The sequence below is a fragment of the Flavobacterium sp. J49 genome (assembly GCF_011742145.1).
GTDB lineage: Bacteria > Bacteroidota > Bacteroidia > Flavobacteriales > Flavobacteriaceae > Flavobacterium.
The window spans coordinates 1-57671 of sequence record NZ_JAAQQU010000102.1 but is presented as its reverse complement, the minus strand read 5'-3'; the positions used below and the strand labels follow the sequence as shown (position 1 = coordinate 57671).

Below are 57671 nucleotides of genomic sequence, written 5' to 3'. Positions count from 1 at the left end.
AAATGTATCTGTTGATTCCGAAAGATTATAGCGGTGGAATTGCCGTGGTGTTTATGATTGGATTGTCAAAGTTCTACGATGTATTGCTGGGCAACAACAATTCGATTATTGTCAACACCAAATACTATCGAACCGTATTATTGTTTGGCATCTTTACCGTAGTGTTGATGATTATTTTAAATGCCATTTTTATTCCTCTTTATGACATTGAAGGCGCTGCCTTTGCCACTTTGATAACTGTTGCGATTTACAATACCATCAAACTTTTATTTGTAGTCAAAAAAATGGATTTGTATCCGTTTACCATTAAAACGCTTCATTCTTTGGCGATTTTAGCAGTTTGCTTTCTGCTGTTTTACTTCTGGGATTTTCCGTTCCACGCCATTGTCAATATCGGGCTCAAATCTATTTTGCTCAGCGGTTTGTATGTGCTGTTAATCTATAAAACCAATTTGTCTGAAGACATCAATAGAGTGATTGAAAAAATCCTTAAGATTTTTCGATTGAGATAACTTCCTCACGGCGATTTGGCTGGAAAAAGATTTATATTTGAGAGACAAATAAAGCAAATGGATTATTATTGGAATATTATCGCTCTTGCCATCGGCTATTATTATGCCTGGAAAAATGGGGTTGATGCCCAACAAAAAATCAATAAGTACTTCGCAGATAAAGAAGACAAACAAAATGCTCAATAAAGTCCATCACATTGCCATCATTTGCTCTGATTATGACCTTTCCAAAAAGTTCTATGTTGAGATTCTCGGCTTGCAAATTATCCGAGAGGTGTATCGCGAAGAACGCCAATCTTATAAATTAGACTTAGCAATTAAAGGCAATTATGTAGTCGAATTGTTTTCGTTTCCCAATCCGCCCAAAAGGGTTTCACAACCCGAAGCCACCGGATTGCGTCATCTGGCTTTTGAAGTAGACAAATTAGAGACTGTTATTGACCATTTGGCACTACACAACATTATAGCCGAACCCATTCGCATCGATGAATATACCGGCAGGCGTTTTACTTTCATCAGCGATCCCGATAAGTTACCAATAGAATTTTATGAAAGTTAGAATCGATAGAGCAAAGACTTTTTGTAACTTTACTTTCCTTAAAAAATTTCAATGATGAAAACTACTTTTAAAAGTGTTGATGAGTATATTGCTTTACAAACTACAGAAGTACAATCATTATTGGAAGCCATACGCAAAACCATCAAACAAACCGCACCGCAAGCCGAAGAAAGCATCAGTTACCAAATGCCGGCCTACAAGCTCAAAGGACCTCTGGTGTATTTCGCAGCTTACAAAAACCATATCGGATTTTACCCAACCGGTAGCGGTATTAAAGCATTTCAAAAAGAAATCGAAGGGTATAAAAACTCCAAAGGCGCTGTGCAATTTGCGCTAAACCAACCCATTCCGCATGACTTAATTCGGAAAATGGTTTTATTCAAAGTCAATGAAAACTTAAACAAAATAAAGAGATGAAAAGACAAACATTCAGCATTGATATCAACGCTCCCAAAGAGAAAGTTTGGTATTCGCTTTGGGATGAAGAAAACTACGAAGCTTGGGTCAGTGCTTTCTGCGAAGGTTCTTATGCCATTTCGGATTGGAACGAAGGAAGTAAAATTTACTTCTTAGACCAAAATGGCAGTGGAATGAACTCCAAAATAGCGACCAAAAAACCATTCGAAACTATGACCTTTCAACATTTCGGCGAATTAAAAGAATATACCGAATTGCCCGAAACAGAAACCACCAAAGCTTGGTCTGGCGCAGAAGAACGGTATGATTTAAAAGAAAACAACGGCATCACAACCGTTAATGTTGAAATAGATTTAGTCGAAAAATATCTGGATTATTTCAACGACGTTTTTCCGAAAGCTTTAGAAAAATTAAAAGCAATCGCCGAAAACGAGACCAAAACCATTACAGTAAAGACCAGACTTGACGTTTCATTAGAGGAAGTTTGGAACAAATTCACCCAACCCGAACATATTGTAAACTGGAATTTTGCATCCGATGACTGGCATTGCCCAAAAGCGGAAAATCATTTGGATGTCGGGAAAAATTTTGTCTACACTATGGCTTCCAAAGATGGCGAGATGAGCTTTGACTTTACCGGAACTTATCAAGAAATCGTTCCCTTGAAAAAAATAGTTTACCACATAGCCGACGGCAGAAAAGTAACCGTAAAATTTGATGTAATGGATGGAAAAGTTATCCTAACTGAGAATTTCGAACCTGAAAATATCCATTCGACAACATTGCAACGCGACGGTTGGCAATCGATTTTAGACAATTTCAAAAAATACACAGAACAATAACCTAAAACAATAAACAATGACACAAGTTAATCCTTATTTAATTTTCAATGGAAACTGTGAAGAAGCATTCCTGTTCTACCAATCTGTTTTCGGAGGTGAATTTCCCTATATGGGCAGATTCAAAGACATGCCGCCAAGCGATGACGAAAATTGTCCGCCGCCATCACCGGAAGAAGCAGACAGAATAATGCATGTTTCTTTACCAATCGGCAATACGGTTTTGATGGGAAGCGACAGTACTTCACAAAGCGGTGATGCCATTATTGGAACCAATATTTCGGTCTCAATCAATACCGAAAGCCGAGCGGAAGCCGACAGAATTTTTAACGGTTTATCCGTGGGTGGAAACGCTTTTATGCCGATGTGCGACACTTTTTGGGGCGCTTATTTCGGAATGTTCACTGATAAATTCGGAATCAATTGGATGGTAAATTTTGATGAAAATCCACAGAAATAATTTTTTTTCCATCTTGCATACTATAAATCATCCTCTTGCGTTATAAATAGAAACACAAAACAGTGAAAAAAAAGATTGTCTTTCTATTGTTAGCCGTAGTGGTTGTTACTTATGGATACAACCGAATAAACTATAAAATCAAAAGCGAAAACAAACCAAAAGTCGATGTTTCCCGAACCGATAACAAGGCCAAGGAAGCCTTGAGTTTTTGTCAAAAAAACAAATACAATGAGGATTTCTGTATTTTGATTGACATGAGCGTTCAATCGGGTTTGAATCGTTTTTTTGTGTATGATTTTAAGCAAAATAAAATAACCCATCAAATGCTTGTGGGTCACGGTTGCTGTGATTATCCTTGGAGTCAGGATTGGTCAAAAGACAGTCCGACTTTCAGTAACAAAGACGGCAGTCACTGTTCGGCTTTGGGTAAATACAAAATCGGGCAAAGGGCTTGGAGCGATTGGGGAATCAATGTCAAATATGTCCTTCATGGTTTGGAGAAAACGAACAGCAATGCACAATCGCGTTACATTGTTTTCCATTCTTGGGAAAAAGTGTCCGACAAAGAAATCTATCCAAACGGAACACCGGAAGGTTGGGGTTGCCCTACAATTTCCAACAAAAACATGAAAATCATAGACCCGATACTAAAAAGTGCAAAGAAACCTGTTTTGATGTGGATATATCAATAAAAGAAAACCCTGAATTGTAGTTCAGGGTTTTTACTTTATACTAGTGTTCCGATTAAATCCCGGCCACTGCCTTAATCTCGTCAATAATTCTCAAAGCCAATTTATCGGCTTCATCTTGAGTTGGCGCTTCGGTATAAATGCGGATAATCGGCTCTGTGTTTGATTTGCGCAAATGAACCCATTCTGTCGGGAAATCAATTTTTACACCATCAATTGTCGAAATGTTTTCGTTTTTGTATTTTTCAGTCATGGCGACTAAAATCGCGTCAACATCTATTTGAGGTGTCAATTCGATTTTGTTTTTGCTCATATAATATTGCGGATATGAAGCTCTTAATTCGGCCACGGTCATGTCTAAACTCGCCAAATGCGTCAGAAACAAAGCCACGCCCACCAAACTATCGCGTCCGTAATGCAACTCCGGATAAATGATGCCTCCGTTTCCTTCACCACCAATAATCGCATTTGAAGCTTTCATCATTTCGACTACATTCACTTCTCCAACCGCACTCGCTTGGTAACTGCCGTTGTGTTTTTCTGTAATATCACGCAACGCTCTTGAAGACGACATATTCGAAACCGTATTGCCCGGCGTTTTGCCCAACACATAATCGGCGCAAGCCACCAAAGTATATTCTTCGCCAAACATTTCGCCATCATTGGAAATAAAAGCCAAACGGTCAACATCAGGATCAACTACGATTCCGAAATCAGCTTTCTCTTCAACCACCAATTTACAAATGTCACCCAAATGTTCTTTCAAAGGCTCGGGATTATGAGGGAAATGACCATTCGGTTCGCAATACAATTTCACACACTCCACGCCCATCTGTTCCAATAACTTCGGAATGATAATGCCTCCGGAAGAATTCACGCCGTCAACAACAACCTTGAACTTTCTTTTAGCCACCGCTTCAGCATCTACCAAAGGCAATTCTAAAACCTCATCAATATGAATATCCATATAAGCATCATTCATCGTGATTTCGCCTAAACTGTCCACATCCGAAAAATCGAACGCTTCCGCTTCGGCAATTTCCAAAATCTTAGCACCATCGGCACCGCTTAAAAACTCGCCTTTGGCATTCAACAGTTTCAAAGCATTCCACTGTTTCGGATTATGCGAAGCGGTTAAAATAATACCGCCGTCCGCCTGTTCCAATGGCACAGCAACTTCAACCGTTGGCGTAGTCGATAATCCCAAATCAATCACATCAATCCCTAATCCGATTAAAGTGTTTACCACCAAATTGTGAATCATCGGTCCCGAAATACGAGCATCACGACCAATTACTACTTTCAACTTGTCTTTTTGTATGTTGCTTTTCAGGAAAGTACCATAAGCAGAAGCAAATTTTACAGCATCCACAGGTGTCAAATTATCTCCAACTTTACCGCCAATAGTACCTCGAATTCCTGAGATTGATTTTATAAGAGTCATTTTTTTATGTTTTGATTTTGAAGTACAAATATAAAAGTTACAAAGTGGCAAAGTGGCAAAGTGGCAAAGTTTTTTTATGGTGTTAGATATAACTTTGAAACTTTGTATCTTTGAGACTCTGCAACTAAAAAATATGAATTTCCTAGCCCACATTTATCTTTCAGGCGACAACGATTTACTCAAAATCGGAAATTTCATGGCGGACAGTATTCGCGGGCATCATTATGAGGATTATCCAACCGAAATTCGAAAGGGAATTCTATTGCATCGTTCCATCGATAGTTTTACCGATATGCATCCGATTTATAGGCAAAGCAAACATAGATTGCACGAGAAATACGGTCATTATTCAGGCGTGATTATGGACATTTTCTACGATCATTTTTTGGCCAAAAACTGGAGTAAATATTCGGACGTGAAATTAGAAGATTACGCTCAGGATTTTTATCTCTTGCTTAAAGACAATTACGATATCCTAACCGAAAGAGCCAAAGGCATGATGCCTTACATGATTGGACGAAATTGGCTGGTAAGTTATGCTACTATTGAAGGTTTGCAAATGATTATGTTCCAAATGGATTATCGCACCAAACATCGCGTGGCTATGGATGAATCCATCGTAGAATTAAAACAGTACTACACCGAATTTGAAAATGAATTCACCTTATTTTTTGAGGAATTACGCCAACATTGTCAAGAAAAACTAGCTACTTTATAATGAAGAATTATCGTCAGTTCGAGTTTTTTCCAAAGAAAAAAGTATCGAGAACCAATACTCATTTTCTTATAAAGCTTCTCGATACATTCCGATTTTCAATCGGAACACTCGAAGTGACGCTTTTAACTTTTTTTCTACTCATTTCCAATTTCATTTTCGCCCAACAAAAAGGATTAATTGCCGAAAAAGCGATGGTGGTTTCGGCACGAGAAGAAGCTTCCCAAATAGGTATCGATATTATTAAAAAAGGCGGCAATGCTTTTGACGCTATGATTGCAACGCAATTGGCACTAGCAGTAGCTTATCCCTATGCCGGTAACATTTCAGGTGGCGGATTTATGGTGTATCGCAAGGCCAATGGCGAAATTGGTTCTTTAGATTTTCGCGAAAAAGCTCCGGCCAAAGCGACTAAAAACATGTACCAAGACCCAAATGGCAATGTCATTCCGAATCTGAGTATTGACGGTGCATTATCCGTAGGTATTCCCGGAAGTGTTGCCGGAATATTCGAAGTCCACAAAAAGTTTGGTAAACTACCGCTCAAGGATTTGTTTGAACCTTCAATTGCTTTGGCTAAAAAAGGCATAGTGGTCACCGAAAAAGAAAAAGCAAAACTCGATGAATACCGTTCTGTTATCGTAAAAATTAGTGGTGATAAGACTTTATACAATAAGACATTTAACATTGGTGACACCATCAAATATTTGGCTTTAGCCAATACTTTGGAACAAATTCTGAAAAAAGGACGTAACGAATTCTATCAAGGCAAAACAGCCAAAAAACTAGTGTCTTTTATCCAACAAAATGGCGGGATTATCACCCTCAAAGACATGGCCGAATACCAAGTCGTTTGGCGCAAACCCATTTCGTTTCAACACAAAGATTTGAGCATCATTTCAATGGCACCACCAAGCAGCGGTGGGATTACTTTGGCCCAAATTCTGAAAATGATTGAACCTTTCCGATTGAATTCATACGGACACAATTCTGAAAAATACATTCAAGTTATAACCGAAGCCGAACGCCGAGCTTATGCCGATAGGAATTATTTTCTCGGTGATCCCGATTTTGTCAAAATTCCACAAAAAGCATTATTGAATAATAACTATTTGAAAAACCGTATGAGTACTTTTACTTTTGACCAAGCCACCAAATCAGCGGATGTCAGTCATGGTGAGGTTTCTGTTTACGAAAGCGATGAAACTACCCATTACTCTATTGTGGATACTGAAGGCAATGCCATTTCGGTGACAACCACTATTAATGGCGCTTATGGTTCCAAATTGTATTGCGACGAATTGGGTTTCTTCTTGAACAATGAAATGGATGACTTCTCTTCTAAACCGGGCGTTCCGAATTCTTATGGTTTGGTTGGTGCCGAAGCCAACAGCATTGCACCACGAAAAAGAATGTTGAGTTCGATGACGCCAACAATCGTGGAGAAAAACGGTAAACTTTTTATGCTATTGGGTTCACCCGGTGGTTCGATGATTATTACTTCGGTTTTGCAAACGATTCTCAACGTAACCGAATTCCATATGAGCGTTCAAGAAGCAGTCAATGCACCGAGATTTCACCACCAATGGTTGCCGGACGAAATTCAGTTTGAACCCGAAAAATTTGATAAAGTATTATTGGAAAGCTTGGCCAAAAAAGGCTATAAAATCAATGAAAAAGTAGCCCCGATTATTGGTAAAGTCGACGCTATTTTAGTTTTACCCGACGGAAAATTGGAAGGTGGTGCCGATTTTAGAGGAGATGATAAAGCGGTTGGATTTTAGAATATAGAATTTTGATTTTTGATTTCAGAATTTAAAAAGTATCTTAGCGATTCTAATGTTTGAATAAATGCCGTCGAACAAAGCTTCCTTTTTTAAGATTATTTTCAGAAGTATTTTCAGAAGAGCCGAGCATTTGGTTTTCCTCTTGAAAGACAAACTAAGCGAAAGAAACTTTATTTATTTCGCCTGCGTTGCTGTGGCGATAACTTGTTCGTTTGCCGTAATTCTGCTCAAGAGTTTTGCGCACAATATTTTTCTTTTGGCCAATGATATCAATGGCTTTCTAAAGTTACCCTATATCAACAGTTTACTTCCGATAGCCGGAATCTTATTAACCGTTTTTGTAGTGCGCAATTTCCTGAACAATCACATAGAAAAAGGCAGTTCCAAAGTATTATATGCCGTGGCCAAAAAAGGCGGCATCATGCCCAAAAAACAAATGTATGCCCAAATCGTAACCAGCTCTTTAACGGTTGGTCTCGGAGGTTCCGCCGGATTGGAAAGCCCGATTGTGATTACCGGTGCGGCGTTTGGCTCCAACTTCGCGCAGAAATACCATTTGTCTCAAAAAGACCGAATACTATTGTTGGCATGCGGTGTCGCGGCCGGAATTGGTGCAGCGTTCAACGCACCGATTGCCGGAGTTTTATTTGCCATAGAAGTAGTTTTGACTGATATTTCAATTGCGGCTTTTATTCCCATCATCATTTCTGCAGCAACCGGTGCTTTAATTTCAACAATTACTTTGAGCGATGATGTAATTTTGAATTTCCAACAAACACTGAAATTTGATTACCACAATACACCTTATTACATTTTACTCGGAATTTTAGCAGGCTTGACTTCGATTTATCACGCTCGAAATTTTCAAAAAGTAGAAAAGTTTTTTAGTAGTTTCAAAAACAAAGGTTATCGCAAAGCCCTATTTGGCGCGCTTCTTTTGGCCATTTTGATTTTCTTTTTCCCTACACTTTTTGGGGAAGGTTATGAAAGTATTAAAACGCTTTCATCCAGTAACCCAAGTGTTTTGTTAGACAATACTTTATTAGAAAAATTCAAAAGCAGCGAATGGGTTTTGCTGGCTTTTATAGGTGTAACCATGTTATTGAAATCTTTTGCCACAGGACTAACTTTAGGAAGCGGTGGTAATGGCGGTAACTTTGCGCCCTCACTTTTTGTAGGTTCGTATCTGGGTTATTTTGTGGCCAAATCCATAAATCTACTTAACTTCACGCATCATTTACCGATAGCCAATTTCACCATAGTAGGCATGGCCGGAATCTTGAGCGGTTTGTTTCATGCACCGCTGACAGCCATTTTCCTTATCGTAGAAATCACCGGCGGTTATGATTTGATGGTGCCTTTGATGATTGTGTCTTCCATTAGTTTTGCGGTTTCTAAGCAGTTTGAAAAACATTCCATGGATGTTAAGAGTTTGGCTGACAAAGGTGAAGTTTTTACCAGTGACAAAGACAAAAACATTTTGCAGAGTATTAACTTCTACAATTTGGTACAACAAAATTACAAAACCCTAAACCTAAAGGATTCTCCGGGAAAAGTTGTGGATATTTTTGCTACTACCGAACAAAAAATGATTCCGATTGTTGACGAACACAAATCATTAATTGGTTTGGTTGATTTTGAAGAAGTCAAAGCTTTTATTTTCAATCCGAATCATGTCAAATTCATGACGATGTCTGAAATCATCAGTCAACCCAAGGAAATCATCCTATTTGAAGACAAACCCGAAAAAATAATGAAACTGTTTGAAACTTCGAAAGCCACTATTTTACCGGTTATCTTTAAAGGAAAATACTTTGGCTTTTTGTCTAAAATTGACGTACTTGAAAGTTATCGACATCGATTAAAAGAGATGATTATTGAATAGGTTTTTTTAAGATTTTTTTTATTAAGTTTGATACAACAAACCGCTTAGTCATGAAAAAAAATCTTTCCCTTTTGCTTTTAACACTTATTAGTGTTGTCTCTTTTGCGCAAGAAAATGACAGCATTAAAGGAATTAACTTCGACAGTGAGATTTTCCTCAAAGAAATCTCAGACAATGCCTGCCAATGTATTGATTCTATTTCTGCCTATAACAAATCCAGAAAAGAAGTGGCTAGCGAAATTCACACTTGCATAGACAAACAGTGCGGCGCTTACCAATTGGGGATCAAGCTATCCCAAATCAAAGACCTTAAGACAACAGTTGGTGAAAAAAAAGAGGTCAACATTGATCTCAATGTCAATCTCAATCCGGAATCTAATGAATACAAAAAGTATTACTACGAAATAGAAACCTATTTGATGACTAATTGCGCAGCCATAAAGGCGAAAATTTCCGCCAATGACAAACTTGGCATTAAATCCATGTCAAGCGATAGTGAAGCGCTGAAATATTATAACCTAGGTTTGGAAGCTGGAAAAAATGGTGACTTTGAAAAAGCCATTGATAATTACAAAAAAGCGGTGGTTTTTGATCCTGAATTTGCTTTTGCCTACGACAATATGGGGGTATGCTACAGAAGACTCAACCGATTTGACGATGCGATTGAAGCCTATGAGAAATCATTAAAAATAGACCCTAACGGACAAATGCCGTTGCAAAATATTGGAATCGCTTACCTTTATAAAAAAGAATACAGAAAAGCACTGAAATCCTATGAACGCTTGTCCAAAATTGACCCTAATAACCCTGAAGTGTTTTATGGTATCGGAAACATTTATGCCCAACATTTGTTTGAGTACGAAAAGGCTTTAGACAATTTGTGCAAGGCATATAATATCTATGTTGAGCAAAAATCACCCTATCGAAGTGATGCCGAAAAATTAATTCAATTGGTGTATTCAGAAATGAAAAAACAAGGCAAAGAAAGCACTTTTAACGAAATTCTGGAGAAAAACGGAATCAAGGCGAATTAAACAATAACTTCTCAACCGTCTATTCAAAAATTGCAACCAAAACACTACCTTTGCGTTTTGCCCAATTGCTATGCTTGAAACAGAAAATACCATTGAAGTACTCGGCGCTAGAGTGCACAATCTGAAGAATATTGACATCAACATTCCTCGCGAAAAACTGGTGGTAATCACCGGTCTTTCGGGTTCGGGAAAATCGTCTTTGGCTTTCGACACCATTTATGCCGAAGGTCAGCGTCGTTATATCGAAACGTTTTCGGCTTATGCACGCCAATTTTTGGGCGGATTGGAACGTCCGGATGTTGATAAAATCGATGGGCTTTCTCCCGTAATTGCCATTGAGCAAAAAACGACGAGTAAAAGTCCGCGTTCAACGGTTGGTACCATAACCGAAATTTACGATTTTCTGCGTTTGCTCTACGCGCGAGGTGGCGAAGCGTATAGTTATGTCACCGGCGAAAAAATGGTTTCTTATTCCGATGAGCAAATCAAGGATTTGATTATTCAAAACTTTACCGGAAAACGCATTAATATTTTGGCCCCGATTATCCGCGCCAGAAAAGGACATTACGCCGAGTTGTTCCAACAAATTACCAAACAAGGTTTCCTAAAAGTCAGAGTCAACGGCGAAGTACAAGATTTGCTTCCGGGTATGAAACTCGACCGTTACAAAACCCACGACATCGAAATTGTTATCGACCGAATGGTGATTGAGAACAATGAAGACAACGAAAAACGCCTAGCCGAAAGCATCAAAACCGCGATGTATCACGGTGAAAACGTATTGATGATATTAGACCAAGACACCAATGAAGTTCGTTATTTCAGTCGAAATCTGATGTGTCCGACTTCGGGGATTTCGTATCAAAATCCGGAGCCGAATTTATTCTCGTTCAATTCTCCCAAAGGTGCTTGCGACGAATGTAAAGGTTTGGGAACGGTTCACGAAATCAACTTAAAAAAGATTATTCCAAATCCAAAATTGTCCATCAAAAATGGTGGCTTTGCGCCTTTAGGTGAATACAAATCGTCATGGATTTTCAAGCAATTGGAAATCATCGGAGAGAAATTTGGCTTTAGCCTAGCTGATGCTATCGAAAGTATTCCGGAAGAAGCGATGCAAATCATTTTACAAGGCGGAAAGGAAAAATTCACCGTAGAATCGAAAACTTTGGGCATTACCAAAGAATACAAAATAGAGTTCGAAGGCATTTCGCATTTCATCAAAAACCAATACGATGAAAGCAATTCGACTTCCATCAAACGCTGGGCAAAAGAATTCATGGACGAAATTGAATGTCCGGAATGCCACGGTTCGCGTTTGAAAAAAGAAGCGATGTATTTCCGAATTCACGAAAAAAACATCTTCGATTTATCAACTATGGATATTTCAGATTTATCGGCTTGGTTTGAGGATTTAGACCAACATTTATCTGAAAAACAGACCATCATTGCTTCCGAAATTGTCAAAGAAATCAAAGACCGTTTGCGTTTTTTAGTGAATGTGGGTTTGAATTATTTATCGATAAACAGAAGTTCCAAATCGCTTTCGGGCGGTGAAGCACAGCGCATTCGTTTGGCTACGCAAATTGGTTCCCAACTCGTTGGCGTATTGTATATTTTGGACGAACCCAGTATCGGTTTGCACCAAAGAGACAATGAAAAACTGATACATTCTTTGGAACAATTACGAGATATCGGGAATTCTGTTTTAGTCGTAGAACACGACAAGGACATGATAGAACGAGCCGATTATGTCATCGATATTGGGCCAAAAGCCGGAAAATTTGGAGGTGAAATCATCAGCAAAGGCACGCCAAAGGAATTGCTCAACGAGCATACCATTACGGCGATGTATTTGAATGGGGAAATGAAAATTGAAGTGCCCAAAAAACGCCGAGAAGGCAATGGTAAATTCATGACATTGACCGGCGCAACAGGAAATAATTTAAAAAATGTTTCTATCGAATTGCCATTGGGCAAACTAATTTGTGTGACCGGAGTTTCGGGCAGTGGTAAATCGACCTTGATTAATGAAACGCTCTACCCTATTTTGAATGCGTATTATTTCAACGGCGTCAAAAAACCGCAACCGTATAAAAAAATTGAAGGATTAGAACATATTGACAAAGTGATTGATATCGATCAAAGTCCGATAGGCAGAACGCCACGTTCGAATCCGGCTACGTATACCGATGTGTTTTCAGAAATCAGAAGTTTGTACACGCAAACGCCGGAAGCCATGATTCGCGGGTACAAAGCCGGCCGTTTCAGTTTTAATGTTTCGGGCGGAAGATGTGAAACTTGTGAAGGTTCGGGTGTTAGAACAATTGAGATGAGTTTCTTGCCGGATGTTTATGTGGAATGTGAAACCTGTCAAGGCAAGCGTTTCAATCGAGAAACCTTGGAAATAAGATACAAAGGCAAATCCATTTCAGATGTGTTGAACATGACCGTGGATGAAGCGGTGGATTTCTTTGAAAACATTCCGAAAATTTACAGAAAAGTCAAAACCATACAAGATGTCGGGTTGGGCTACATCACTTTGGGACAACAAAGCACCACGCTTTCCGGCGGTGAAGCACAACGCATCAAATTGGCCACCGAATTATCGAAAAAAGATACCGGAAACACCTTTTACATCATGGACGAACCGACTACCGGTTTGCATTTTGAAGACATCCGCGTGTTGATGGATGTGATAAACAAATTGGTCGACAAAGGCAACACCATCTTGATAATCGAACACAATATGGACGTCATCAAATTGGCAGACCACATTATAGACGTTGGACCCGAAGGCGGAAAAGGCGGCGGTCAAATCCTTTGCACCGGTACACCGGAAGAGATTATAAAAAATAAGAAAAGCTACACCGCGCAGTTTTTGAAAAAAGAATTACTTTAGCACGTTTGCTTAAAAAAAATTATACTAAAAAGATGAGAGACGATTTTCAAAATGAAGACGATAAAATACAGGAAAAACTAAAACAAAAAACCTGGAACGAAATAAGAACCAACGACTCGTGGGCGATTTTTAAAATCATGTCGGAGTTTGTAAACGGCTACGAGAGCATGGCGCGAATCGGACCGTGTGTATCCATTTTCGGCTCGGCCCGAACCAAACCCAACGACCGCTATTATTTATTGGCTGAAAAAATTGCTTATAAAATCAGTAAAGCCGGTTACGGTGTCATCACCGGTGGCGGACCGGGCATCATGGAAGCCGGAAACAAAGGCGCACACAACGGCGGCGGAACTTCGGTAGGTTTGAACATTGAATTGCCTTTTGAACAGCATTTCAACCCATATATCGATAAGGATAAGAACTTAAATTTTGACTATTTCTTTGTGCGCAAAGTCATGTTTGTCAAATATTCCCAAGGTTTTGTGGTAATGCCGGGCGGTTTCGGAACTTTGGATGAATTGTTCGAAGCGATGACCTTAATCCAAACCAAGAAAATCGGTAAATTCCCGATTATTTTGGTCGGAAGCGAATTTTGGTCAGGCCTTTTAGACTGGGTAAAAACCGTAATGATTGAAAAAGAAAAAACAGTAAGTCCGGAAGACATGAACTTGATAAAAGTGGTCGATACTGAAGATGAAGTGGTAGAAGCTTTGGATAATTTCTACAAAAAATACAATTTGAGTCCGAACTTTTAAAGCATGTTTTTCAACTCGCTACAATTTGCCATTTTCCTGCCAATAGTTTTTCTGTTGTATTGGTTTGTGGCCAATAAATCGAAAGCGAGTCAAAATTACATACTGATTTTCGCGAGTTATTATTTCTATGCTTGTTGGGATTGGCGGTTTTTATTTCTGCTGGTTTTCTCAACTTTACTCTGCTATCTATTAGCCATAAAAATTGAAGACAGCACAACGCCACGTTCGAGGAAAGGCTGGCTTTGGGTTTGTGTTGTAATGAACTTAGGGTTTCTCGGTCTCTTCAAATACTACAACTTTTTTGCGACTTCGTTTGCCGAATTGTTTCAGGCGATTGGCTTTAACGTCAGCCCGATTTTATTGGATGTGATATTGCCGATTGGGATTTCATTTTACACTTTTCACGGTTTGTCCTATATCATCGATATTTATTACGGCCGAATCAAATCCGAGAAAAACTTTGTTGATTATTCGTTGTTCGTGAGCTATTTTCCACTGCTTGTGGCCGGGCCGATTGAACGCGCAACGCATTTGTTGCCACAATTAAAAGTCAAGCGCGAATTTGATTTTGAAAAAGCCAAAGAAGGCGTTTACCAAATCATTTGGGGTTTGGTCAAAAAAGTAGTCATCGCCGATACTTGTGCGATGTACGCCAATGCGATTTTCGACAACTACAGTTCGATGAATTCATTGTCACTTATGTTGGGTGCCGTGTATTTTGCGTTCCAAATTTACGGTGACTTCTCGGGTTATTCCGATATCGCTTTGGGAACCTCAAAACTCTTTGGTATCGACTTGCTGAAGAACTTCAATTACCCTTATTTCTCCAGAGACATCGCGGAATTTTGGCGCCGTTGGCACATTTCGCTTTCGTCTTGGTTTAGGGATTATTTATACATTCCTTTAGGCGGAAGCAAAGGTTCAAAATGGTTCCAAATCAGGAATGTGATGATCATCTTTTTGGTCAGCGGATTTTGGCATGGCGCGAGCTGGACGTATGTCGCTTGGGGTTTGATTAATGCTTTGTATTTTATACCGCTCTTGGTTTTAAACAAGAACCGAAGCAACATCGACGCGTTTAAAATCTCGTTCAATTTTGCTTCGCTAAGAATCATCGTCAATATACTCTTAACCTTTGCCATTACTTGTTTGGCCTGGATATTTTTCCGTGCCAAAACCATCCAAGAAGCCGTTTCGTACATCCATCGAATGGCCACCGACTGGCATTTTTCGAAACAATATTTCAATATCGAACGGTACAATTACGAAATTCTGATTATGATTCTTTTGTTTGTCATGGTCGAATGGAACAACCGTTATAAAATCGAACCGCTTTCGGGCAAATACAGCTGGTTGAAAGTGAGTTTGAGTATTCTCGCTATCATCGCTTTAGGCATATTCACCGATTATAAAAACTTTATTTATTTTCAATTCTAATGAGAAAATTTGTTGCTTTTATTGGCAAATTACTATTCATCACCGTTCTTTCGGCGGTGGTGTTGGATATTGCCTATACAACAGTTTTTCTTAAATCGACGCAACGAAATAAGATTCAGCACGTCCTTACTGCAAAAGACAAAAATTTTGACGTGCTGTTTATGGGTTCTTCGCGTACACAAAATCACATGGTAGCCAAAGTCTTTAACGACAAAGGCATCAAATCGTTTAATTTTGGGATGAGCGGTTCCAAATTGGACGAAACGGCTTTGCTTTTGAAACTAATGTTAGAAAACAAATATAAAATCAAAAACATCATTTTGGATGTCGATTTGAACCTCAACAGCAATTCGTATTCCGATGGTGTTCGAGCGATTTACATGCCTTACTTGCACACTTCGAAAACCATCCAGCAACATTATCAAAAAATTCCCGAGTACAACAAGCTGTTTTACATTCCGTTTTACCGCTATATTGAGAACGATGCGAAAATCGGATTTAGGGAAATGTTCTTCTCACTTGTTAATAAGAAAACGAATGCCTTGAACAATGACGGTTTTTATGCTTTGAGACACGATGGTAAAAATATGAGCTATGACCTTTCAGAGTATAGTCCGAAAAGAAATTGGGCCTACGAAGAGATTAAAATGTTGTGCCGAAAAAACAACATTAACCTCATTGCCATAGCCACGCCTATGTGTCAAGGTTCTGACAGCGACGCTTATTTTAACCGCATTCACTCGGTGTATCCCGAAGTGTACAATTATGAAAGCAAAGTGACAGAAGACCGCTATTTTTCGTCTTGCGGACACTTGAATGAAAAAGGCGCCACAGTATTCACCACGATAATTTTAAACGATTTTATCCAACATAAATTCAATTGAAAAAGCTATTGTTTTTCATATTACTGAGTCAGTCACTTTTGGCCCAACACCATTCTAAAATGGTTGTGGAAGTCAATAGCGAAACCAATGTACTCAATGTAATTCAAGAGCTAACTTTCAACAACCAATCCAATGACACGCTTAGTTTTATTGTTTTGAATGATTGGAATCATGCTTACAGCAGTAAAACTTCGCCTTTGGCCAAGAGCTTTTCGGATGAATTTGACCGCAGTTTTCATTTGGCACCAAATAAAGACCTGGGCAAAACCGATAACATCACGGTCATCGACCAAAACCAATCGATGCTGACCTGGGAAAGAGACGAAAAATACCCCGATGTGATTCAGATACGTTTGCGCGAAAAGTTATTGCCTAACCAAAAAGCGACCTTCAAGCTCACCTATTTTGTCAAAGTGCCCAATGCCAAATTCACGCAATACGGTTTTGGTGCCAACGGAAAGATGCACCTTAAAAACTGTTTTCTGATTCCGGCGCGATATGAAAACAAAGCCTTTGTCAAATACAACAATTTAAACTTAGACGATGCCGCCAATGCGCTTTCCGATTATGATTTAGATGTTAGAATACCCGCTAATTTAGCCCTGAATTCTGATTTAAATATAGCCCAAAACCACACCAATCCATACCAACTTTCGGGCAAGAACCGCTTGAATTTGAGTTTGCTGATTGACAACCCAAAAGAGCACACCGTATTCAAAAACAGTCAGGTGGAAGTCATTTCCAACTTAAGAGACAACCGACTAAACGACATCCAGAGAGCGATTGTCATTGACAAAATTGTCAATTATGTGGGTGAAAATTTAGGCCAATATCCACACGAGAAAATCACGGTTTCACAAGCAGATTACGACAGAAATCCGTTTTACGGGTTGAATCAACTACCCAATTTTATCGTTCCGTTTCCCGATGAATTTATGTTTGAGATTAAGTTCATGAAAACCTATCTCAATAATTATTTGCACAACGCACTGCAACTCGACCCTAGAAAAGACAGTTGGATAATCAACGGGATTCAAGTGTACACCATGATGAAATACATTGATGATTTTCATCCCGAAGCCAAAATGATGGGCAATGTGGCCAAACTGAGAATCTTGCGCGCTTACAACTTGGTAAGTCTCGATTTCAATGGGCAATACAGTTATTTCTATATGCTGATGGCGCGAAAGAATTTGGACCAACCTTTGGGTGCACCCAAAAACACTTTGATCAAATTCAACGAAAAAATTGCGTCAAAATACCGAGCCGGTTTGAGTTTGAAATACCTCGACAGTTATCTCGAAAATAAGGTGGTGCCAACCAGCATCCGACAGTTTATCGACTTGAATAAAACCAAGCAAACCAACCGCAATGATTTTGAGTTGTTGCTGACTAAAATTTCGCCCAAAGACATCACTTGGTTTTTTGACAAAATTATCTACTCGCGTGACATTATCGATTTCAAGTTTGATAAAGTGACCCGAACCAAAGACAGCATCAGTTTTTCGCTTAAGAATAAAACCGAAACCAATGTGCCAATTCCCATTTATGGCGTCAAAGGCAAAAATGTAGTTTTCAAAAAATGGATTGATGTGTTCCCCAAAGACAGCGTTTTTACCGTGCCGAGAAATGAAGCCGAAAAAATTGTCATCAATTACAAAAATGAAGTGCCCGAGTTCAATTTGAGAAACAACTGGCAATCCTTGCGCGGTTTCCGATTGAACAGCCGACCGATAAAATTTATTTTCTTCAAGGATTTAGAAGACCCGAATTACAATCAAATCGTTTACATTCCAACCCTGGAATACAATTTATACGACGGTTTATTGCCCGGCATTCGTTTTCACAACAAAACCATTTTGGACAAGCCGTTTAATTTTGACGTGAATCCAACCATATCTACCCAAACCAAAAGCTTTTCGGGTAAAGCCAACTTTATGGTCAACCAATACAATCGCGACAGTAATTTGTACAGTATTCGCTACCAATTGAATGGTCATTATTTGCATTATGCACCCGATGCCTACTATACGAAAGTCAATCCGATGGTGTTTTTGCGTTTCCGTCCGGATGATTTGAAAGACAACAAAAAAGAAATGATTTCTTTTAAATACATCATGATTGAGCGTGAAAAATCGGTTTATATTATTGACGAAGACACCGAAAATTACAAAGTGTTCAACGCTAAATATTACAACGGTAAAACCGAAATCACCAAACATTACAATTTCTTAGGCGATTTTCAGCTTTCTAAGACTTTTGGGAAGTTGGCCGGCGAAATCCAGTACCGCAAGTTGTTTGACAATAGCCGTCAACTCAATTTCCGCTTCTTTGCCGGTACGTTTTTGTACAATAAAAATGCGTCTACCTATTTCGATTTTGCCTTAGATCGCCCAACCGATTATTTATTCGAATATGATTATTTAGGTCGCTCTGAAACTACCGGATTATTCAGCCAACAATTGCTGCCCACTGATGGTTTTTTCAAATCGATGTTGGAAACGAGAACGGCCAACCAATGGATGACCACGTTGAATACCAGTACCAATATTTGGAACTGGATTGAAGTCTACGGCGATGTCGGTCTGATTAAGAACAGAAATGTCTCTGAAAAATTGGTTTACGACAGCGGTGTTCGCTTGAACTTAGTGACCGATTATTTCGAATTGTATTTCCCTGTGTATTCCAATAACGGTTGGGAAATCGGCGAGAAAAACTACGGAGAAAGAATCCGTTTTATCGTGACTTTCAATCCCGATACTTTGATTGGCCTTTTCACCAGAAAATGGTTTTAAGACCGTGTGAAATCGTTTAAATATTACACATTTCTTTAGAATATTTAAATATCGTTGAAAATTTCTCAGTCAAGTCTATTTTTTTAGGTTTAAAATTATTGATACTGAAATTAGTTTTTTTCAACAGTATGGTGGAAATTACTTCTTTTTATTTAAATTTGTTACTTCAAGAAACTTTTCCACTATGACTGAAGCACAAACCAAGACCGAAATTACCTTCGAAGATTTCAAAGCAGAAGTACTTAACGATTACCGAATTGCCAAGATAAGCCGCGAATGCAGCTTGCTGGGAAGAAAGGAAGTATTGACCGGAAAAGCCAAATTCGGGATTTTTGGTGACGGAAAAGAAGTACCGCAATTGGCTTTGGCGAAAGCTTTCCAAAACGGTGATTTCCGTTCGGGTTATTATCGCGATCAGACTTTTATGATGGCAATTGGACAACTTTCAATCCAACAGTTTTTCGCAGGCTTGTATGGTCACACCGATTTAGCGCATGACCCAATGAGTGCCGGACGTCAAATGGGCGGACACTTTGCCACACATTCGTTAGACGAAAACGGGAATTGGAACAACTTGACCCAACAAAAAAATTCGAGTGCCGATATCTCTCCTACTGCCGGACAAATGCCGCGTTTGTTAGGATTGGCGCAAGCCTCCAAAATATACAGAAACGTTCACGGTTTAGAAGATTTGACAAAATTCTCTAACGCCGGAAATGAAGTGGCTTGGGGAACTATTGGCAACGCTTCGACTTCGGAAGGGTTGTTTTTTGAAACCATCAATGCTGCCGGCGTTTTGCAAGTGCCGATGGTGATGAGTGTTTGGGATGACGAATACGGAATTTCGGTTCACGCGCGTTACCAAACGACCAAAGAAAGCATCTCTGAAATCTTAAAAGGATTCCAACGCGACGAAGAGAATAACGGTTACGAAATCATGACGGTAAAAGGTTGGGATTACCCGACTTTGGTAGAAACCTATCAAAAAGCCGGTGCCATTGCCCGTGAACAACACGTTCCGGTTTTGATTCACGTAACCGAATTGACACAGCCGCAAGGCCACTCGACTTCGGGTTCACATGAACGTTACAAAAATGCCGAGCGTTTGGCTTGGGAAGCAGAATTCGATTGCTTGGCGCAAATGCGTACTTGGTTAGTCGATAACAATTTGGCCACAACCGAAGAATTAGAAGCCATAGACGAAGCTGCCAAAAAAGAAGTATTGGAAGGCAAAAAAGCCGCTTGGACCGCTTTTGTTTCGCCTATGAAAGAAGAGCAACAAGAATTGGTTTCGTTATTGAAATCCATTGCTGAGACGAGTTCGAATAAAGTGTTTATTGAAAAATACGCTTCAGAATTAGCTTCGATTAAAGAACCTATCCGCAAAGATATTATCACTACGGCACGTAAAGTATTGCGTTTGGTTGTCAAAGAAAGCGGTCAATCCCAATTGGCGACTTGGATTACGAATTACACGAATAAAATTCAGCCGAAGTTCAGTTCGCACCTGTTCTCGCAATCCGATAAAACGGTTTTGGGCGCGACAACTGTTGCCCCAACTTACGATGAATCAGCGGAAGAAGTGGATGCCAGATTGGTATTGCGCGACAATTTTGATGCGATTTTTAATAAATACCCTGAGTCTTTAATTTTTGGCGAAGATGCCGGAAATATTGGCGATGTCAACCAAGGCTTGGAAGGCATGCAGGAAAAATACGGAGAACTTCGCGTGGCCGATGCCGGAATTCGTGAAGCAACCATACTCGGACAAGGAATAGGTATGGCGATGCGTGGTTTGAGACCGATTGCCGAAATCCAATATTTAGATTATTTGTTGTATGCCATCCAAATCATGAGCGATGACTTAGCAACCTTACAATACAGAACCCAAGGCCGTCAAAAAGCGCCGTTGATTATCAGAACGCGTGGTCACCGACTTGAAGGCATTTGGCACTCAGGCTCACCAATGGGTATGATTATCAATGCCATTCGCGGGATTCACGTTTTGGTTCCGAGAAACATGACCAAAGCGGCAGGTTTCTACAACACTTTGTTGGAAACAGACGAACCGGCATTGGTAGTAGAATGTTTGAACGGTTACCGTTTGAAAGAAAAAATGCCAACCAACTTGGGCGAATTCAAAACCCCGATTGGCGTGGTGGAAACCATAAAAGAAGGAACTGATATCACGATTGTTTCTTATGGCTCAACATTAAGAATCATAGAACAAGCCGCGAAAGAATTATTGGAAGTTGGGATTAATGTTGAAATCATCGACGCACAATCATTGTTGCCGTTTGACGTGAACCACGACTGTGTGAAGAGTATCGCCAAAACCAACCGTTTACTGGTCGTAGACGAAGACGTTCCGGGCGGTGCTTCTGCTTACCTACTCCAACAAATTGTAGATGAGCAAAACGCTTACCAACATTTAGACAGCCAACCTCAAACGTTAGCCTCCAAAGCCCACCGACCGGCTTACGGCACCGACGGAGATTATTTCTCCAAACCTTCGGCAGAAGATGTTTTTGAAAAAGTTTACACCATTATGCACGAAGCAAAACCGGAGGAATATCCGAGTTTGTATTAATATTGAAAAGGAACCGGTTGGTTCCTTTTTTTTTGGCTTTTGTTGGACATTTCGAAAAACCCTGATTGTAATTACAACTTTCTTTCTTGTGACAATTTTGAAAATGGATATACATTTTGACACAGTTTAGTGACAATTCTTGAATTGGATTTGCATTTTGCCACACCACAATCGATTTAGCATTTTGAATCCCTTCGACTGCGCTCAGGGTGAAAGTTTTAGGAATCAATTGGGTTTTGTAAAATATAACAAACACTCTTTTTTTAAAACCGAGAACAATCCAATGCACAATTTGTCACCCTGAGCGCAGTCGAAGGGCAACCCAAAACTTCCCACTTCGTACCTCGTACTTTGTACTTCCTAATTATTATCTTTACAAAAAAAATAAAACCATGCAACACATCATCGACCGCTTCATCAGCTACGTCACTATCGATACCGAATCAGACCCGAATTCAACTACTACCCCGAGTACCAAAAAGCAATTCGATTTAGCCAATAAATTGGTGGACGAACTCAAAGCCATTGGCATGACGCAAGTCACGATTGACAAACACGGCTATGTGATGGCGACTTTGGCTTCGAATGTGAAACACAAAGTGCCAACGATTGGTTTTGTATCGCACTTTGATACGACACCCGACTTTACCGGAAAAGATGTCAAACCGCAAGTGATTCCGAATTATGACGGTGGCGATATTATTCTAAACAAGGAACAAAACATCGTTCTTTCGCCTAGTTACTTTAAAGATTTATTGCAATACAAAGGACAAACTTTAATCACGACTAACGGTTTGACTTTATTAGGTGCCGATGACAAAGCCGGTATCACCGAAATCATGACCGCGATGGAATATTTAATCCAACATCCGGAAATACAACACGGCAAAATCAGAGTGTGTTTTACGCCCGACGAAGAAATTGGTCGCGGTGCGGATTTGTTTGACGTAAAGAAATTTGGTGCCGACTGGGCTTACACCATGGATGGCAGTCAGATTGGCGAATTGGAATATGAAAACTTCAACGCTGCCGGTGTGAAGATTACCTTCAAAGGGAAATCGGTGCATCCGGGTTATGCCAAAGGGAAAATGATCAACTCGATGTTGATTGCCAACGATTTCATCAACGAATTACCCAAAGGCGAAACGCCGCAAGAGACTAAAGGTTACGAAGGATTCTTCCACGTGACCGGAATCACGGGCAGCATTGAGGAAACCAAATTGGAACTCATCATCCGCGACCACGATATGAAGAAATTCATCAAACGCAAGGAATTGGTGCACAAAATCACGAAGAAATTCAATAAAGCGTTTAAAAAGCAATTTGGCGAAGACATCGTGGTTTGCGAAATCAAGGACCAATACTACAACATGAAGGAAAAAGTAGAACCGGTAATGTTCATTGTAGATTTGGCCGAAAAAGCGATGAAATCTTTGGGCATCAAACCTTTAATCAAACCGATTCGCGGTGGTACTGACGGTTGTCGTTTGTCGTATATGGGATTGCCGTGTCCGAACATCTTTGCGGGTGGTCACAACTTCCACGGCAAGTATGAATATGTTCCCGTAGAAAGCATGCAAAAAGCGGTAGAAGTGATTGTGAAAATTGCAGAGTTGACGGCAACGACAGACTTTACGAAAAAGGAGAAAAAGGCTAAGGTTAAGGTTGAGGGAAAGGTTAAGGTTAAGAAAGAGAAAAAGGAGAAGAAAAAGTAACTCTTCATGAGCATGAAAGAAGATAAAAATCCCTGGATAAAAAACGACCAATGGACTGAAGAAATTGGTCGGTTAAGAGAAATTGTTCAAAAAACCGAATTGGTTGAAACCAATAAATGGGGTGGCGAAGTGTATACCATCAACAACAAAAATGTGTTGGGGATTGGTGCTTTCAAAAACTACTTTACCCTTTGGTTTTGGAATGGTGTTTTCTTAAAAGATGAAGCGAAAGTGTTAGTTAATGCCAATGAAGGCGTGACGAAAGCTTTGAGACAATGGCGTTTTACTTCGGCATCCGAAATCAATGAGAAATTGATTTTGCAATACATCAACGAAGCCATCGCGAACGAAAAAGCAGGCTTGTCTATCAAACCCGAAAAGAAAGAAGCGATGACGTGTGAATTCTTTCAAGCGGCACTCGATAACAACAAAGCCTTAAAAACCGCTTTGGAGCAACTGACGCCTTTCAAGCAAAAAGAATATTGGGAATATATGGCGACGGCCAAACAGGAAAAAACCAAAGTTACTCGCTTGGAGAAAATCACGCCGATGATTTTGGAAGGAAAAGGATTTAACGATAAATACAGGAAGTAGTATTAAGACTGGAGTATTAAGTATTAAGACAACAAAATCCATGACTACGAAAAGTCATGGAATTTTTATTTACAGCATCACAGTCCTAATACTTAATAGCTTTATGCTTTCTTAATAGTGGTGGTTAAAGTAATCGTTGTCTATGCTATGATTTAATCAGTTTAAACCATTTTTGACTGTTGGCGGTTTTAAGTCTGACAAAATACAAACCGTTTTGTCCGTTAATTGAGGAAGACACTTTGGTTACATTATTAAATTGCGCTTCGGAAATTAACTTACCGGTAATATCATAAACTTCTAAAGTACCGGATTCAAAAGAATCATTTAAGGTTATACTGAACTCGTTAGCGGTTGGATTGGGAACAATGACAAGATTTTCCAGTGCATTATTTGACCAATCGTTGTTGCTTAAAGTTGCATCATATTTAGACACTGCGCAGCTTTCTGTAAAGCGAACTACGGTTCCGTCAACACCATTAAATGCCGGCATGGCCAATCCAAAATCATTGTAGACTTGCGTAGCAGAAGTAGGATATCCCATATTCTTGGCTAAATAGAAATAATCTCCGTTTCCTTTGAAAAAGCCTGTAAATCCGTAAAAATGATTGACATTGCCACCATCGTTATTTAAAAACAATCGTTTTAAATTTCCGGCTTCATCATATACTGAAACGAAATAATCATACCTATTGATGGTTAAGCTATAGCCGTTATCGTTTGTACTGTCAAAAAGTGCAGTGCAATTATCACCGTCGTTTGTATTGTTATAAATTTGGCCTACCACATGAATTTCATTTCCCGATTTCAACAAGTTTTCTCCGAATCCATAATAGGTATAACCGGAACCTCTTATCCATTGACAAATTCCATTGGTATTGACTTTAGCTACAAAATAAGGTCCTTTTTGGGTTGAGACTATAGTTCCGTTAGTGTTTTCAAAAACGTGGGTAAAGTTGAGTGGTCCAAAATAATTATAGCCGGTATCGTTGGCACCGGTTAGGTATATCGTTCCGTCATTTTCAACAATCATTTTATTGGCATAAGTCAAATCACTCGGAAAACCATTGGCATCTATGGTACGACTTCTGAGTTTCCACAGAATTTCACCATTGGGATTCATTTTTACCAATCCGATTTTGGAACCGTAACTGCCATCTCCGGTGATAGTTTCTGAAATGGTATTGCTTCCTGCTTGATATACTTTGGCTTGCAAATCGAAATCCATAGTGAAATAAATATTGTTACTTCCATCAATTCCTAAATTGCTCAATCCGATTCTGTTGGCGGAATACAAATAGACTTTGGTGTCCCAAATTATATTACCCGAAGGAGAAACTTTTATGATAAGATTAGTCGCTTGAGGTGACACTACTTGTTGCCCTATTTCCTGAGCTAAAGCACCGTTGAAATACGTTTGAACAGTAGTAAAATCAGTTCGGAAACCCGACAAGGCTATCAGATTGTTTTGGCTATCCACTTCCATTTTTACAAAACCGAAGTAACTATTTTGCATGTACCAAATGAGTTCGCCTTTGGAATTCAATTTAATCAAATAAAGACCGGGTTGATTTAGTGTCGCAGATAAATTGGTACTTCTTCCGGTATTGTCAATGAACTTTCCACTGCCTTTTCCGGAAATATAAATGTCACCGTTTAAATCAACTGCAGTCGAATAAACGCCATTGTCATTGTTATTACCGAAAGCCGTATTGATATTATAAACGGTCCATTTGATGACACCGTTTCTATCGTATTTTGACAAATAGCCGCCTTTTTTTCCGTCCAAATTGAGTGTAACGCCGTGATTAGAATCGAATATCTCATTAAAATATGTTCCGCTGAGTAAAAACCCATCAGTGGTTGGTGTCATTTGAGAAATATCGGGATTATAACCGCCGGGCCAATTAGGATCGTTACTGTTATTGACCAATAAAAAACAGTCGGCTGCGGCTGCATCGGGTTCAAAAACATTGGGTTTTGACGCAACAACCGTATCATGACAATCATTATCAGACCAAGAATGCAAAGTAGTCGTTACCAATCCCGGTGCGCTGAAAGACAGTTGTGGATTTGGCAGCGAAGACGAAGATATTGATGCATTCGGAGTGAATTGCCAAGCAAAGTTTTGGGAATCGGTCGTATTTTCGAAAAACTCCACAGTCTCATTAACTTCGGCATTAATCAATCCCACATGAAAATCGGCTTTGGTTTCTTCTACGGTAATCAAGAAATTACCGGTAAACCTTCTTCCGCAGTTGGCCAAACTGTTTTGCGCATAAATATAATAGTTGTCCGTAACATCAATTAAGTTGGTGGTAAAAGTCAAATCTCCACCTGAACTTATCGCACTTTGACCAAAATTAGAATTGGGTTGCCCTTCCATTTTCAGGGTGTAAATTACGTTAGGTTCTGAATCGGCTACTTGAATTTGTATTGTTTCCTGTTTGCATAAAATGTTATCACTCAATGTAACCGTTTTGTCTATTTGCGGCGGGTTAACTACATTAATAATTTTAGTATCAGTAGATTGTTCTCCGGCGCTATTTTGGACCGTTAAAGAAATGGTATAGGTTCCTGCTGCCGGAAAATTATAGGTAAACGAATTGGTTCCGGTTTGCACTAAGTTATTGTTGATGTACCAACTGTAACTGTTGGCACTACCGGTTACAGCGTTTAAAGGAATTCCGCCAGGATAGCATCCACCATTGGCATTAATGCGAACATAAGGTTTGGTCGCTCCGCCGTTACCGCTGGTTTTTAAGATGACACCATTATTTCCAAAAGCATAAAAATCGGTAGTACCGTCTTGCTTCCAAAAATCCTTGATATGGTGGTTGAGCGATGCGACTTGCCACTCCACAGCAACGTTTGAAAAAGAACTGGTTGCATAAGAACTTCTGTAAATTCCGTTATTGGTTCCGATGTAAAAGTTACTTGAATTCAAGATAAAACCATTCGCATCGAGTGGACTGTAAAAATTTTGATTGTATCTGGTAATAAAGTTAGTTGTTGAGGACAAATCCGTATAAGAAAACGAATTGCCTCCTATCCCATATACATTTGAACTATTATTGTTTGAAAATAAAACATCGTGATTGGTAGCGTTATTGATTGGTACAACATTAACCGTTCCGAGGGAAAATCCACTGACAGAAGTTCTTAAAATCTTTTGATCAGTACCCAAAAGCAGTGCACTACTTGCAGTGCCTATACTTAACAAATCATCAGTTAAACCGGTTGTTATGGTATTGACTTGCGAATCACTAAATCTGATTAACAAACCGTCATCTCCAACTGCAAAATATCGGTCATAATTAATCGAGAAATCAATCTTATTCAACTTTGAATTATCCGGCCCGATGTACAATAGATAATAGGCCATCGACGGAATATTGATCATGAATAATACTGCCTTTTGAGTAACGGTATCTTGACCGCAAGCAAAAACAAACCCGGTATTGGTAGTGTTTGAAGGTTTTGAGTAGCAATGAGTGAAAACCGTATTTTCGTATATATCGGCAATAGCTGCATTATCGGTAATTTCAAATCGTGTCCAACTGCTTGCACCAACTCCACCGGTTGTGGTAAAGTACAATCCATTGGCTCCGCAGACCAATCCGTTTTCATCCAAAAAAACAGCTCCCGTTAGATTGTCGTTTATACCGGTATTGAGATTAACCCATTGGGCATTTGAAATAAAAGATTGAAGAAAAAAGCACAGAAAAAGTGTAAAATATTTCATTGAATTTATTAGTACTTGGTCTGATTAATGCGAGCCAAAAATAAACATTTTAACTCAGTAAAATTATTTAAAAAAAAATCCCAACATCACAACGATGAGTTTGGGATTTTATATTTGCTTTTTGATATTTCCTTGGAAATTTAGAATCCTGAAAACTATGCTTTCTTATTCGCAGCAGCAGTCAATTCTAAAGAAATCGCTGAACGCTCAATTTTTAGTTTGCCCGACATGGTTTCGATAACGGCTGTACCTTCTGATAACTCAGCGATTTTGCCGTGGAAACCACTTTTGGTGATGATTTTATCGCCTACTTTTAGTCCGGCTTCGAATTCTTTTTCTTGTTTGATTTTCTTTTGTTGTGGTCTGATCATAAAGAAATAGATCACCACAAACATTAGTAATAAAAACGGTAATTGACCTCCTAATTGTTCCATAATAATTGGTTTGTTTTAGTTCTTTTTGGGAACTTCGATGTTAGCTTTGATTTTTATTATTTTATTGCCTTCTTTGGTGTTACACATGATGGTAACGGTTTTAGTGGTTTCTCCTGATTTGCCTTTGGAATCAAAAGATACTTTTATCTTTCCTGATTCACCTGCTTTGATAGGTGTTTTAGGATATTCGGGCACCGTACATCCGCAAGAACCGCGTGCTGCCGTGATGGTCAAATCGGCTTCGCCGGTGTTTTTAAATTCAAATTCGTAAGTGGGTTTGTCTCCTTGTTGGATGGTTCCGAAATCGTGTTCTTCTTCTTCAAAAGTCATCACAGGATACTTTCCGTCTGCCGGTACTTGATAGTTGGGCAATGTTTTTGGTTTGGCTTCTGCTTCCGGTCGTTGCGCCGAAATGGTGTCTAACAAAACCTCTTTATCGTTTACATTTTCTTTTTTACAAGCGGTTGTCAACAATAATAGTGCGGCAACAACCATTAAATTCATTCTTTTTTTCATAGCTTATAATTACATTAAACCTCTGCCGGTTTTTTTGATTTTATCTTCATTTTGGAATTCTTTGACCAAATTATCTAAAATCCCGTTTATAAAAATACTACTTTTTGGGGTAGAATATTCTTTGGCAATTTCCAGATACTCATTGATGGTCACTTTAATGGGAATAGACGGGAATTTTAAGAACTCACAAATCGCCATTTTCAAAATGATGGTATCGATTTCGGCGATACGGTCGGCATCCCAATTGGGTGTTTTGTCGATGTATTCTTTGGCCAATTCTACTTCGTTTAAAACTGTTTTGCGGAATAAGTTCCCAACGAATTCTTTGTCTTCTTCGTCTTTGTAAAGCTTGACTACTCTAAAGTCATCCTTCTCCGAAATTTGTTTTAACTGCTTCTGAATTTGTGTATTCACCACCGGAATGTCATCCGTCCAAGTCAGTTTGTTGTCTTCCAAATATTCGTAGAGCTTGTCATTGGGCGCAATCAATTCGGTGAACATATCAACTACAAACTGTTTGTCTTCCTCAAAAGTATTGTTGCGGTTGCTCATGTATTTGGCATACAAGTCACTTTGTTTGATGTCATTGAGCAAAATCAAAATATAATCATCGTTCAATGACCAGTTATTGATTTTTCTTTTCTCCAATGCAATACTCAACGAGCTGTTGTCTTCCAATTGAAGTAAAACGGCATTATTGATAAACTTTTTGTTGGGATTTTTCTCTTCAGGCGTGGCCAAATGTTTTTTGCTGGAAGCTTCCAAAAAAACAATCTCCTTTTTTCTGATTTCTGTCAAAGTCGACAACATGATTAAATACAAATCCTGAATGTTATCAATACTTTGGATTAAGAACTTTTCTTCTTTCTCCAACTCCTCAGAATTTTTTTGATGCATCGCGTAGATAGATTGCATCACTTTTACTCGAATATGTCTTCTGTTTAACACCTGTAAGAACTTTTAAAATTAACAAAGCGAAAGAAGTTCTTTCGCTTTGCAAAAATAGGAATATTTTAAAACCTAATAATTATTTATTAGCGTTTTCTTTTTTTCTTTGGTCAATTCTGTTTTGCGCAATTTGCATCGCTGCTTGTTGCGTAGTCATATTATTTACATCTGCAAAGTTGAAAATCTCTAACGTAGTGTTGTAGATGTTCTCTGTCATGCGCATTGCTTGGTCTTTACCATATTTTACGATTTCACCGTAAACATTGATGATACCACCGGCATTGATTAAGAAATCGGGCGCATAAGCAATACCTCTTTCTCTTAAAATTTGACCGTGAACGGCTTCTACCGCCAATTGGTTATTGGCTGCACCGGCAATTACTTTCGCTTTGATTTTGTGGATGGTTTCATCATTGATGGTAGCTCCTAAAGCACATGGCGAATAAATATCAACCTCAGCGCTGTACAAATCAGCTCCGGTGTAAATTTTGGCCCCGTATTTAGTGACCATGTTTTCCATTTTATCTTGGTGAATGTCGGAAACAAAAACCTCCGCTCCTTCTTTTCTTAAGTAGCTGATTAAAGTTTCACCTACGTGACCTGTTCCTTGCACTAATACTTTTTTACCTTCTAAGTTTTCAGAACCGAATTGGTATTTGGCAGCTGCTTTCATCCCCATGTAAACGCCATAAGCTGTAACCGGAGAAGGATTTCCCGAACCGCCGATAGACTCAGAAATTCCGGTAACATATTTGGTTACTTTGTGAATTCTGTCCATATCTTCAGTCGTTGTACCCACGTCTTCTGCTGTGATGTATTTTCCGCTTAAAGAATTAACAAACTCTCCGAAACGCGTAATCATTTCCGGGGTTTTATCGGTTTTAGAATCTCCGATAATCACCGCTTTTCCGCCACCAAGATTCAATCCTGTAATAGCTGATTTGTAGGTCATTCCGCGAGAAAGTCTTAAAACGTCATTTAAAGCTTCCCATTCGTTAGCATAATTCCACATTCTGGTGCCACCTAAAGCCGGACCCATAACTGTATTATGAATACCAATAATTGCTTTTAAACCTGTATCTTTGTCATTACAAAAAACGATTTGTTCGTGATTGTCAAAAGAAAGTTGACCGAAAACAGGATCCATTTTTTTTAGCTCGACCGGTGTAGTGATTTCTGAAGTCATAATGAAGTGGTGTTAATTTAAGACTTTCTAAAAAGTCGGTACAAAAATAAAATTTTATTCAATAAAACGCACCCATATCAGGAATAATTAGCAAATTGTTAATAAAATCAATTTTAATAAAGAATACTATAATTTAACTATTCTCAATTTTTTTAACAGTATTTAAATCATTAAGCCCATTTCTTTAAAAATACCATGAAAGAACTTCAATATTTAAACAAATATTTTGTCAAATACAAATTCCATTTTTTATTAGGAATTTTAATCACTATTGTAGCACAAATATTCTCTCTTTTCACTCCGAAGCTCATCAGTCAGTCATTTCAAGCGATTGAAGATTTTCACAGCAACAAGATGACGGCCGAAATGATTAAAGCCGAATTGGTTGAAAACGTCCTTTGGATTGTGGGCACGACTTTGATTGCCGGAGTTTTAACCTTCCTGATGCGCCAAACCTTAATTGTAATGTCGCGCCACGTAGAGTTTGATTTAAAGAATGAAGTCTTCAAACACTACGAAGTGTTAGACCAGAATTTCTACAAACGCAACCGAACGGGAGATTTAATGAACCGTATCAGCGAGGACGTTGGTAAAGTGCGTATGTACGTTGGGCCGGCTGTAATGTACACCATTAACACCTTTATCCGATTTACCGTCGTGATTATTTACATGTATAATGTATCGCCGTTATTGACCTTGTACACCATTTTACCCTTACCTATTTTATCGTTTATCATTTTCAGATTGAGCACTGAAATCAACAAACGCAGCACGACTTTCCAACAGTATTTATCCAAAATTTCAAGCTTTACCCAAGAAATTTTCTCCGGAATTCGAGTAGTGAAAGCTTATGCCTTGGAAAAACAGTACCAAGAAGAGATTGTTGATTTGGCCAAGGAAAGTAAAACCAAGAGCATGAGTTTGGCGCGAGTACAATCGCTTTTCGGTCCGCTGATGATTGCGCTGATTGGTGTGAGCAACTTGGTCGTGATTTATTTTGGCGGATTGATGTATGTGGAAGGAACCATAAAAAGCATCGGAACCATTGCTGAATTTATTCTTTATGTCAACATGCTCACTTGGCCTGTGGCTTCTATCGGTTGGGTTTCGTCTTTGGTACAAGAAGCTGAAGCGTCGCAAAAAAGAATCAACGAATTTCTCAAAATTGAACCGGAGATAAAAAACAAAGCGACCGAAAACACCAATATACATGGAGAAATCGAGTTCAAAAACGTGACTTTCACTTATGAAGATACGGAAATCACAGCGCTGAAAAACATTTCATTCAAAGTTAAAAAAGGAGAAACATTAGCCATTTTAGGCCAAACCGGCGCCGGAAAATCGAGCATTCTTTCATTGATTACCAGAATGTACGATATCAAAGAGGGTCAAATTACCATTGACGGTTCTGCCATAGACAAAGTTAATTTATACGATTTGCGCAACAGCATCGGTATAGTGCCACAAGATGCGTTTTTGTTTTCAGACACCATTAAAAACAACATCAAATTTGGCAAGGAAGATGCTACTGATGACGAAGTGATAACGGCTGCCAAGAAAGCAGTAGTTCACGACAACATTATGAATTTCAATGCCCAATACGAAACCATTTTGGGCGAACGAGGCATCACGCTTTCGGGTGGACAAAAACAACGGGTTTCCATCGCCCGAGCGATTATCAAAGATCCGGAGATATTGTTGTTTGACGACTGTTTATCGGCTGTAGACACCGAAACCGAAGAACAAATTCTCAATAATCTTTTGGAAATTTCCAAGGACAAAACCACGATTATTGTGAGTCACAGGGTTTCTTCGGCCAAGAATGCCGACAAAATCATCATCATCGAAGAGGGCGAAATCATACAAGAAGGTTCTCATAATCAATTAGTAAACCAACCGGGGTATTACGCCGAGTTGTACTTAAAACAACTTTCGGAAAAAGAATTAAATTAATTGTTGTTTGGTAACAAAAATTTTACCATTTTTGAACTGTATAGAAACATTATTAATTGACTGAAAGAATATGAGAGAAAATGATATGTTAGAAAAAGATGAGATTTTTTCTAAAGTTTTAAGAGCGGGAAGAAGAACGTATTTCTTCGATGTGAGAGCCACCAAAGCAGATGATTACTACATTACCATTACCGAAAGCAAAAAGTTTACTGAAGAAGACGGTTCATTTCACTTCAAAAAACACAAAATTTATTTATACAAAGAAGACTTTGCTGCTTTCACTGATATTTTAGAAGAAATGACCGCTTACGTTTTGAACCACAAAGGCGAAGAAGTAATTTCAGAAAGACACCAAAAAGACTTCAAAAGAGAATACCAACAAGAAACTGCCGAAGAAGAAACCAAAACCACTTCAGAAAAGAGTTTCACCGATATTGATTTTGACGATATATAACTAAAAAGTAATTAGTGACTAGTAACTAGTGATTAGTGATAAAAAACAAGTCCGAAGCTGAAAGGTTTTGGACTTTTTAAATTAATTTTATGGAAAAAATTGCAAATTACATCAAGAGGTTTACTGATTTAATGAACAAATACGGAATAGTTTTTCACAGCATAAGCATTGTGTTTTGGATTTGGATACTAAATTTAAACTTGAATAATCCTGACAAGGAAAACACTCCATTAAAAGTTTCATTTTATATTACCATTGTTTTTATCATTCTCTCTGCTTTCAATTTGTTTATTAGCATCAAAAGAAAATTAAAAAAAAACTAACCAATACGCAAACCATTCTCAACTTTTAAATCGGAAGTCAATAAGACGATATCATTATCTGCTCCTACCGAACCCAAAACCAAGCATTCACTCATAAAATTGCCAATTTGCTTTTTGGGAAAATTGACTACAGCCACTATTTGTTTGCCTACTAAATCTTCTTTAGAGTATCTTTTGGTAAGTTGTGCTGAAGATTTCTTGATACCGATTTCATCTCCAAAATCAATCACCAACTGATAAGCCGGTTTTCGGGCTTGTGGGAAGTCATTCGCTTCAATTATTGTTCCGATACGCATTTCCGTTTTTTCAAACTCTGACCAAGTAAGTTCCATAATCTCATTTTTAATGAAGGAAACAAACCTAAGAATTATAAAAACATGTTCTCTAATTCTATAACGGATTTTTTTAGTTCAAGCCGTAATTTTATCTATCAAAATTTGAGCAAAATCCAATATAAAACCCCATTAAAATGAGAGAATATCAAGTAGACCAAGAACCGGAATTAAGAGAAACCAACTTCATGGCAAAAGAAAATTCAACCGATAAATATATCGAAACTGCTCCCAATATAAAACTGTATGTCAAAGATTACGGTCACGGAAAACCGGTGATATTAATTCATGGCTGGCCACTGTCTAACGAGATGTGGGAATATCAAATCGAGGCTTTGGTTGAAAACGGCTATAGAGTGATTGCCTATGACCGCCGTGGTTTTGGGAAATCATCCCAACCCTGGAATGGCTATAATTATGATACCTTAACAGATGATTTAAAAGCCATCATTGACCAATTAGGACTCACAGATATTACGCTGATTGGATTTTCCATGGGCGGTGGCGAAGTAGTTCGTTATTTTAGTCGCTATGGCGGAAAAAATGTTTCCAAAGCCGTCTTGATTTCCTCCGTCACTCCATTCAGATTGTGGACTCAAGACAATCCCGATGGTAATCTTCCTGAAAAAAACGAAGCCACTGCAACCAAAATCAAAGAAGACCGAATTGATTTCCTCGATGGTTTCGGAAAGACATTCTTTGGCGTAAGTATGCTGACCAACCCTTTGAGTTCTTCCTTGTTGGATTATTTCAAAATGTTGTGCTCTTTGGCATCACCGCATGCAACTTTAGAATGTGCCAAAGCGTTTTCGATTACCGATTTTCGAAACGAAATGGCTGCGGTAAATGTTCCCACTTTAATCATACACGGCGATGAAGATGAGATTGTTCCGATTGAAGTTTCCTCTGAAAAATCGGCCGCGATGATTGCCGATAATAAATTTATAGTTTATGAAGAAGCGCCACACGGTCTCTTTTATACTGAACGAGAGCGATTAAACAAAGACTTGATTGAGTTCTTAAACACTTAATTAAAAAAAATCCGGAATGCGGTTCAAAATGCACTTCGGATTTTTTATTTATCAAATCGTATGGTTTTTATATAGTACTGTTAATCTAAAAGTTGAATATATTTTATACATTTAAGTTTTAATAAATTACACAAAGGCTTACAGTATGAAAATTGCCCTGTTTACCAATGAGTTTCCTCCCAATATTTACGGCGGTGCCGGAGTACATATAGATTTTTTGAGTCAGGAATTGGCCCAATTAAGTGAAGTAGAAGTGCGCTGTTTTGGCAATCAAGAAGAAACTACTGCGTCAATGCATGTTCTCGGAATCCAATCTTCTTTAACCCAACCCGAGGACAACAACAATCCGCATATTAAGATGTTCCACAATTTGAGCAAAAATGTCGAAATGTCGCAGCACACTTTACAAGCCGATATCATTCATTGCCATACTTGGTACACCCATTTGGCCGGAATCTTTTCAAGAGAGTTATTGCAATGCCCTTTAATCTTAACCACACACAGCTTGGAAACGCATCGACCATGGAAAGTAGAGCAACTGGGTAATGGCTATTTTTTGTCCCGCTGGATTGAGCATCATGCTTACAATACCGCAGACGGAATCATAGCGGTAAGCGAACAAATGAAAAAAGACGTCATCGAAGCTTATGGTGTTTTACCCGAAAAAGTAACGGTCATCCACAACGGTATTGACCCTGATTTTTATGCCCCCACTTTCGATAATGATTTATTAAAAGAATATGGTATCAATCCCAACATTCCGTTTGTACTTTTTGTAGGCAGAATTACGCGTCAAAAAGGAATTTCGCAATTGATAGCCGCGGCCAAATATTTCGATGAAAATTGTCAAATTGTTCTCTGTGCCGGCGCACCGGACACCCCTGAAATTGCCAAAGAAACCGAAGCATTAATAGCCGATTTGAAATCGAAAAGAAACGGTGTTATTTTGATTTCAGAAATGTTGCCGCGCGAGAAGGTCAAAGTGCTTTACAGTCACGCCCGCGTTTTTGCCTGTCCGTCATTATACGAACCTTTCGGCATCATCAATCTCGAAGCGCTATCGTGTGAAACACCCGTCGTTGGAAGTGAGGTTGGTGGTATTCCGGAGATTATAGTCGAAGGCGAAACGGGATACTTAATAGCACTCGAAAGCATTTCCCGAACGGATTTCAATCCAAAATACCCTGAAGTTTTTCAGAAAAATTTTGCTGCTAAAGTCAATCTGTTGTTAAACGATGAAACTTTGGCTACCCAAATGGGCAAAGCCGGAAGACAAAGAGTTTTGGATAAATTCAGTTGGGCTGCCATCGCCAAAACAACTTATACTTATTACGAAGAAGTCATCAACCGATTTGAAAAAGAAAAAGCCTAAAAGTTAACAACGAAACAATAGCATCATGATTAATAAAAGCACACTAGCCATTATTTTAGGTGGCGGACAAGGATCAAGATTGGCACCATTAACCCAAACCCGTTCCAAACCGGCCGTTCCGATTGCGGGAAAGTACCGCTTGGTAGACATTCCGATTTCCAATTGTATCAATTCCGATATCAAAAGGATGTTTGTGTTGACCCAATTCAATTCGGCTTCTCTAAACCAGCACATCAAAAACACTTACCACTTTAGCCATTTCAGCACGGCCTTTGTAGATATTTTGGCTGCAGAACAAACACCTGACAACATAACTTGGTTTCAAGGCACAGCAGATGCGGTTCGCCAGTGCATGCATCACTTTATGAACCATGAATTTGATTATGCTTTGATATTATCGGGTGACCAACTGTACCAAATGGATTTTAACGAAATGATCAAAGCGCATCACGAAGCCGGCGCAGCCATTTCGATTGCTACTTTACCGGTAACGGCAAAAGAAGCTCCTGAATTTGGAATCCTTAAAACCGATGCGGAAAATCATATCACCTCTTTTATAGAAAAACCTAATGCTAGTTTGCTGCCCGATTGGGCTTCAGAAGTAAGCGAAGAATCGCAAGCCGAAGGCAAACACTATTTGGCTTCGATGGGGATTTATATTTTTAATAAAGACCTGTTGGTTGACCTGATGAAAAATCCTGACACCAAAGATTTTGGCAAAGAAATCATTCCTCAAGCCATTGGCAAACATAAAATACTCAGCTACCAGTATGAAGGTTATTGGACCGATATTGGTAACATTGACTCGTTCTTTGAAGCCAATTTAGGCTTAACCGATGACATTCCGAAGTTCAATCTTTTCGATAATTCGAGTAAAATTTATACCCGCGCCAGGGTATTACCGCCTTCCAAAATTACCGGCGCTTCCACTGTTGACAAATCTGTCATTGCAGAAGGTTGTATTTTGAACGGTGTCACAGTAGAACATTCAGTCATAGGCATCAGAAGTCGCGTGGGTTATGGTTCAACAATCCTCAACTCTTATTTAATGGGAAATGATTATTACCAAAATTTAGAAGAAATCAGAACCAACTCGTTGCATGGCATCATTAATATCGGCATAGGCGAAAGATGCTACATTAACAATACCATAGTCGATAAAGACTGCAGAATAGGAAACGATGTAAGACTCAACGGCGGGAAACATTTAGAAGACACCAATACCGATTTATATACTGTAAAAGACGGCATCATCGTCGTCAAAAAAGGCGCTGTCCTTCCGGATGGTTTTGCAGTATAAATAAAAAAAAACACTCTTTCGAGTGTTTTTTTATTTATTATTTCATCGTCAAATAATTGTAGATTTTCTGACCTTGTACTTCATCCAATCGGGCTTTTGGTGCCATTCTCGATACGATTGGTTTCCATTGCTCTGCATTAAAATCGGTTGCTTTATATAGGGAATGGCATTGGGCACAACTGTTTTCATAAAGCGATTTTCCTTCAGCCAGTTCGGCGGTCAAGATTACAGCCGCTTTCACATCCTCTTTTGGTGTTGCCGCAGTCGGTGCACTAGATTTAGAAGCACACGAATAGATAATAGTGGCTAAAACAGCCAAAGCAAGTACTTTATATTTCATAATTTTAAGGTTATTGGTTGAAGTAAATGTAGAAAAAAATCCCAACCGTAAAAGATTGGGATTCTGTTTTAATCAAAACTTAAGTTTTAATATTATCCTTTAACGTCCATCAATTCTACATCAAAAATCAAAGTGGCATCTGGCGGAATAACTCCTCCCGCACCGCTTGAACCGTAACCCAAGTAAGACGGAATCACAAAACGCGCTTTGTCACCCACTTGTAATAAGGCAATTCCTTCGTCCCAACCTTCAATGACATGACCTTTCCCTAAGGGGAATTCGATTGGTTTTTTACGAGGGTAAGAAGAGTCAAAAGTCTTACCGTTTTCCAACTGACCGGTATAGTGAACCGAAACTGTTTTCCCTTTTTCTGCTTGTTTCCCGTTCCCTTTTTGGATGAATTTATAACGCAAACCACTTGCTGTTTTTTCAAAACCGGCAGCTAATTTTTCCATAGCGGCTTCGGCTTGTTTTTTGGCCTCTTCAATTCTTTTGGCACGAGAACCTTCAAAAGTTCTGAAAGACTCAATGGCATTCCATTTTTGAGCCTCATCTCCTACTCTCACGATTTCAAGACTTTCAATGATATCCCCTTGGGCAATTTCGTTTACAATGTCCTGCCCTTCTACTACGTGACCAAAAACGGTATGTTTGTCGTCTAACCAAGTAGTAGGCACATGCGTGATAAAAAATTGAGAACCATTAGTGCCCGGACCGGCATTCGCCATAGATAAAACACCAGGTTTGTCGTGTCTTAAATCAACATGAAATTCATCATCAAAATTATAACCCGGTCCACCCGAGCCGATACCTTGAGGACAACCGCCTTGAATCATAAAATCGGGAATCACTCTGTGGAATTTTAATCCGTCATAATAAGGTTTGCCCATGGGTTTGGCTGAATTCTCTAATTGTCCTTCGGCTAAGCCTACAAAGTTTCCAACCGTTCCCGGCGTCAAATCGTGTGTTAGTTTTACTAAAATTGCACCTTTGGTCGTGTTGAATTTAGCGTATATTCCGTTTTCCATTGTTTGAATTGTTAAAAATGTGGTGCAAAGTTACTACAATATATTGTAAATTTGGTTACCAAAAACAGCAAAACCATGAGTTCTATTTACAACAAAGCCGACAACGATTTAATCATTTCCAGAATCCACCAACTTACACCGGAGAGCAAGGCCTTGTGGGGAAAAATGACTGTAGACCAAATGTTGTCTCACTGCCAAGCTCCTTTGGACTTTGCCTTTGGAAAAATTCCCATGAAAGCCAATTTCCTGATGCGTATGATAGGGAAATTAGTTAGGAATAAAATATTAAGTTCCAAAGAATACAAAAGAAACAGTCCGACTGCTCCGGCTTTTATCCGAAAAGGAACCTATGATTTTGAGCAAGCTAAAAACGGATTAATTGAAAGAATAAACATTTTTTCGGAACAAGGTCAAAACGCTATTAAAACGACCAAACATCCTTTTTTTGGCGAAATGACTTATGAAGAATGGAGTCAAATGCACACCATGCATTTGGACCATCATTTGAGACAATTTGGGGTTTAAAAAAAAGAAAAAAATGAAAGAGTCATCAGATTATATTAGCATCAACAAGGCTACTTGGAACAACAAAACGGATGTTCACATCGCATCAGAGTTTTATGATGTTGAAGGTTTTCTAAAGGGAAAATCAACTTTAAACGACATTGAGTTGTCATTATTGGGTGATGTTACCGGTAAAAAAATATTGCATTTGCAATGTCATTTTGGACAAGACACCATGTCTCTGGCTCGAATGGGTGCTAAAGTTACCGGCTTAGACTTATCAGACAAAGCCATTGAACGGGCACGAGAATTTGCCCAAAAACTAAATCTTGATGCCTCTTTTGTCTGTTGTGATATTTATGAGGCACCGAATTTTATCAACGAAAAATTTGACCTTGTTTTCACTAGTTACGGCACCATCGGTTGGCTACCCGATTTGGGAAAATGGGCGAATGTCATATCGCATTTCTTAAAACCCAACGGTAAATTTATCATGGCCGATTTTCATCCGGTAGTTTGGATGTATGACAACGATTTTAAAGAGGTGTTTTACAGCTATTTCAACATCGAACCCATCATTGAAGAAGAAACAGGAACTTATGCAGACACCGAAGCCGAATTGCATTCAAAAACCGTAGGCTGGAACCATCCGATAAGTGAAATTTTAAATTCTCTATTGCAATCGGGTTTGGAATTGAATCAATTTAATGAATACGATTATTCTCCTTACAATTGCTTTAACCAGACCGAAGAATTTGAAAAAGGAAAGTTCCGAATAAAGCATTTTGAAAACAAAATTCCGATGGTATATTCGATTTTAGCAACTAAAAAGTAAAACTTATCTTTGCCCCATGCGAATAGACATCATTACCATATTACCCGATTTATTGCGAAGTCCATTTGAAGGTTCGATTATGAAACGCGCCATCGATAAAGGATTGGTGGAAGTTCATTTTCACAACCTGAGAGATTATACCACCAACAAGCAAAAAAGCGTAGACGATTATCAATTTGGTGGTGGCGCCGGTATGGTTATGATGATACAGCCTATTGACGATTGCATCACGCATTTGAAAAGCCAGCGCAATTACGACGAAATTATCTACATGTCGCCCGACGGAGAAACTTTGAACCAAAAAATGGCCAATACCATGTCGATGTACGAGAATATTATTATTCTTTGCGGGCATTATAAAGGCGTGGACCAACGCGTTCGCGATCATTTTATTACCAAAGAAATTTCGATAGGCGATTATGTGCTTTCAGGTGGCGAAATTGGCGCGATTGTTTTTTGTGATGCGATAATTCGTTTGATTCCGGGTGTTTTAAGTGATGAAACTTCGGCTTTGACAGATAGTTTTCAGGACAATTTATTATCGGGACCAATATATACCCGACCGGCCGATTACAAAGGCTGGAAAGTTCCGGAAGTGTTGACCAGCGGGCATTTTGCCAAAATTGACAAATGGCGGGAAGATATGGCATATGAGCACACCAAAAATAGGAGACCTGATTTACTCGATGACTAATCATGGAAAAACCAATTGTTACTGCTTTGTTGGCTTATGGGATGTCGGGGAAAGTTTTTCACGCACCATTTTTGGCAACCCATAAAGGTTTCGAATTGTATGCCGTTTTGGAACGAAATATAAAAAAAGCCGCAATCGATTATCCCGAAATTATCAGTTATTCAACTATTAACGAACTACTTTCAGATGAAAAAATTGAATTGGTAGTAATCAATACGCCGAATAATACTCATTTCGATTATGCCAAACTAGTTTTAGAAACCGGCAAACACATCTTACTCGAAAAGCCTGCCACATCAACTCCGGAAGAATTTGAAATTCTTTTGGCTTTAGCCGAAAAAGTAAACCGACAAGTATTTGTATATCAAAACCGACGTTGGAGCAGCGATATTACTTCAGCCAAAAACATTATTAATTCCGGAAAACTGGGTGATATTGTTGAAATGCATTTGAGATTCGACCGTTACCGTCCAAACATTGGTGCCAAAACTTTTAAAGAAACTCCAATTCCGAGTAGCGGCATTTGGTATGATTTGGGTTCGCACCTGATTGACCAAGCCATTGCTATTTTTGGGAAACCGGTCAGCCATTACCGTTATAAAAATAGCTATCGCGAAAACTCTTTGGTCGATGATTTTGCGTTTATGCATATTGTTTTCCCAAATAAAGTCAATGTTTTTATTACCACTAATATGTTGGTTACCGATGCCCAAGCCGGCATTATCATTCATGGAACTAAAGGCAGTTACATCAAAGAATTCTGTGACGAGCAAGAAGACCAACTGATTCAGGGCATGTTACCAACGGATGCTGAATTTGGAATCGAGAAACCCAACCGCGAAGGCAAGCTGACTTACTACAGCAATCAGGAAAAAATAACCGAAATCATTCCTTCGCTCAAAGGCAATTTCAACGGATTGTTTGACGCTTTATACGAAAGTATTCGAAACAAAAAACCCTTTCCTGTTGACAATGAGCAGATTATATCGCAATTAAAATTACTTGTTTGATTGAAAATAATTCGTAATTCGTAATTTGTAATTCGTAATTCTTTTATATATTTGCACCCACATTTGACTAACCTCTGGCGAAAACCGTGAATGTTGCTCAGATTTCAAACCATAATAGTTTTTAAAAATGGCAAATTTAGTAGATTTCGTTAACAACGAATTATCAACAAAAAAAGATTTCCCTGCATTCGGAGCCGGTGATACCATCACTGTTTACTACGAAATTAAAGAGGGTGAAAAAACAAGAACTCAGTTTTTCAAAGGAGTTGTAATCCAAAGAAAAGGAGCAGGATTGACTGAAACTTTTACAATCCGTAAAATGTCTGGTGCAGTTGGTGTAGAGCGTATCTTCCCAGTAAACATGCCGGCTTTGCAAAAAGTTGAAGTAAACCAAAGAGGTAAAGTTAGAAGAGCTCGTATCTACTACTTTAGAGAACTTACTGGTAAAAAAGCAAAAATCAAAGAAAGAAGAAGATAATTCTAAACTTTGTACTTATAAAAACGCCTCGATTGTATCGGGGCTTTTTTATGTTTAAAATTTAACCTGAAAATTTATCATTTTGCCAAAAAAAGTTCGTCAGATTATCATTTTACTAATTTAAACCTTTCAAATTGTCAATTTGATAATTCAATCGATTTCGCTCAAAACCAATGGAGCTTAATCGTGATTTACTTATATTTGCTTGCTTCAAAATGAGCACTTTCAATCAAATACAACACAAACAAACCATACGAATAAAAAATAGCACAATGACACAAAAATCCAAAATCCACTACACGCTTACCGATGAGGCACCGATGTTGGCCACACATTCATTTTTGCCCATAGTACAAGCCTTTACAGCTCCTGCCAATATTGACATCGAACTAAGAGACATATCACTTGCCGGCAGAATATTAGCCAATTTCCCCGCTTATTTAAAAGAAGACCAAAAAGTAAGCGACGCTTTGGCTGAGTTAGGTCAGTTGGCCACCACTCCTGAAGCCAATATCATAAAACTACCCAACGTTTCGGCTTCTATTCCACAGTTGACTGACGCTATCGCCGAGTTACAAGCGCATGGTTATGCAGTTCCGAATTATCCGGACAATCCTAAAAATGACGAAGAAAAAGCGATTAAAACGGCCTATGCTAAAGTATTAGGTTCAGCAGTTAATCCGGTTTTGCGTGAAGGAAACTCTGATCGTAGAGCGCCAAAAGCAGTTAAAAACTATGCCAAAGCCAACCCTCATTCCATGGGAGCTTGGTCTAAAGATTCTAAAACCAAAGTGGCCTTTATGACCGAAGGTGATTTCTACGGCACTGAAAAATCGGTTACGGTAGACAATGCGGCTCAATTCAAAATTGAATTCATCGGCAAAGACGGTTCAACTAAAGAATTAAAAGGATTAGGCGCTTTAAAAGCAGGCGAAGTAATTGATTCTTCGGTGATGAATTTAAATGCCTTAAAAGCTTTTGTTTCCAAAACCATAGAAGAAGCCAAAGCAGCCGGTGTTTTATTATCCGCTCACTTAAAAGCCACGATGATGAAAGTGTCCGACCCGATTATTTTCGGAGCGATGGTGGAAGTTTATTTCAAAGATGTTTTTGCCAAATATGGAGCCGTTTTCAAATCATTAGGTTACAAAGCCGATAATGGTTTAGGTGATTTATATGTAAAAATTGCTGGCCATCCGCAAGAAGCCGAAATCACTGCAGCCATTGAATCGGCGATTGCCAACGGACCTGCGTTAGCTATGGTGAATTCTGACAAAGGAATCACCAACTTCCATGTACCTTCAGATGTAATCGTTGATGCTTCAATGCCGGCAATGATCCGTACTTCGGGGCAAATGTGGAACAAAGAAGGCAAAGCCCAAGATACTTTTGCTTTAATTCCGGACCGTTGTTATGCCGGTCTTTATGTGGCCACGATTGAAGATTGTAAAACCAACGGCGCTTTAGACCCAAGAACCATGGGTTCTGTTCCCAATGTTGGTTTGATGGCGCAAAAAGCAGAAGAATACGGCTCTCACGACAAAACTTTCCAAGCCGAAGCTGACGGAACTATCCGAGTTGTTGATGCTGACGGAAAAGTATTCATGGAACAAGCGGTAGAAGCCGGTGACATTTTCAGAATGTGCCAAACCAAAGATGCGCCTATCCAAGACTGGGTTAAATTGGCCGTAAACAGAGCGCGTTTATCAGCAACACCCGCCATTTTCTGGTTGGATGAAAACAGAGCACACGATAGAGAAATTATCAAAAAAGTAAATTTATATTTAAAAGATTACGATACTGCAGGATCAGATATCCGCATCATGAATCCGATTGACGCAACAAAATTGACTTTAGACAGAATTCGCAAAGGATTAGACACTATTTCCGTTACCGGAAACGTATTGCGTGATTATTTAACCGATTTGTTTCCTATCTTAGAGGTTGGGACTTCGGCCAAAATGTTATCTATCGTTCCGTTGATGAATGGCGGTGGCTTATTCGAAACCGGTGCCGGTGGATCTGCACCAAAACACATCGAACAATTTATCGAAGAAGGTTATTTGCGTTGGGATTCGTTAGGCGAGTTCTTGGCATTGGGCGCTTCATTGGAACATTTGGCCCAAACACAAAACAACCCAAAAGCAATGGTTTTAGCAGAAGCATTAGACGTAGCCACCGAGAAATTCTTAGCCACCGACAAATCTCCTGCGCGTAAAGTGGGGCAAATTGACAACAGAGGCTCACACTTTTACTTGGCCATGTATTGGGCGGAAGCTTTGGCAGCACAAACTAAGGATGCCGAATTACAAGCTAAGTTTACTGAAATTGCAGGCGAATTAAACGCTAACGAAACTCAAATTAATGAAGAATTAATCGGAGCGCAAGGAAAACCACAACAGATTGGTGGTTACTACCAACCTTCAAAAGAACTGACGGAAAAGGCAATGCGTCCGAGTCAGACCTTTAATAGTATTTTATCAAAATTAGTGTAATACTGCGTTATACCCATAAAAAAAGCGACCTGAATGGGTCGCTTTTTTTATTTCTGTTCTTCTAATGTTCCGTCATCTTTTAGGATAACCAACTTGGCTTTGACACCGGTGGTCAGGTTCCATTTATTGGTAGTAATCATCCCTTTCTTTTGGTCGTAAATTACAAACTGCGCGGTATTGGGTCCGGATTCTCCTTGGTTTAAAGCTTCTATTTCTATTTTGTTGATGCCTTCGTTTAGGTCTAAATAAACTTCTTTAAAGCTAACTTCCAACAATATCGCATCGACTGCAATTCTATCATTGAGCCAAATCCTAACCAAATCTCCATCGGGTGCTTCGTGGTCTCTACAAGCAATGCTTATGATCTTGGTTCCGGTTTTGAATTGACCCAAAAAACTATCGCTTTTGAATTTTTCCAGAATTTCGCCATCGCTACTTTTCTTATTCATTTTATCGGTGTACTGCTTTGAGGCATCTGCAAATTTTTCCTTCTCCATGATACTCTTTTCTTCTTCCGGCTTCTTCTTGAGCAAGGAAACACTTTCCAACAGTTTGTCCTTTTTATCAAAAATGCTGGGATAGGTAAATGATTTGGAAGAAGTTGGCGCCACCTGACCTGAAGAATTGGTAACCGGCGCTATTTTCAAAGTCTTTTTTGGTGTTTCAAATTGTGAAAAACCTTTAAAACTAAAAACGAGTAAAAACAATAAAGCAAAAACTGACTTCATTACAACTGATTTTTTTTGCATTGAAAATAACAACTAACGGATTTTTGATCCCAAATTAACCAAACCTTAACAAATGATTAGGAATAAAAACCCAATTTTATTAAGAATTTTGTAATTACAAAAGCCAAATTTATGCCAAAAAATATTTTAACTTCTATATTTTTAATATTATTAACGTTTTCGCTTTACTCACAAGAGAAATTCACGCTTAGCGGCCTAGTTTCCGACGGAAAAAATAAGGAAACGCTTATAGGGGTTTCGCTCTACATTACCGAAACAAAAACCAGCCTGACTACAAACGAATATGGTTTTTATTCCATCACGCTTCCCAAAGGAAACTATACTTTATCGATTAGTTATGTTGGTTACCAAACTCTTCAAGAAAAGATTGAACTTGCCAAAGACACCAAAAGGAACTTTTTAATTACAGAAACCAGTCAACAGCTTGACGAAGTGGTAATTGTTCAAAACAACAAACGTATTGACATTAGGAAACCTGAAATGAGCGTCAACAAACTCACCATTCAGGAAATCAAAGAAATGCCGGTGATTTTTGGAGAAGTCGATGTGATTAAATCTATCCTCACGCTTCCCGGTGTGACCAATGCCGGTGAAGGACAATCGGGCTTTAATGTTCGTGGCGGCGGCGCAGATCAAAATTTAGTATTATTGGATGAAGCCACTATCTACAACTCTTCTCACCTCTTTGGTTTGTTCTCGGTTTTCAATCCGGATGCGATTAAAGATTTGAAACTTTATAAAGGCGGAATACCCGCAAGATATGGTGGCAGATTGTCCTCTATCCTAGATATTTACCAAAAAGAAGGCAACAAAAATGACTTTCACATGAACGGTGGCATCGGTTTAATTTCGAGTCGTATTTTGGCCGAAGGACCAATTGTAAAAGATAAAGGCTCGTTTGTTGTTGCCGGAAGAGCTTCTTATGCGCACCTCTTTTTGAAATTGTTCGACAATCCGAATTTGGCTTACTTCTATGATTTGAATACCAAACTAAGTTATTCCATCAACGAAAAAAACAACGTATATCTTTCGGGTTATTTTGGCAGAGATGTGTTTCAATTGAACAATAGTTTTGTCAATACGTATGGCAATGCGGTAATTAATTTCCGTTGGAATCATCTGTTTTCGGATAAATTATTTTCCAACATGTCACTGATTTATTCTGATTATTACTATGGTCTTCGATTGGATTTCATCGGCTTTAATTGGGATAGCGGCATCAAAAACTACAATTTCAAATACGATTTCAAACACTATTTAACCGATAAGTTCAAACTGACTTACGGTTTACAATCCAATTATTATGACTTTAATCCGGGTAAAATTGAACCTACTGGTGAAGAATCAGGAATTAATCCCGACCAATTGGACAAAAAATATGCCTTAGAGAATGCCGTTTATTTAGACGCCGAACACCAAATCACTAAGAATCTCGCGCTTTCTTACGGACTTAGATTTAGTAATTTTCTGCGATTAGGACAACAGACCTTGAATACTTATGCCAATAACCAACCGGTGATTTTTAATAGCGAATTTCAAATTTATGAAAGCGCTGAACCTATCGGAACGGTGAGTTACGGCAAAAATGAGACGATAGCGCAGTTCAATAATCTTGAACCTCGTTTTTCTGTGGCTTATACGCTGAATGATGACCAATCAATTAAAGCGAGCTACAACCGAATGACCCAATATTTGCATTTGATTTCGAATACACAATCGCCAACACCTTTAGATGTTTGGGCACCAAGCGACCAATACCTGAAACCGCAAAATTTGGATCAATACGCTTTGGGATACTTTCAAAATTTAAAGGATGATTTGTATTCGCTTGAGGTCGAAACTTTCTTCAAGAAAATTAAAAACCGTGTAGATTATATCGACGGCGCTAATCTGATTGCCAACGAAGCCATTGAAAGAGTCGTTTTAAACGGCAGAGCCAGAGCTTATGGTATGGAAGTTTTGTTCCGAAAAAACTCGGGGCAATTCAAGGGTTGGGTTTCTTATACTTTATCCAGAACAGAACAACAAGTAGTTGGCAGAACACCTGAAGAAACCGGTATCAACAACGGAGATTGGTACAAAACCGGTTTTGACAAAACACACAATTTAGCCATCGTGGGCAATTATAAACTGAATGAAAAATGGCGCTTTAGTTCCAATTTTATTCTGCAAACCGGACAACCCGTAACTTTCCCAACAGGACAATATGAATACCAAGGCATCACGGTACCGATTTTCAGTGCCAGAAACGAAAACAATTTACCGATGTACCATCGCTTAGATGTTTCGGCGACTTTGACTCCGCGAAAAAACAAAGGCAGAAAATGGCAAGCCGAATGGGTTTTTGGTATTTACAACATTTACAACCGACAAAATGCCGCTTCAATTACATTCAGACAAAACCAAGAAACGGGTTCTAATGAAGCGCTTCGTTTGTCTATTTTCGGGATTGTGCCAAGTGCTACTTATAACATTAAATTCTAAATTTATGAAAAAGATATTATTCAGTTTATCCTTAGTTCTTTTTGCTTTCACATCATGCGAAAAAGTGATTGATGTTGACTTGTCGACTTCCGAACCAAGATTGGTCATTGAAGCCTCGATTCAATGGTTAAACGGAACTTCGGGCAATGAACAAATCGTAAAACTTTCGACCACGACCGATTATTTCAATAACGAAATTCCGCCCGTGACGGATGCTGTAGTGTATATTACCAACAGTGCCAATGAAGTATTTAATTTTACCCAAGACACCGAACCGGGCATTTATAAATGTCTCAACTTTAATCCTGTAGTTGATGAAACTTACACCTTAACCGTTATCTATGAAGGCGAAACCTATACGTCAACCGAAAAATTATTAAATACGCCAACCGTAACCCATGTAGAACAAGACGATGAAGGTGGTATTTTGGGCAACGAAATTGAAGTGAAATTCTTTTTTAACGACTTGGTTAATGAAACCAATCATTATTTGGTCAGAATTGACGACCCATATAAAGTGATACCGGAATATGGCGTCATAGAAGACCGTTTTTTTCAAAACAATGAAATGTTCGGGCTTTACTTCAGCGAAGATTTGAAACCCGGTGATACTTTGAAATTTACCTTAAACGGTGTTACTTTAAACTATTACAATTATATGGATATTTTATTGGAACAAACCGGTAGCAACAGCATGGGACCATTTTCAACCCCAACAGCAACCGTTAGAGGTAATATTATCAATCAAACCAACTTTGACAATTACGCTTTAGGCTATTTTCGCCTGAGCAAAACAGAGGTTTCGGAATATATCATTCAATAAAAGTACGAAGGACAAAGTGCGAAGTAAGAAGTGTTTTAATTACTTTTACCACTTCGTACTTCCAACTTTTAACTTCAAACTTAAAAATGTCATCACACCACATCGTTCGCGACGACCAGGAACCGGCTTTAATCATTGCCAATGGCGAAATGTGCAGTCAAGAATTGTTAGGCCAACTGCTAGAATGGTCGCCATTAGTGATTGTATTAGATTCGGCTATTGAACGCGTGTTGGAATTGGGGATAAAAGTCGATGTATTGTTAGGCGATTTTGACCGCGGTTTTGATCCGGAATATTACAAGGAAAAACAATACCCGATTGAAATTGTTTACGCACCCAACCAAGACAAAACTGATTTGGAAAAAGCCTTTGATTATTTAATCGAAAAAGGACACCAAGCGGCCAATGTCATTTGGGCCACCGGAAGACGAGCTGACCATACGATTACCAATTTAACCAACATCGTTGCTTACCGAAATAAATTAAAAGTCGTGATTCTAGACGACCATTCGAAAGTGTTTTTGTTGCCCAATACTTTTGAAAAATGGTACACCGCCAACACGATTCTTTCTTTGATTCCGATTGGAAAAGTGAGTGGCATTTCGACTCAAAATCTTTTTTATTCCTTAAACAATGAAGATTTAACCATCGGTTACCGAACCGGAAGCAGTAATCATGTTACCGCAGACGGCATCGTCACCATCACCCACACCGAGGGCGATTTATTGCTGATGGAATGTTGGGACTAAAAGAATCAAACCACGAATTCGCAGATTAAAACATATAATACCTAATTAATAATTCGCGAATTTGCGGTAATTATTTTAAACTAAAACAGCCTTTGAAAACTCAAAATAGCTCAGAAAAAATAAACTTCCATCCCAGAAATCCACACCGAGGGCGATTTATTGCTTATGGATTGTTGGGACTAAAAGAATCAAACCACGAATTCGCAGATTAAAACATATAATACCTAATTAATAATTCGCGAATTTGCGGTAATTATTTTAAATTAAAACAGCCTTTGAAAACTCAAAATAGCTCAGAAAAAACAACTTTACATCCCAGAAATCAGCACCGATTTCGGTATGACTTTGATGTCTTGATTAAAGCTAATCCGGATTTAAAAAACTTTGTTCATACTAACGAACATCGGGTTGGCTCGAGCGAAAGCGAACTGGCGAAGCAAACCATTGATTTCAGTAATCCGGAAGCGGTAAAAGCCTTGAACAAAGCTTTATTGATTTCAAACTACGACATTCAAAACTGGGATATTCCGACGAACTATCTTTGTCCGCCCATTCCCGGAAGAGCGGATTACATTCACTACATCGCAGATTTATTGGCCACAACCAACAACGGAGTCATTCCCGAAGGTGAAAATGTGATTGGTTTAGATATTGGGATTGGTGCCAATTGCATTTATCCCATCATTGGCAATAGTGCTTATGGTTGGAGTTTTGTGGGAACCGACATCGATGAAAAAGCACTTCAAAACTGCAAGAAAATCATCGCTGATAATCCGAAATTGATTGACGTTATCAGTCTGCAATTGCAAGTGGAGCCGAGATTTATTTTCAAAAATATCATTTTACCCGAAGACAAATTTGCCTTCACCATTTGCAATCCGCCGTTTCACAACTCAGCCGAAGAAGCGGCGAAAAGTGCGTTGCGAAAAGTGAATACTTTAAGTAATGAAAAAACTTCAAAAGCGACTTTAAACTTCGGCGGCCAAAATGCAGAATTGTGGTGTAGCGGCGGCGAAATCGGTTTTATCACCCAAATGATTTATGAAAGTGCCAAATATCCGCTGCAATGTTTGTGGTTTACGACTTTGGTCTCCAAAAAAGACAATCTGAAAAGCATATACAAAACGCTAGGAAAAGTAGGTGCTGCCGATATTAAAACCATCGACATGGCACAAGGCCAAAAGATTAGCCGATTGGTAGCCTGGACATTTTTGACCAAAAAACAACAGCAAATATTTTAAAAGTACGAAGTACGAAGTGGGAAGTACGAAGTGAGAAGTGGTAAGTAGAAATTTTAATTTTATATCTATGACAAATGATTTGAAACAAAGAACGAAAAAGTTTGCTTTGGATTGTTGGATACTATGTTCAAAATTACCAAAGACGAGAGAGTACAATGCCTATATCAATCAATTAATCAGAAGTTCAAGCTCAGTCGGAGCCAATTACAGAGCGTCACAACGGGCTAAATCATCTGCAGATTTTTTAAACAAACTCAAAATTGTTGAAGAAGAAATTGATGAAAGCGATTATTTTTTAGAGTTACTTTTTGAGGTTTGTCAAATGAAAAAGTTAAATTTAGAAGCTGTTTTTCAACCTTTAATGAAAGAGGCAAAAGAATTAACAGCCATTATTGTTGAGGCCATAAAAACAACAAAAAGTAATATTCAAACCAAATAAAACTTCGTACTTTGTACTTCGTAAATCGTACTTAAAAGATGAAATTCCAAGTCGTATCCGAATACCAACCTACCGGCGATCAACCCCAAGCGATTGACAAACTTGTCAAAGGCATTGTTAGTGGTGAAAAATACCAAACCCTTTTGGGTGTAACCGGTTCGGGAAAGACCTTTACTATGGCCAATGTGATTCAGGAAGTGGAGAAACCGACTTTGGTTTTGGCACACAATAAAACCCTGGCTGCACAGTTGTATTCTGAGTTTAAGCAATTTTTCCCTAACAATTCGGTGCAGTATTTTGTATCCTATTACGACTATTACCAACCCGAAGCCTACATTCCGGTTACCGGTGTTTTTATCGAAAAAGATTTGTCTATCAATGACGAATTAGAGAAACTGCGTTTGAGCACTACTTCTGCCCTATTATCAGGCCGACGTGATGTGTTAGTAGTTGCTTCGGTTTCGTGTTTGTACGGTATCGGAAATCCGGTGGAGTTTCAAAAGAATGTGATTTCAATTGACAAAGGCCAAATCATTTCACGCACCAAATTATTACATCGTTTGGTCCAAAGTTTATACTCGAGAACCGAAGTAGAATTCACTCCGGGAACCTTCAGAATCAAAGGCGACACCGTGGAAATCTTCCCGAGTTATGCCGATGAACCGTTTCGTGTGCATTTCTTTGGTGACGAAATTGAAGACATTGAAGCCTTCGACCCTAAGACTTCCAAAGTTTTTGAACGCTACGAAAAACTGAATATTTATCCCGCCAATATGTTTGTAACGTCGCCTGATGTTTTACAAGCGGCGATTTGGGATATCCAACAAGATTTGGTGAAACAAGTCGATTATTTTAAAGAAATCGGTAAACATCTCGAAGCCAAACGCTTGGAAGAACGCACCAATTTCGATTTAGAAATGATACGCGAATTAGGCTATTGTTCCGGCATTGAAAATTATTCGCGCTACTTAGACCGCCGTCTTCCGGGCACGCGACCGTTCTGTTTGCTTGATTATTTTCCGGATGATTACTTAATGGTAGTCGACGAAAGTCACGTAACGATTTCGCAAGTTCACGCCATGTACGGCGGTGACCGAAGTCGGAAAGAAAATTTGGTGGAATACGGTTTCCGATTGCCCGCTGCTATGGACAACCGTCCGCTAAAGTTTGAGGAATTTGAAAGCATGCAAAACCAAGTGGTTTATGTTTCGGCGACGCCTGCAGATTATGAATTACAAAAGTCTGAAGGCATTTATGTAGAGCAAGTCATTCGCCCAACGGGTTTATTAGACCCGATTATTGAAGTGCGGCCGAGTTTGAACCAAATTGACGATTTAATCGAAGAAATTCAGCAACGTTGTGAAGTCGATGAACGGGTTTTGGTCACCACTTTAACCAAAAGAATGGCGGAAGAACTGACGAAATATTTAACCAAAGTTTCCATTCGCTGTCGCTATATTCACTCGGATGTGGATACTTTGGAACGCGTGGAGATTATGCAGGATTTGCGCAAAGGTTTATTCGATGTGTTGATTGGCGTAAACTTATTGCGCGAAGGATTGGATTTACCCGAAGTATCTTTGGTCGCGATTTTGGATGCTGATAAAGAAGGTTTCTTGCGCAGTCATCGTTCGTTGACCCAAACGGTAGGTCGTGCCGCACGAAACGTGAACGGAAAAGCGATTATGTATGCAGATAAAATCACGGCTTCAATGCAGAAAACCATAGACGAAACCAATTACCGTCGCGGCAAGCAAATGGATTATAACACGCTTCACGGTTTGGAACCGAAAGCTTTGAACAAAAGTTTGGGCAATGCTTTGAGCGGCAATTCGGTTTCGACCCAATATTTTGAAGACAAAGTTGCCAAAGCCGCCGAGCCGGAAAGTCTGTATCTATCCAAATCCGAAATCGAAAAGAAAATCCGTGAAGCCCGAAAAGCCATGGAAAAAGCGGCCAAAGATTTAGACTTCATGCAAGCCGCCAAATATCGTGATGAAATTCAGGCGTTGCAAAGTAAACTATCAATAACATAAGAATTATGGTAAAACAATTCTCTTTAATCCTCATTCTAATCGCCTGCAATATTTCCGCTCAGGAAACAACAAAGCCAGAAACCAAAAAGAAAAACACAATTTCTATTGAGTTTTATCAACCCATTCAAAATTCACTTAGGGAGTTTTATAATGATGATTGGTTATTGTCCACTTATCCAACCGAAAGGAACAATTATTCAAGAAATTCGTTTTCAAATGCTTTTGGAATTAGCTTCGAAAGGATTAAAAATGACGTTGTTTTCCGGACAAGATTGGGAATTACTATAAGAGAAGTTAAGGAGCATCAGGATTTTGAGTACATCAATACCAATGAGAATACCAAAATAAATCTAAATCAAAACTACCACTATAGCCAGAACCATATCAATGTTTTTGTAGGTATTGCGAAGCGCATCCATTTGGCCAATAATTTTGATTTTGACTTTGGAATTGACCTGGCTTCTGTTTATTATTTGGAAGGAAGTGGAGATTATGATTACGATTCTCATATCACAAACTTGATTGACAACAGCACCTTTTCCCATCAAATTATAACTGTTGACGACAGGATTGGGAAGATTTATGGTTTTGGATTGGGTCCGGTTTTTAAACCACAATATGCCATTACTAAAAATTTAGTGGTTGCAGCTGAACTCCAGGTGTATTTTATGAAGACATTTACAAACGACAAATCGACCCGAGTTGAAACTTCAGAGTATTATGTACCTTCTCAAGACTATTATGAACATGCTAAATTATATGGCGATATAAATTATGACGTCAATCAGTGGAATTGGACAAAAGTATCACCTCTAATCAGAATTGGATATCAATTTTAAAGCTTAGCAATTCAAGTATTCTTGAAATATTTTTAGCAAAACCAAGCAGAAATTATCTAGACAGAAGTTTTTTAGAGTAAACAACATTGCTTAATCAATAACGAACTTAATGCCGCCAAATACCGCGATGAAATTCAGGCGTTGCAAAACAAATTGGCCACTGTGTAATGAAAAGTATTTTCACCCAAAAATCGGAAATCCCAACCATAACCCAACTTCAAGAAGCTTTGGGCGAGACCTATGTGTATTGGCAAACTTTTGCGGAGCACACCAAAAAATTATATCCTAATGCTATCGAAGAATGGTCTTTTGCCAGTGAAAAATTCGGTTGGAGTTTTAGAATTAAGGATAAAAAAAGAATCATCATTTACCTATTGCCCCGTGATAAATTCTTTAAAGTAGCTTTTGTATTTGGCCAAAAAGCCACCGATACCATCCTGGAAAGCGACATTGCCGATGCTATCAAAAACGAACTTCAAGCAGCCAAAGTTTATGCGGAAGGTCGTGGCATTAGAATAGACATCAAAGAGGCAAAAACTACCGAAGACATCCTAAAATTGATTGCGATAAAAATAGCGCATTGATTTTTCGCCCCAAAACCAATTTTAGAGCATTTCCAAGCCTTGCCAGCCTAAGAACGAGCTTCGGACTGTTTCGAATGCTTTTCGGACTATTCATTTTACTTTTCGGACAACCATTTATGGCTTTCGGAACGGTAAAAGAGCGCTTCGGATGACTTTTGGTACTTTTTTATAAAAGAAAAAATAACTTACAATTTTAAAACATTCTATTCCATTTTATTGTATCTTTATTCCTATTTAATTTCTGTTTATGAAATGGAGTGCCAAAATAGTAAAGTACAAAGGCGAAATGCGTATTGGTGTTTGGTTTGAAAAAGACGAGACTCTAATTACCTGGATTAAAAGTTTTTCCGGTGCGCGATGGAGTCAAACGAATGGGTATTGGCACTTGCCCGACACGGAGGAGAACCGAAAACAATTGGGACTGCGGACATTGACCGAACTCTCGCCCAATGCAGAAGGTTTGAGGAGTTTGGAAAATTTCAAGCGCTGGCTTCGATCAAAACGGTACAGCGAAAATACGCTTGCGGTTTATATGGATGCGGCGAAATCCTTTTTGGTTTTCTTCAATCAAAAACGTCCTTCTGATATTACCAATGACGACGTTATTTTATACAATAACGAATACATTTTAAAGAACAATCTTTCGGCTTCCTATCAGAACCAAGTGGTGAGTGCGATTAAGTTGTTTTTCAGCACGGTTCAGGATCGGAAAATTGAGATTGAAAGTATCCATCGACCGAAGCGTGCCAAAGTATTGCCCAATGTTTTGAGCAAAGAAGAAGTCAAACAAATTTTGGAAGCGCATGGCAACATTAAGCACAGAGCGATGTTGTGCTTGATTTACAGTTGCGGTTTGCGAAGAAAGGAACTGCTTACCTTAAAGCTTAGCGACATCGATTCGAAGCGGAATATTGTAAAAATCATACAAGCCAAGGGTAACAAGGACAGAATAGCACCATTGAGTCCGAGGGTTTTGGATTTGTTACGGGATTATTACAAATGTTACAAGCCCAAGATTTGGTTGTTTGAAGGACAAGTGAAAGGCGAACAATACTCGGAGCAGAGTTTGCAATCAACCTTTAAACAAGCTTTACAAAAAGCAGGCATCACAAAACCGGCCACACTTCACTGGTTGCGTCACAGTTATGCTACCCATTTGTTGGAAAGTGGCACGGATTTGCGTTACATACAGGAATTATTGGGACACAGCCGAAGCAAAACCACGGAAATCTACACGCATGTAAGTACTAAAAGTTTACAACAAATTAAGAGTCCGTTTGATGATTTGTAATATTTTTAATATATTAGCCAAAGCAAACCATAAGTATGACACCACTCATACCTATACCACCCAATTTGGACGGATAAGTATGATTTGTTTATACATATAAGCTAGTTAGCGGTAATTTTTTCCATCTTAACAACATTTGCAATAAATACACCAATGAAAAACCTATTTGTGTTATTAATGGTTATTACAATTATCAGTTGTAACAATTCGACGGAAAAACCTGTTGCAAAGAAACCCTTAGCCAAAAAAGAAGAAAACCAACGTTATTTCAGTTTGGAAAAAGTTTCGGAATTGAAAAAAAGATGCGTTGAAAATGGTGACTTTGAAGCATTTGGAAACTTAGTAGATCATTATGGTAACACTCGATTTGAATATTATGAATTGTTACCTGTAGCTATTATAATGGCAGACAAATATAATTGCGACAATGCTCGTGTAGTAATTTACTTTTGGTTTTTAGATACTCAAAATAAAGGAAGAGATGAAAAGCAGTTTTTTAAACTCGATAAAAGCAAGCAAGATTTTATTTTAAAATATTTAATGGACGGTGCAAAAAATAAAAATCCAGGTTGTTTGGGAATTTTAGACAGATTACTAAAAAATGGCCTGAAAATGGAAAGTGAAAAAGAAAAGGAAATTAAGGAACTGTATAAAAAAACTACCGCTAACAGCAGTTTGTAACAATTGCTAAGCTTGGGTTTTTCCCGAATTTTCTTCGAAAATTCAAAAAGTAATTTTAACTTTGGTAACATCAGTAATTAATCGTCGCAACTGTTACAAGCTGCGGAACGTTATAAGCCATTTATGAAAAATCTGCATACAAGAATATTAATATTAATAATCGCAATTAGCGTTCTTAGTTGTAATTCAAAAAACAAAATTGAGCGCGAAAACGAACCGACAATTTATGGCGTCCAAAGTGACGACGCTGAAATGAATATGGCAATTGAAACCGCCAAAAAAACTTTAGATAGTTTTGATTATGCAGTAAAAAATAACAGCCGTGTTTTCACATACTTTGGTTTGAAAAAACGTTTTGTCGAAAATGAAACCGCAGAACATATTTGGGTTGACTATGTTAGCGTGGAAAATGGAAAGTATATTGGCGTTGTAAATAATCTACCGGAAAAAATTAAAGGAATTAAAGTTGGTGACACCGTAGAAATTAATAAAAATGAAGTTAGTGATTGGATGTTTGTGAAAGGTTCAAAATTACACGGCGGATATACAATTAGATTATTAAGAAACAGAATGACAGAATCTGAAAGGGAAAACTTTGACAAAGAAAGTGGCTTAATAATAACTGAATAAACGGCTTATAACAGCAGTTTGCAACAATTGCGTGGCTTGGGATTATCCCGAGTTTTCTCCGAAAACTCAAAAAGGAATTTTATATTTGTAATCAACAGTAATAAATCGTCGCAACTGTAGCAATCTGCGGCACGTTA

51 protein-coding genes (1 of these 51 running past the window's edge) are annotated in these 57671 nt (G+C 38.7%); 41 read left to right on the top strand and 10 right to left on the bottom strand.

The window, feature by feature from the left end; translation table 11 throughout:
• The 7 genes from HA632_RS05995 to HA632_RS05970 form a co-directional block, all read left to right on the top strand.
• A protein-coding gene (locus HA632_RS05995) for an oligosaccharide flippase family protein (protein WP_176306302.1) crosses the window boundary here: on the top strand, positions 1–512 show its 3' end. 955 nt of this gene lie to the left of the window's left edge; the window shows 512 of its 1467 coding nt (coding positions 956–1467); the start codon falls outside the window, past its left edge; its stop codon occupies positions 510–512.
• Between the two features lie 57 nt (positions 513–569).
• Positions 570–698 (top strand): hypothetical protein, encoded by a 129-nt coding sequence (locus HA632_RS13990; protein ID WP_255166361.1) that lies wholly within the window; start codon positions 570–572, stop codon positions 696–698.
• Positions 688–1071, top strand: a complete 384-nt coding sequence (locus tag HA632_RS05990; protein ID WP_176306301.1) for a VOC family protein — start codon at positions 688–690, stop codon at positions 1069–1071. Before HA632_RS13990 ends, HA632_RS05990 begins: the two co-directional genes overlap by 11 nt.
• Positions 1072–1122: 51 nt before the next feature.
• The gene (locus HA632_RS05985) at positions 1123–1488 is read left to right on the top strand and encodes a DUF1801 domain-containing protein (RefSeq protein ID WP_317174599.1); all 366 of its coding nucleotides are present in this window, start codon (positions 1123–1125) and stop codon (positions 1486–1488) included.
• Positions 1485–2330, top strand: coding sequence for an SRPBCC domain-containing protein (locus tag HA632_RS13985; RefSeq protein ID WP_228778757.1), 846 nt, complete (start codon positions 1485–1487; stop codon positions 2328–2330). Before HA632_RS05985 ends, HA632_RS13985 begins: the two co-directional genes overlap by 4 nt.
• A gap of 16 nt (positions 2331–2346) precedes the next feature.
• Positions 2347–2787, top strand: a complete 441-nt coding sequence (locus tag HA632_RS05975; protein WP_176306300.1) for a VOC family protein — start codon at positions 2347–2349, stop codon at positions 2785–2787.
• Positions 2788–2849: 62 nt separating this feature from the next.
• A complete protein-coding gene (locus tag HA632_RS05970) occupies positions 2850–3479 on the top strand; it encodes a murein L,D-transpeptidase catalytic domain-containing protein (protein WP_176306299.1) in 630 nt (209 codons plus the stop codon).
• A gap of 52 nt (positions 3480–3531) precedes the next feature.
• Here HA632_RS05970 and glmM read toward each other — a convergent pair whose 3' ends face one another.
• The gene (gene glmM / locus HA632_RS05965) at positions 3532–4920 is read right to left on the bottom strand and encodes a phosphoglucosamine mutase (RefSeq protein WP_176306298.1); all 1389 of its coding nucleotides are present in this window, start codon (positions 4918–4920) and stop codon (positions 3532–3534) included.
• A 133-nt stretch (positions 4921–5053) separates the two neighbouring features.
• Here glmM and HA632_RS05960 point away from each other — a divergent pair, with 133 nt between their 5' ends.
• From HA632_RS05960 to HA632_RS05905, 12 genes are all read left to right on the top strand, one after another.
• The gene (locus tag HA632_RS05960) at positions 5054–5638 is read left to right on the top strand and encodes an ACP phosphodiesterase (protein WP_176306297.1); all 585 of its coding nucleotides are present in this window, start codon (positions 5054–5056) and stop codon (positions 5636–5638) included.
• The gene (gene ggt / locus HA632_RS05955) at positions 5638–7419 is read left to right on the top strand and encodes a gamma-glutamyltransferase (RefSeq protein WP_176306296.1); all 1782 of its coding nucleotides are present in this window, start codon (positions 5638–5640) and stop codon (positions 7417–7419) included. Before HA632_RS05960 ends, ggt begins: the two co-directional genes overlap by 1 nt.
• Positions 7420–7486: 67 nt before the next feature.
• Positions 7487–9307: a chloride channel protein gene (locus HA632_RS05950; RefSeq protein WP_176306295.1), complete on the top strand. Its 1821-nt coding sequence runs from the start codon at positions 7487–7489 to the stop codon at positions 9305–9307.
• Positions 9308–9357: 50 nt separating this feature from the next.
• The gene (locus HA632_RS05945; RefSeq protein WP_176306294.1) at positions 9358–10341 is read left to right on the top strand and encodes a tetratricopeptide repeat protein; all 984 of its coding nucleotides are present in this window, start codon (positions 9358–9360) and stop codon (positions 10339–10341) included.
• Between the two features lie 70 nt (positions 10342–10411).
• Entirely contained in the window at positions 10412–13243 is a 2832-nt protein-coding gene (gene uvrA / locus HA632_RS05940) for an excinuclease ABC subunit UvrA (protein ID WP_176306293.1), read from the top strand.
• A gap of 32 nt (positions 13244–13275) precedes the next feature.
• Positions 13276–13998 carry a TIGR00730 family Rossman fold protein gene (locus HA632_RS05935; RefSeq protein WP_176306292.1) on the top strand — a complete coding sequence of 241 codons (723 nt, stop codon included), beginning with the start codon at positions 13276–13278 and terminating at the stop codon, positions 13996–13998.
• A 3-nt stretch (positions 13999–14001) separates the two neighbouring features.
• Entirely contained in the window at positions 14002–15435 is a 1434-nt protein-coding gene (locus HA632_RS05930; RefSeq protein WP_176306291.1) for an MBOAT family protein, read from the top strand.
• A complete protein-coding gene (locus tag HA632_RS05925; RefSeq protein WP_176306290.1) occupies positions 15435–16319 on the top strand; it encodes a hypothetical protein in 885 nt (294 codons plus the stop codon). The genes HA632_RS05930 and HA632_RS05925 overlap by 1 nt, the downstream gene beginning before the upstream one ends.
• Complete coding sequence (locus HA632_RS05920) at positions 16316–19114, top strand: aminopeptidase (protein ID WP_317174598.1); 2799 nt, start codon at positions 16316–16318, stop codon at positions 19112–19114. Before HA632_RS05925 ends, HA632_RS05920 begins: the two co-directional genes overlap by 4 nt.
• Before the next feature lie 184 nt (positions 19115–19298).
• Positions 19299–21704 carry a thiamine pyrophosphate-dependent enzyme gene (locus tag HA632_RS05915; protein WP_176306289.1) on the top strand — a complete coding sequence of 802 codons (2406 nt, stop codon included), beginning with the start codon at positions 19299–19301 and terminating at the stop codon, positions 21702–21704.
• 392 nt (positions 21705–22096) lie between these two features.
• Positions 22097–23419 carry a peptidase T gene (gene pepT, locus HA632_RS05910; protein WP_176306288.1) on the top strand — a complete coding sequence of 441 codons (1323 nt, stop codon included), beginning with the start codon at positions 22097–22099 and terminating at the stop codon, positions 23417–23419.
• 12 nt (positions 23420–23431) lie between these two features.
• The gene (locus HA632_RS05905) at positions 23432–24013 is read left to right on the top strand and encodes a YdeI family protein (RefSeq protein ID WP_176306287.1); all 582 of its coding nucleotides are present in this window, start codon (positions 23432–23434) and stop codon (positions 24011–24013) included.
• Positions 24014–24158: 145 nt separating this feature from the next.
• On the opposite strand, the gene HA632_RS05900 is transcribed toward HA632_RS05905, so the two are convergent.
• The 5 genes from HA632_RS05900 to HA632_RS05880 form a co-directional block, all read right to left on the bottom strand.
• The gene (locus HA632_RS05900; protein ID WP_176306286.1) at positions 24159–27755 is read right to left on the bottom strand and encodes a T9SS type A sorting domain-containing protein; all 3597 of its coding nucleotides are present in this window, start codon (positions 27753–27755) and stop codon (positions 24159–24161) included.
• Between the two features lie 155 nt (positions 27756–27910).
• Positions 27911–28189 carry a preprotein translocase subunit YajC gene (gene yajC, locus HA632_RS05895; RefSeq protein ID WP_176306285.1) on the bottom strand — a complete coding sequence of 93 codons (279 nt, stop codon included), beginning with the start codon at positions 28187–28189 and terminating at the stop codon, positions 27911–27913.
• Between the two features lie 15 nt (positions 28190–28204).
• On the bottom strand, positions 28205–28705 hold the full coding sequence (locus tag HA632_RS05890) for a DUF1573 domain-containing protein (protein ID WP_176306284.1): 501 nt from the start codon (positions 28703–28705) through the stop codon (positions 28205–28207).
• Positions 28706–28714: 9 nt separating this feature from the next.
• A complete protein-coding gene (nusB, locus tag HA632_RS05885; RefSeq protein ID WP_176306283.1) occupies positions 28715–29620 on the bottom strand; it encodes a transcription antitermination factor NusB in 906 nt (301 codons plus the stop codon).
• Positions 29621–29732: 112 nt separating this feature from the next.
• Positions 29733–30839, bottom strand: coding sequence for a Glu/Leu/Phe/Val dehydrogenase (locus HA632_RS05880; protein ID WP_176306282.1), 1107 nt, complete (start codon positions 30837–30839; stop codon positions 29733–29735).
• A 195-nt stretch (positions 30840–31034) separates the two neighbouring features.
• On the opposite strand from HA632_RS05880, the gene HA632_RS05875 reads away from it, so the two are divergent.
• Together HA632_RS05875 and HA632_RS05870 are read left to right on the top strand one after the other, a co-directional pair.
• Entirely contained in the window at positions 31035–32792 is a 1758-nt protein-coding gene (locus HA632_RS05875) for an ABC transporter ATP-binding protein (protein ID WP_176306281.1), read from the top strand.
• A gap of 70 nt (positions 32793–32862) precedes the next feature.
• Positions 32863–33246: a PUR family DNA/RNA-binding protein gene (locus HA632_RS05870; protein ID WP_176306280.1), complete on the top strand. Its 384-nt coding sequence runs from the start codon at positions 32863–32865 to the stop codon at positions 33244–33246.
• Between the two features lie 319 nt (positions 33247–33565).
• Here the strand turns inward: HA632_RS05870 and HA632_RS05865 are convergent, their stop codons facing one another.
• Complete coding sequence (locus tag HA632_RS05865) at positions 33566–33901, bottom strand: tRNA-binding protein (RefSeq protein WP_176306279.1); 336 nt, start codon at positions 33899–33901, stop codon at positions 33566–33568.
• A 137-nt stretch (positions 33902–34038) separates the two neighbouring features.
• Here HA632_RS05865 and HA632_RS05860 point away from each other — a divergent pair, with 137 nt between their 5' ends.
• The 3 genes from HA632_RS05860 to HA632_RS05850 all read left to right on the top strand — a co-directional run bounded on the left by HA632_RS05860 (position 34039) and on the right by HA632_RS05850 (position 37604).
• Positions 34039–34932, top strand: coding sequence for an alpha/beta fold hydrolase (locus HA632_RS05860; RefSeq protein ID WP_176306278.1), 894 nt, complete (start codon positions 34039–34041; stop codon positions 34930–34932).
• A 145-nt stretch (positions 34933–35077) separates the two neighbouring features.
• The gene (gene glgA / locus HA632_RS05855) at positions 35078–36304 is read left to right on the top strand and encodes a glycogen synthase (protein WP_176306277.1); all 1227 of its coding nucleotides are present in this window, start codon (positions 35078–35080) and stop codon (positions 36302–36304) included.
• 25 nt (positions 36305–36329) lie between these two features.
• Positions 36330–37604: a glucose-1-phosphate adenylyltransferase gene (locus HA632_RS05850; protein ID WP_176306276.1), complete on the top strand. Its 1275-nt coding sequence runs from the start codon at positions 36330–36332 to the stop codon at positions 37602–37604.
• A gap of 37 nt (positions 37605–37641) precedes the next feature.
• Here the strand turns inward: HA632_RS05850 and HA632_RS05845 are convergent, their stop codons facing one another.
• Together HA632_RS05845 and HA632_RS05840 are read right to left on the bottom strand one after the other, a co-directional pair.
• Positions 37642–37944, bottom strand: coding sequence for a cytochrome c (locus HA632_RS05845; protein ID WP_176306275.1), 303 nt, complete (start codon positions 37942–37944; stop codon positions 37642–37644).
• A gap of 92 nt (positions 37945–38036) precedes the next feature.
• Positions 38037–38972, bottom strand: a complete 936-nt coding sequence (locus HA632_RS05840; protein WP_176306274.1) for a peptidylprolyl isomerase — start codon at positions 38970–38972, stop codon at positions 38037–38039.
• Positions 38973–39047: 75 nt separating this feature from the next.
• On the opposite strand from HA632_RS05840, the gene HA632_RS05835 reads away from it, so the two are divergent.
• From HA632_RS05835 to HA632_RS05810, 6 genes are all read left to right on the top strand, one after another.
• Complete coding sequence (locus HA632_RS05835) at positions 39048–39497, top strand: DUF1569 domain-containing protein (protein WP_176306273.1); 450 nt, start codon at positions 39048–39050, stop codon at positions 39495–39497.
• Between the two features lie 13 nt (positions 39498–39510).
• Positions 39511–40311: a bifunctional 2-polyprenyl-6-hydroxyphenol methylase/3-demethylubiquinol 3-O-methyltransferase UbiG gene (locus HA632_RS05830; protein WP_176306272.1), complete on the top strand. Its 801-nt coding sequence runs from the start codon at positions 39511–39513 to the stop codon at positions 40309–40311.
• Between the two features lie 16 nt (positions 40312–40327).
• Positions 40328–41005, top strand: coding sequence for a tRNA (guanosine(37)-N1)-methyltransferase TrmD (gene trmD, locus HA632_RS05825; protein ID WP_176306271.1), 678 nt, complete (start codon positions 40328–40330; stop codon positions 41003–41005).
• A gap of 2 nt (positions 41006–41007) precedes the next feature.
• Positions 41008–42015 (top strand): Gfo/Idh/MocA family oxidoreductase, encoded by a 1008-nt coding sequence (locus HA632_RS05820; protein ID WP_176306270.1) that lies wholly within the window; start codon positions 41008–41010, stop codon positions 42013–42015.
• Between the two features lie 127 nt (positions 42016–42142).
• Positions 42143–42493: a 50S ribosomal protein L19 gene (gene rplS / locus HA632_RS05815; RefSeq protein WP_171223341.1), complete on the top strand. Its 351-nt coding sequence runs from the start codon at positions 42143–42145 to the stop codon at positions 42491–42493.
• 272 nt (positions 42494–42765) lie between these two features.
• Entirely contained in the window at positions 42766–44988 is a 2223-nt protein-coding gene (locus HA632_RS05810) for an NADP-dependent isocitrate dehydrogenase (RefSeq protein WP_176306269.1), read from the top strand.
• Between the two features lie 47 nt (positions 44989–45035).
• On the opposite strand, the gene HA632_RS05805 is transcribed toward HA632_RS05810, so the two are convergent.
• Positions 45036–45716: a hypothetical protein gene (locus HA632_RS05805; RefSeq protein WP_176306268.1), complete on the bottom strand. Its 681-nt coding sequence runs from the start codon at positions 45714–45716 to the stop codon at positions 45036–45038.
• Positions 45717–45848: 132 nt separating this feature from the next.
• Between HA632_RS05805 and HA632_RS05800 the strand changes: the two genes are divergently transcribed.
• The 11 genes from HA632_RS05800 (at position 45849) to HA632_RS05750 (ending at position 57534) form a co-directional block, all read left to right on the top strand.
• Positions 45849–48221 carry a TonB-dependent receptor gene (locus HA632_RS05800; protein WP_176306267.1) on the top strand — a complete coding sequence of 791 codons (2373 nt, stop codon included), beginning with the start codon at positions 45849–45851 and terminating at the stop codon, positions 48219–48221.
• Between the two features lie 4 nt (positions 48222–48225).
• Complete coding sequence (locus HA632_RS05795) at positions 48226–49044, top strand: DUF4249 family protein (RefSeq protein ID WP_176306266.1); 819 nt, start codon at positions 48226–48228, stop codon at positions 49042–49044.
• Positions 49045–49130: 86 nt separating this feature from the next.
• A complete protein-coding gene (locus tag HA632_RS05790) occupies positions 49131–49793 on the top strand; it encodes a thiamine diphosphokinase (RefSeq protein WP_176306265.1) in 663 nt (220 codons plus the stop codon).
• A 275-nt stretch (positions 49794–50068) separates the two neighbouring features.
• Positions 50069–51034, top strand: coding sequence for a 23S rRNA (adenine(1618)-N(6))-methyltransferase RlmF (gene rlmF, locus HA632_RS05785; RefSeq protein ID WP_176306264.1), 966 nt, complete (start codon positions 50069–50071; stop codon positions 51032–51034).
• A 67-nt stretch (positions 51035–51101) separates the two neighbouring features.
• The gene (locus tag HA632_RS05780; protein ID WP_176306263.1) at positions 51102–51473 is read left to right on the top strand and encodes a four helix bundle protein; all 372 of its coding nucleotides are present in this window, start codon (positions 51102–51104) and stop codon (positions 51471–51473) included.
• 38 nt (positions 51474–51511) lie between these two features.
• Positions 51512–53509, top strand: coding sequence for an excinuclease ABC subunit UvrB (uvrB, locus tag HA632_RS05775; protein WP_176306262.1), 1998 nt, complete (start codon positions 51512–51514; stop codon positions 53507–53509).
• Between the two features lie 5 nt (positions 53510–53514).
• Positions 53515–54348 (top strand): hypothetical protein, encoded by an 834-nt coding sequence (locus HA632_RS05770; RefSeq protein WP_176306261.1) that lies wholly within the window; start codon positions 53515–53517, stop codon positions 54346–54348.
• Between the two features lie 167 nt (positions 54349–54515).
• Positions 54516–54932 carry a DUF3788 family protein gene (locus tag HA632_RS05765; protein WP_176306260.1) on the top strand — a complete coding sequence of 139 codons (417 nt, stop codon included), beginning with the start codon at positions 54516–54518 and terminating at the stop codon, positions 54930–54932.
• Between the two features lie 247 nt (positions 54933–55179).
• A complete protein-coding gene (xerA, locus tag HA632_RS05760; protein WP_176306259.1) occupies positions 55180–56223 on the top strand; it encodes a site-specific tyrosine recombinase/integron integrase in 1044 nt (347 codons plus the stop codon).
• A gap of 153 nt (positions 56224–56376) precedes the next feature.
• Positions 56377–56904, top strand: a complete 528-nt coding sequence (locus HA632_RS05755; protein WP_176306258.1) for a hypothetical protein — start codon at positions 56377–56379, stop codon at positions 56902–56904.
• A gap of 123 nt (positions 56905–57027) precedes the next feature.
• Positions 57028–57534, top strand: coding sequence for a YegJ family protein (locus HA632_RS05750; protein WP_176306257.1), 507 nt, complete (start codon positions 57028–57030; stop codon positions 57532–57534).
• Positions 57535–57671 lie beyond the last annotated feature (137 nt).

What these genes read in the sequence shown, in the direction of transcription:
- nusB (WP_176306283.1), bottom strand. Translation starts at nt 29,620, where the DNA reads ATGCAATCTATCTACGCGATGCATCAAAAAAATTCTGAGGAGTTGGAG.
- HA632_RS05935 (WP_176306292.1), top strand. Translation starts at nt 13,276, where the DNA reads ATGAGAGACGATTTTCAAAATGAAGACGATAAAATACAGGAAAAACTA.
- HA632_RS05850 (WP_176306276.1), top strand. Translation starts at nt 36,330, where the DNA reads ATGATTAATAAAAGCACACTAGCCATTATTTTAGGTGGCGGACAAGGA.
- HA632_RS05805 (WP_176306268.1), bottom strand. Translation starts at nt 45,716, where the DNA reads ATGAAGTCAGTTTTTGCTTTATTGTTTTTACTCGTTTTTAGTTTTAAA.
- trmD (WP_176306271.1), top strand. Translation starts at nt 40,328, where the DNA reads ATGCGAATAGACATCATTACCATATTACCCGATTTATTGCGAAGTCCA.
- HA632_RS05865 (WP_176306279.1), bottom strand. Translation starts at nt 33,901, where the DNA reads ATGGAACTTACTTGGTCAGAGTTTGAAAAAACGGAAATGCGTATCGGA.
- yajC (WP_176306285.1), bottom strand. Translation starts at nt 28,189, where the DNA reads ATGGAACAATTAGGAGGTCAATTACCGTTTTTATTACTAATGTTTGTG.
- HA632_RS05860 (WP_176306278.1), top strand. Translation starts at nt 34,039, where the DNA reads ATGAGAGAATATCAAGTAGACCAAGAACCGGAATTAAGAGAAACCAAC.
- HA632_RS05950 (WP_176306295.1), top strand. Translation starts at nt 7,487, where the DNA reads ATGCCGTCGAACAAAGCTTCCTTTTTTAAGATTATTTTCAGAAGTATT.
- HA632_RS05845 (WP_176306275.1), bottom strand. Translation starts at nt 37,944, where the DNA reads ATGAAATATAAAGTACTTGCTTTGGCTGTTTTAGCCACTATTATCTAT.
- HA632_RS05870 (WP_176306280.1), top strand. Translation starts at nt 32,863, where the DNA reads ATGAGAGAAAATGATATGTTAGAAAAAGATGAGATTTTTTCTAAAGTT.
- HA632_RS05915 (WP_176306289.1), top strand. Translation starts at nt 19,299, where the DNA reads ATGACTGAAGCACAAACCAAGACCGAAATTACCTTCGAAGATTTCAAA.
- xerA (WP_176306259.1), top strand. Translation starts at nt 55,180, where the DNA reads ATGAAATGGAGTGCCAAAATAGTAAAGTACAAAGGCGAAATGCGTATT.
- glmM (WP_176306298.1), bottom strand. Translation starts at nt 4,920, where the DNA reads ATGACTCTTATAAAATCAATCTCAGGAATTCGAGGTACTATTGGCGGT.
- HA632_RS05840 (WP_176306274.1), bottom strand. Translation starts at nt 38,972, where the DNA reads ATGGAAAACGGAATATACGCTAAATTCAACACGACCAAAGGTGCAATT.
- HA632_RS13985 (WP_228778757.1), top strand. Translation starts at nt 1,485, where the DNA reads ATGAAAAGACAAACATTCAGCATTGATATCAACGCTCCCAAAGAGAAA.
- HA632_RS05800 (WP_176306267.1), top strand. Translation starts at nt 45,849, where the DNA reads ATGCCAAAAAATATTTTAACTTCTATATTTTTAATATTATTAACGTTT.
- HA632_RS05925 (WP_176306290.1), top strand. Translation starts at nt 15,435, where the DNA reads ATGAGAAAATTTGTTGCTTTTATTGGCAAATTACTATTCATCACCGTT.
- HA632_RS05975 (WP_176306300.1), top strand. Translation starts at nt 2,347, where the DNA reads ATGACACAAGTTAATCCTTATTTAATTTTCAATGGAAACTGTGAAGAA.
- ggt (WP_176306296.1), top strand. Translation starts at nt 5,638, where the DNA reads ATGAAGAATTATCGTCAGTTCGAGTTTTTTCCAAAGAAAAAAGTATCG.
- HA632_RS05875 (WP_176306281.1), top strand. Translation starts at nt 31,035, where the DNA reads ATGAAAGAACTTCAATATTTAAACAAATATTTTGTCAAATACAAATTC.
- HA632_RS05890 (WP_176306284.1), bottom strand. Translation starts at nt 28,705, where the DNA reads ATGAAAAAAAGAATGAATTTAATGGTTGTTGCCGCACTATTATTGTTG.
- HA632_RS05795 (WP_176306266.1), top strand. Translation starts at nt 48,226, where the DNA reads ATGAAAAAGATATTATTCAGTTTATCCTTAGTTCTTTTTGCTTTCACA.
- HA632_RS05900 (WP_176306286.1), bottom strand. Translation starts at nt 27,755, where the DNA reads ATGAAATATTTTACACTTTTTCTGTGCTTTTTTCTTCAATCTTTTATT.
- HA632_RS05835 (WP_176306273.1), top strand. Translation starts at nt 39,048, where the DNA reads ATGAGTTCTATTTACAACAAAGCCGACAACGATTTAATCATTTCCAGA.
- HA632_RS05960 (WP_176306297.1), top strand. Translation starts at nt 5,054, where the DNA reads ATGAATTTCCTAGCCCACATTTATCTTTCAGGCGACAACGATTTACTC.
- HA632_RS05820 (WP_176306270.1), top strand. Translation starts at nt 41,008, where the DNA reads ATGGAAAAACCAATTGTTACTGCTTTGTTGGCTTATGGGATGTCGGGG.
- HA632_RS05880 (WP_176306282.1), bottom strand. Translation starts at nt 30,839, where the DNA reads ATGACTTCAGAAATCACTACACCGGTCGAGCTAAAAAAAATGGATCCT.
- HA632_RS05810 (WP_176306269.1), top strand. Translation starts at nt 42,766, where the DNA reads ATGACACAAAAATCCAAAATCCACTACACGCTTACCGATGAGGCACCG.
- uvrA (WP_176306293.1), top strand. Translation starts at nt 10,412, where the DNA reads ATGCTTGAAACAGAAAATACCATTGAAGTACTCGGCGCTAGAGTGCAC.
- HA632_RS05770 (WP_176306261.1), top strand. Translation starts at nt 53,515, where the DNA reads ATGGTAAAACAATTCTCTTTAATCCTCATTCTAATCGCCTGCAATATT.
- HA632_RS05930 (WP_176306291.1), top strand. Translation starts at nt 14,002, where the DNA reads ATGTTTTTCAACTCGCTACAATTTGCCATTTTCCTGCCAATAGTTTTT.
- HA632_RS05830 (WP_176306272.1), top strand. Translation starts at nt 39,511, where the DNA reads ATGAAAGAGTCATCAGATTATATTAGCATCAACAAGGCTACTTGGAAC.
- HA632_RS13990 (WP_255166361.1), top strand. Translation starts at nt 570, where the DNA reads ATGGATTATTATTGGAATATTATCGCTCTTGCCATCGGCTATTATTAT.
- rplS (WP_171223341.1), top strand. Translation starts at nt 42,143, where the DNA reads ATGGCAAATTTAGTAGATTTCGTTAACAACGAATTATCAACAAAAAAA.
- glgA (WP_176306277.1), top strand. Translation starts at nt 35,078, where the DNA reads ATGAAAATTGCCCTGTTTACCAATGAGTTTCCTCCCAATATTTACGGC.
- HA632_RS05765 (WP_176306260.1), top strand. Translation starts at nt 54,516, where the DNA reads ATGAAAAGTATTTTCACCCAAAAATCGGAAATCCCAACCATAACCCAA.
- HA632_RS05905 (WP_176306287.1), top strand. Translation starts at nt 23,432, where the DNA reads ATGAAAGAAGATAAAAATCCCTGGATAAAAAACGACCAATGGACTGAA.
- pepT (WP_176306288.1), top strand. Translation starts at nt 22,097, where the DNA reads ATGCAACACATCATCGACCGCTTCATCAGCTACGTCACTATCGATACC.
- HA632_RS05790 (WP_176306265.1), top strand. Translation starts at nt 49,131, where the DNA reads ATGTCATCACACCACATCGTTCGCGACGACCAGGAACCGGCTTTAATC.
- HA632_RS05750 (WP_176306257.1), top strand. Translation starts at nt 57,028, where the DNA reads ATGAAAAATCTGCATACAAGAATATTAATATTAATAATCGCAATTAGC.
- uvrB (WP_176306262.1), top strand. Translation starts at nt 51,512, where the DNA reads ATGAAATTCCAAGTCGTATCCGAATACCAACCTACCGGCGATCAACCC.
- HA632_RS05780 (WP_176306263.1), top strand. Translation starts at nt 51,102, where the DNA reads ATGACAAATGATTTGAAACAAAGAACGAAAAAGTTTGCTTTGGATTGT.
- HA632_RS05755 (WP_176306258.1), top strand. Translation starts at nt 56,377, where the DNA reads ATGAAAAACCTATTTGTGTTATTAATGGTTATTACAATTATCAGTTGT.
- HA632_RS05945 (WP_176306294.1), top strand. Translation starts at nt 9,358, where the DNA reads ATGAAAAAAAATCTTTCCCTTTTGCTTTTAACACTTATTAGTGTTGTC.
- HA632_RS05990 (WP_176306301.1), top strand. Translation starts at nt 688, where the DNA reads ATGCTCAATAAAGTCCATCACATTGCCATCATTTGCTCTGATTATGAC.
- HA632_RS05985 (WP_317174599.1), top strand. Translation starts at nt 1,123, where the DNA reads ATGATGAAAACTACTTTTAAAAGTGTTGATGAGTATATTGCTTTACAA.